Below are 57671 nucleotides of genomic sequence, written 5' to 3' on the forward strand. Positions count from 1 at the left end.
AGCCGGAGAACGGCCACCGCTTCAACCCCAACAAACTCTTGATCGACCCCTACGCCAAGCAGCTGGTCGGCAGCCTGAAATGGTCCGAGGCGTTGTTCGGCTACACCATCGGCCACCCCGACGGCGACCTCTCATTCGATGAGCGCGACAGCGCGCCGTTCGTGCCCAAGTGCAAAGTCATCGACCCCGCGTTCACCTGGGGCCGCGACCAGCGCGTGCAGATCCCCTGGGAGCGCACGATCATCTACGAAGCCCATGCCCGCGGCATCAGCATGCGCCACCCGGCGGTGCCAGAAGAATTGCGCGGCACCTTCGCCGGCCTGGCCAACGACGAGCTGCTCAAGCACATCAAGGACCTGGGCGTTTCGAGCATCGAGCTGCTGCCGATCCACGCCTTCGTCAATGACCAGCACCTGCTGGACAAGGGTCTGAACAATTACTGGGGCTACAACAGCATCGCCTTCTTCGCTCCGCACCCGCGCTACCTTGCCAGCGGCAAGATCGCCGAGTTCAAGGAGATGGTCGCGCACCTGCACGACGCAGGCCTGGAAGTGATTCTCGACGTGGTCTACAACCACACCGCCGAAGGCAACGAGCGTGGCCCGACGCTGTCCATGCGCGGCATCGACAACGCCTCGTACTACCGGCTGATGCCCGATGACAAGCGCTTCTACATCAACGATTCCGGCACCGGCAACACCCTCGACCTTAGCCACCCCTGCGTGCTGCAGCTGGTAACCGACTCGCTGCGCTATTGGGCCGGCGAGATGCACGTGGACGGCTTCCGCTTCGACCTGGCGACCATTCTCGGCCGCTACCACGACGGCTACAGCGAACGCCACGGCTTCCTTGTCGCCTGCCGTCAGGACCCGATGCTCAGCCAGGTAAAACTGATCGCCGAGCCCTGGGACTGCGGCCCCGGCGGCTATCAGGTGGGCAATTTCGCGCCGGGCTGGGCGGAGTGGAACGATCGCTTCCGCGACACGGCGCGGGCATTCTGGAAAGGCGACGAAGGCCAGCTGGCCGACTTCGCCTCGCGCATGACCGCTTCGGGCGACATGTTCAACAACCGGGGTCGACGCCCCTACTCTTCAGTCAATTTCATTACCGCGCACGACGGCTTCACCCTGCGCGATCTGGTGTCGTACAACAGCAAGCACAACGAAGACAACGACGAGAACAACCAGGACGGCACCGACAACAACCTGTCGTGGAACTGCGGCGTCGAAGGCCCCACCGACGACCCCGAAATCAACGCCCTGCGCATGCGCCAGATGCGCAATTACTTCGCCACCCTACTTTTCGCACAGGGCACACCAATGATCGTCGCCGGTGACGAGTTCAGCCGCACCCAGCATGGCAACAACAACGCCTATTGCCAGGACAGCGAGATCGGGTGGATCAATTGGGACTTGGACGAGGATGGCAAAGACCTGCTGGCCTTCGTCAAGCGCCTGACCCGCCTGCGCCTGGCCTACCCGGTGCTACGCCGCTCACGCTTCCTGGTCGGTGATTACAACGAAGCGATCGGGGTCAAGGACGTTACCTGGCTGGCGCCCGATGGCAGCGAGATGAGCGTGGAGCAGTGGGAGGATCCGCATGGACGCTGTCTGGGGATGCTGATCGATGGCCGGGCGCAGGTCAGTGGTATTGCTCGGCCCGGCTCTGAGGCGACGGTACTGCTTATCGTGAATGCACATCACGATGTGGTGCCGTTCTTGTTGCCTAGCGTACCGGAGGGCGATTACTGGAGCTGCCTGGTCGATACTGACCGACCGGAATTGCGCAAGGGGCAGCATTTACGGTTTGAGAGTACGTTCGAGGCCAAAGGGCGCTCCTTTGTGCTGATGGTTTTGCAGCGGGAAGAAGAGTGACTTGAACTGCATCGGCAGACTACCACTGGCCGGTGCAGTCTTCGGGCCTGCAGGTCACGCAGAAATCCGCTCCACCTCATATTGTGCAAGTTCTGCTGGGCTAGGCCATTCATTAGAAATGTGGATGGTCAAGCGTTTGAGAATATCCAACTGCTTTATTGCCATCTCATACTGCTCAATGGCTTTCCATTCGGGAATCCACCACACCCCACGTATGGGGTGATCGCTCACTTTCAAGGCGAGTTGCGGCTCGCTAGGTGGATCGGTAATAAGTTTTCGGAACCGATGAAGCACAGCATGCTCTTTAAATGCATTGGCAACGTCGTTATTTAGCATTTTAATCATGAGCTCGGCGTCGCGCACACCCACCTCCAGTTTCTGCCCCAGCTCAGACTTGGTCAAATGGGTTGCGTCCGAAATTGATTTTAGAGTTTTAAACCCCCACATGAACGGAATCTTCATTGGAAGCTTGTCCTCACCAGCAAGCTCCAAGCCTTTTGTAACAAACTTGTCACCAATCCAATCCCCTCCCTTATCCTCCCCTTTATCAAGCCAGTACTGTTTATGTTTATATTCTTCAAAAAAACCCTGACAATTTTTCTGGATATTCTTTGCCAGATTTGTGTCCGGTACTATGTTAACTTTCGGCAACACAGACTCTACTGCGGACTTTCCCAGCTCTCCCCCCACAAATGAGCCCACTACCGGCATGGTAGCCGAACCTGCTGCGCTCCCGGCCAGGCTGGAAGCCGTTGTTATAGATTTTCTTCCAACCGCGGCCACGACTTGACAAGTAACCGCAAGGCGCTTGCATTTCAGGAACGACACAACATCTGCTCTACAATCTTGCAATATTTCGCGAGCTTCTTTGATTGCATGGTACTTTTTGTATACACCCTTTATACCCGTATTTTTTTGGGGCATCGCTTGACTCCTCACTAAGGCTGCACCGGTGGAAACATGCTTAAGGAGGTATCATTGTCTTTTTTCTCGGCTTAGTAAGCCGCTGTTTTCTGGCACCCTTGAGTGAAAATTCGCAGTGCTTTCCACGACCTAGACACGCCCCATATCCACGCGTACAACCTCAACGCACCGGCAAATAAGCCACAAACTTTTTAGCAATTATTCGACATAGCAAGTCAGTGGCAAATCGCGATCGCCACTATGACACAGCGGTTTCATAACAATATCAATGACTTAACCCAGCGCACACACCCGCCTTTTTCATGGAACACTTTCTTGACGCAACCGCTTACCTCTCCTTAGCTAAACATTACCTAGTCGTAAAAACCTCGCGCCGGGCCTCTAGCTCGCGCCTTCGTGCATGCCTGCGAAAGCGGGTGTGCCGGGTTGGGTCGCCCTCTGTTTTTGCCGTACAGCTCGTGACGACAGGCCAGGTCCTTGGGCTGTACCTCACAAAAACAAAAGGAGATCCGCCATGAAAAACACCTCGAATCCCTTGCGCTTCGACCGTATTTTCTACGCGGTTTCCACGTCGATGCTTCTGGCAACCCCGGTGGAAACCTTCGCCTTCGAATTGCAGGATGACCCTGCATCGCCCCTGTTCCTGCAGCAACCCGCGATACCACAGCTGTCGCTTGAACCGGTCAGCGCCAGCGGTTTGAGCCTGGGTACGCTGACGGCTTTCAGCGACAAGATGGGAGAGCGCCATGGCCAGTCGGCGCCTGATCTGATGACCAGCCAATGGACGCAATTTTTCCCGGGCACGGCGCGGCCTGGGGCGCAGGCACCCGAGCAACTGGAAGCCCCCAGCCAGCAACTGATAATCGGCCCGGACTTGTTCGTGCGTGAAACCGGCGACGGCAATGTGCACCGCGCGGGGATTTTCGTCGGTCACAACAACCTGCAAAGCAGCTTGAGTGGCAGCCGCCCATTGCTCGGCGACAAGCAGCGCAATGCGGTCAACCTCAGCGGCGAGAGCCTGGGGGTGTACTGGAGCATGACCCATGAACAGGGCTGGCATGTGGATGCCGTGGCCATGGGTTCGCGCATCGACGTGCTGGGCCGTGGCGAGAGCGGTCAGCGGCTGGATGAGAGCGGCCACGCGATGACCTTTTCCGTGGAAGGTGGCTACCCGATCCAGTTGGGCGGCAGCTGGGTGATCGAACCGCAGGCGCAGTTGATCAACCAACAGTTCTTCCCCGGCAACCAGGTGCAGGAAGAGACCCTGCAGGCATTCGACAGCCAACCCACCTGGAGCGGCCGGGTCGGCGCCAAGTTGTCCGGGCGCTACGAAGTGCGGGGGATGCCGATCGAGCCCTACGTGCGGACCAACGTCTGGTATGACTTCAGCAATGCCGATGAGGTGAAGCTGGATCAGGTCGACAAGATTTCCGGTTCGCGGTACTCGACCACAGTGGAGTTGGGCTTGGGGCTGGTGGCCAGAGTCACACCTTCCGTGGCGTTGTTCGTCAGTGCCGATTACAGCAGTGATGTGGATGACAATGATCTGAATGGCCTGATTGGCAGCCTGGGTGTGCGGATGCGCTGGTAGTCAGTGCCGGCCGCGAAGAGGCCGGCACTGACATCGGATCAGGCCGGCTTCATCACCAGAACCCCAAGCGGGGGCAGGTTCAAAGCCAGCGACAACGGCTGCCCATGACTGGCAATGTCATCACTTTCCACCGCCCCCAAATTGCCCACATTCGACCCGGCATACAGCTCGGCATCGCTGTTGAGCAACTCCTGCCAGCGTTCACCGAACGGCACACCAATCCGATACCCTTCACGCGGCACCGGGGTGAAGTTGGCCACCACCAACAGTGGCTCTCCCTCGCTGCTCCAGCGCAGCCAGGCATACACGCTGTTGTGCGCATCGTCGCCGATCAGCCACTGGAAGCCCTGCGGCTGGCAGTCCTGCTCGTGCAGTGCCGGCAGGTCGCGGTACAGCCGGTTGAGGTCACTGACCAGCTTTTGCACGCCCTGGTGCTCGGGGTACTGCAACAGGTACCAGTCCAGCTGGTGGTCATGGTTCCACTCACGCCACTGGCCAAATTCGCAGCCCATGAACAGCAGCTTCTTGCCGGGGTGGGTCCACATGAAGGTCAGGTAGGCGCGCAGGTTGGCAAACTTTTGCCAGCGGTCGCCGGGCATCTTGTCGATCAGCGAGTGCTTGCCGTGCACCACTTCGTCGTGGGAGATCGGCAGGATGAAATGCTCGGAGTAGGCATAGATCAGGCCGAAGCTCATTTCGTTGTGGTGGTGGGCGCGGTGCACCGGGTCGTTCTGGATGTAGTGCAAGGTGTCGTGCATCCAGCCCATGTTCCACTTGTAGGCAAAGCCCAGTCCGCCTTGCTGGGTGGGCTGGCTGACGCCTGGCCAGGCGGTGGATTCTTCGGCGATGATCAGCGCGCCCGGGGCTTCATGGGCGGCTACGCCGTTGAGGTGGCGGATGAAGTCGATGGCTTCGAGGTTCTCACGCCCGCCGTGGCGGTTGGGCACCCATTCGCCGGCCTTGCGCGAATAGTCGCGGTACAGCATGGAAGCCACCGCATCGACGCGCAGACCATCGATATGGAAGTGCTTCAGCCAGTGCAGCGCCGAGGCCATCATGAAACCGCGCACTTCGTTACGGCCCAGGTTATAGATCAGCGTGTTCCAGTCCTGGTGGAAGCCTTCCAGCGGGTTGTCGTACTCATACAGCGCAGTGCCGTCGAAGCGTGCCAATCCATGTTCGTCCGTGGGGAAATGCGCGGGCACCCAGTCGAGGATTACCCCGATACCGCCCTGGTGGCAGGCGTCGATGAACGCGGCGAAATCTTCTGGCGTGCCATAACGCGAGGTGGGCGCGAACATCGACAATGGCTGGTAGCCCCATGAGCCGCCGAACGGGTGCTCCATGATCGGCAGCAGTTCGATGTGGGTGAAGTTGAGCTGTTGCACATAGGGCACCAGGCGCTCGGCCAGTTCCCGCCAGTTGTAGAAGCGCGACACTTCGCCAAGGTCATCCAGCTCGCACTGCCAGGAGCCTGGGTGCAGTTCGTAGATCGACAGCGGCGCGCTATAGGCGTGGCGCTGGGCGCGGTGTTCCATCCAGTCGTGGTCGTGCCACTCGTGGTTCAACGCGCTTGCCACCTTGGACGCCGTGCTTGGCGGCAGCTCGGTGGCGCGTGCCAGCGGGTCGGCCTTGAGCGGCAGGATGCCATCTTTGCCCAGCACCTCGAACTTGTAGGTTTCCCCCACGCCCAGGCGTGGCACGAACAGTTCCCACACCCCGGCGCTGTGGCGCAGGCGCATCGGGTGACGACGGCCGTCCCAGTTGTTGAAATCGCCCACTACCGAGACCCGCCGTGCATTCGGCGCCCATACCGAGAAGCACACGCCATCGACGCCGTCGACCTGGGTCGGCTGCGCACCGAAGCGCCCGGATAGGTCACGGTGGTTGCCTTCGGCAAACAGGTGCAGGTCCATGTCGCCCAGTTGCGGGCCGAAGCTGTATGGATCTTCGGTCACCTGCTCACCACCGGCCCAGCCGATCTGCAGCAGGTACGGTTGCGCCTCACTCAGGTGCGCGGTGAACAGGCCAGGCAGGCTGCCCTGCTCCATTTCGGCCAGTACCCGCCCATCATGCCGAGCCAGGATGCGCACATTCAAGGCAGACGGCAGGAAGGCGCGAACCCATTGGCCGCCCGCGCCATCGCCATGGGGGCCAAGCACTGCAAATGGATCGGCGTGCTCGGCGCGGGCAAGGGCATCGAGCTCCCGCTGCCGAAGGCCACCGGTGTCACGCGTGGTTGCATTCATTACGACTCTCCCCAGGTACTGATCAGTCCATGCAGGCCATGCAAAGGCACGGCCAGCCAACTCGGCCGGTTTTCGGCTTCATAGGTAATCTCGTAGGCGGCTTTTTCCAGGCAGAACAGTTCCAGCGCGGCGCGTTCGCCCTCGGCCTGTTGCCAGGCATGGGGCATGGCGGCGGTGGCCAGGCCGTAGGCTTCGACAAAGGCATGACGCGACTGGTGCAGGTACTGCCGGGCGACCCGCTGACGAGCCTGCCGTGCTGCCTCGGAAAGGTCTACTGCCGAGGCGCTACGCAGGATCATCGCAGCAGCATAGTCGAAGGATCGCAATACGCCGCTGACATCCTTGTAAGGGCTGTGTTTGGCCCGACGCTCGTCCAGCGGGCGCGACGGCTCGCCTTCGAAATCGATGAGGTAGGCATCGCCCTGCACCACCAACACCTGGCCCAGGTGCAGGTCGCCGTGCACGCGCATCAGCAGCCCGCCTTGGGCTTGCTGAGCGAGGTTGGCGATGTGCTGGGTGAGGCCTTCGCGTTGCTGCTGCAGATCGTCGACCAGGGCCTGGCTGTCGCTATCCAGGTTGTCGCGGTGCTGGGCCAGCAGGTCTAGGGCATGGCTGAGTTCGGCGCTGATCTGGCGGGCCCAGCGCTCGCTGTCCTCGCCTTCGCTGGCCCGTGGCTGGAACGCGGCATCCTCGGTGGGGGCCGCGAGCAGCAGGTGCATCTCACCCAGGCGCTGGCCGAGCAAGGCGGCAAAGCCGTTGAGCTCGGCCAGCGCGTCGGTGTGCGCTTCGCCGTCGGTGCTGGCCGGTTCCATCTCGTCGCGGATCGCCCGTTCCAATGTGTTCTGAGTCCAGGCCCAGGCATCGCCCTGGTTGCTCAAGTAGCCCTGGGCGATCATCAGCAGGTGCGGTGCGTCGGCCTCGTCCACCCGGCTGACCCAGGCCAGCAATGGCGAGATATTGGTGAAGCCGGCGGCGGTGAGGTAGGCGCTCATTTCCAGTTCTGGGTGGATGCCCGGATTGACCCGGCGAATCAGCTTGAGCACCACGCGGTCAGCGATCACCACTGAACTGTTGGATTGCTCGGCGCTCAGGTAACGCACTTCGCTGTCGTCGTCCAGCCCCAGCTTGGCCAACTGGTCGGTGCACTTGAACTGCAACTCGCCCTGGTCGTTACCACAGGGCAAGCGAAGGCCGTCCTGGCAGGCGCGCAGCACAGCCCGAATGAACGGTTCGAGCACAAAGGCATCGGTGATCAGGCCCACCTGGCTGCCACGGCGAACCCGAGAAAGCGCCAACTGTTGCGGCAAGGCGGTGGTGATGTGTTCCTCGGGCAGGAAGCCGAATGGCAGCTGGTATTGAGTGGCCAGGCCGTCGCCGAGCACTTCGATTTCGCTGAGCAACACCGGAGTAGTGGCCGTGGCCAAACGTACGCCATAGCGCAGGCGCACCTGGTCGATCGGCCCTTCCTTGCCGGCGAACCAGCGGCGCTTGGGCAGGTATTGCGGCAGGATCGCGTCCTGCAAGGTGTCGTTGGAAGGCGCTTCGAGCAGCTCTTCCATGCGTTTGCGCAGCACCAATGTAGTCAATTCTGGCAACCCCTCGGTAGGTTGAACGTGCCAGCTGGGCATTCGGTCGTGCGCGGCCAGCAGGAACCAGTAGAAGGCATAGGGTGGCAAGGTCAGCAGGAACGGCAGCTGGCCGATCGGCGGGAAGGCGCTGCCGCCGAGCATTTCCACCGGTACTTTATCGGCGTATTGCGACAGCTCCAGCTCCGCCGCCTGCGCGGCGCGGGAGACATTGGCAACGCAGAGGATAACTTCGCTGTTGCCCTCGGCATCGGTGTATTCGCGGATGTACGCCAGGATCCGCCGGTTGCTCGGCGTGAGCGTGCGCAAGGTGCCGCGGCCAAAAGCCTTTTGCTGGTTGCGCACCGCCAGCAGGCGGCGGTTCCAATTCAGCAGCGAATGCGGGTCGTGCGACTGCGCCTCGACGTTGACCGTCTGATAGCCGTACAGCGGGTCCATGATCGGCGGCAGTACCAGGCGCTGCGGGTCGGCCTTGGAGAAGCCGCCGTTGCGGTCGGGCGACCATTGCATGGGCGTGCGCACGCCATCGCGGTCGCCCAGGTAGATGTTGTCGCCCATGCCCAGTTCGTCGCCGTAGTACAAGGTTGGTGTGCCCGGCATCGACAGCAGCAGGCTGGTGAGCAGCTCGATGCGCCGGCGGTCGCGTTGCAGCAGCGGCGCCAGGCGGCGGCGGATGCCGAGGTTGATCCGCGCGCGGCGGTCTTCGGCGTAGTAGTTCCACAGGTAGTCGCGCTCGCGGTCGGTGACCATCTCCAGGGTCAGCTCATCGTGGTTGCGCAGGAAGATCGCCCACTGGCAGTTGGCCGGAATTTCCGGGGTCTGGCGCAGGATGTCGGTGATCGGGAAGCGGTCTTCCATGGCCAGGGCCATGTACATGCGCGGCATCAGCGGGAAGTGAAACGCCATGTGGCACTCGTCACCCTCCCCCTCGCCAAAGTACGGGCGGGTGTCTTCGGGCCATTGATTGGCCTCGGCCAGCAGCATACGGTCGGGGTAGTTGGCGTCGATTTCGGCGCGGATCGCCTTGAGTACCTGGTGGGTTTCCGGAAGGTTCTCGTTGTTGGTGCCGTCGCGTTCGATCAGGTACGGGATGGCGTCCAGGCGCAGGCCATCGACACCCAGGTCGAGCCAGAAGCGCATCACCCCGATCACCGCCTTGAGCACCTGCGGGTTGTCGAAGTTGAGGTCCGGCTGATGCGAGTAGAAGCGGTGCCAGAAGTACTGGCCGGCGACCGGGTCCCAGGTCCAGTTGGACTTCTCGGTGTCGAGGAAAATGATCCGCGTGCCGTCGTACTTCTGGTCGTCATCCGACCAAACGTAGAAGTCCCGCGCCTTGCTGCCGCGCTTGGCCAGGCGGGCACGCTGGAACCACGGGTGCTGGTCGGAGGTGTGATTGATGACCAGCTCGGTGATCACCCGCAGGCCCCGTTTGTGCGCTTCGGCGATGAAACGACGGGCGTCGGCCAAGCTGCCGTAGTCGGGGTGCACGGCTTTGTATTCGCCGATGTCGTAGCCATCGTCGCGCCGGGGCGAGGGGTAGAACGGCAGCAGCCAGAGCGTGTTGACGCCCAGTTCGGCGATGTAGTCGAGTTTGCTGATCAGGCCGGCGAAATCACCGATGCCGTCGTTGTTGGCATCGAAGAACGACTTGATGTGCAGCTGGTAGATCACCGCGTCCTTGTACCACAGCGGGTCGTCGATGAAGGCTGCCGGGCGGGAACGCTTGGCCATGTGCGACTCCTTTCAATTGCTGGTCCCCGTAGGAGCGGATTCATCCGCGATCACCGGCGAAGCCGGTGCCATGCACCGAGGTGGTTGCTTCGCGGATGAATCCGCTCCTACAGAGTTGTGTGTCGCCTAGCGGGCTTTCTCTATTCGCCAGATACCGAACGGCTGATGCCACGGCTCGATGCGCATCCACTGGGTCTTGCCGTGCCAGGTCCAGCGGTGGCCGTTCATCAGGTCTTCGCCAAGGGTATCGGCGTCGTCGTCCAGGCCCAGCTCCCACAGCGGCAGCTCGAAACTCGCCTCCTGGGCGTTGTGCGGGTCGAGGCTGATCGCCACCAGGATGTAGTTGTCGCGTTCAGGCGTACGCTTGGCGAAATACAGGATGTTGTCGTTCCAGCAATTGAAGAACGCCACGCCCAGGTGCGTCTGCAAGGCACGATTCTGCCGGCGGATGCGATTGAGCTGGGCAATCTCGGCAATGATGTTGCCGGGCTGGGTAAAGTCGCGGGGGCGGATCTCGTACTTCTCCGAGTCCAGATATTCTTCCTTGCCCGGCAACGGCGTGCCCTCGCACAGCTCGAAGCCCGAATACATGCCCCACAGCCCCGACCCCATGGTCGCCAGTGCGGCGCGGATGAGGAACCCGGCACGGCCCGAGGTGTGCAGGAAGAACGGGTTGATGTCTGGCGTGTTGACGAAGAAGTTGGGCCGGTAGCACTGGCTCCACGGTGGCTGATTGAGTTCTTCGAAGTATTCGCGCAGCTCTTTCTTGGTATTGCGCCAGGTGAAGTAGGTATAGCTCTGCGCATAACCGACCTTGCCCAGGCGCGCCATCATCGCCGGCTTGGTGAAGGCCTCGGCGAGAAAGATCACCTCCGGGTACTGGCTGCGCACGTTGGCGATCAGCCATTGCCAGAACGGCAGCGGCTTGGTGTGCGGGTTGTCGACGCGGAAGGTTTTCACGCCCTCCTCGACCCAGCCCACCACCACATCACGCAGAGCCAGCCACAACGACGGCACGGCGTCTGCGGCATAGAAGTCGACGTTGACGATGTCCTGGTATTTTTTCGGCGGGTTCTCGGCATAGCGAATCGTGCCGTCCGGGCGCCAGCTGAACCAGCCGGGGTGCTCCTTGAGCCAGGGGTGGTCCTGGGAGCACTGGATGGCGAAGTCCAGCGCGATTTCCAGACCATGCTCGGCGGCGGCGGCGACCAGGCGACGGAAGTCATCACGCGTGCCCAACTCAGGGTGAATGGCGTCATGCCCGCCTTCAGGGCTGCCGATGGCGTAGGGGCTACCGGGGTCGCCGGGCTCGGCCTGCAAGGCATTGTTACGGCCCTTGCGAAACTGCTTGCCGATCGGATGAATGGGCGGGAAATACAGCACATCGAAGCCCATGTCACGGATCATCGGCAGGCGCTCGTGGACGTCGTTGAAGGTGCCATGGCGTTCGGGGCTATCGGTAATCGAGCGTGGGAACAGCTCGTACCAGCTGGCGAATTGCGCGGCCGGGCGGTCAACGTCGAGGGGGAATTCGCTGCTGCGAGTGAGATAGCTGCGATGCTCCGCTTCGGTCATCAGCCGCGTGGCTTCGGTGCCCAACAGCAGCGCCACTTGATCATCTTGAGACAGTTCCGGCAGCTGAGCCTGCAGAGCCTCGATCTGCTCGCGCAGTGCGCCCTCGCTGCGCTCGGCCCCCTTGCCCAGCATCAGGCGACCCTCTTCAAGCTCAAGCTTAATCTCAACGCCAGCGTGGTACTTCTTCTCGAGGTCGTGGCAATAGGTAGCGAACGGGTCGATCCAGGCCTCGATGCTGAACAGGTGCAGCCCCAGTTCGGTCGGGGTGAATTCGGCAAGCCACAGGTCATTGCCCGGCGAGTGCATCGGCACGCAGTGCCAACGCCGGCTGTTGGCCTGACGCCAGTTGAGCATCACCGCCAGGCGGTCGTGGCCGTCGCTGTAGACCTTGCTGCTGACCGCCACCGGCTGGCCGCTGATGGCCTTGGCGGCGAAGGTGCCACCGTCGAGCACGGGGCTGCTGTCCTCGATGACGATACGCGGCGCCAATAGCGCCTGGGACAGGCTGATTGCCTGGTCCGGGTGGTCGTTGGCCATCGGTACGCTTTCGAAGGGCTCGTTACGCGACATCGGTCCAGGCTCCCTGTTGGCATTGGCGGTAAGGGTTCAGAGCCATCGGCCACGCAGGGGGTTCAAAAAAAATGAGCAAACGGCGCAGCCACGTATCAAAGCCTGCACCACCCTCTCATTTACCCCGCGAGGTCAGGCCATGAACATTCCCATTCCACCGGAGACACCCGACCCGAACATCGACGACCCCAGCCTGCCGCCGCCCGTGCCGGAAGAAGACCCGGACGAGCTGCCGATCAAGCCGACCATGCCGCCGACGGTGGGTGATCCGCCGAGTCAGGAGCCACCGGTGAAGGCCTAAGGATAGACGAGGCTACTGGTATTTCTGCCAGTAGCGGTCTGGTCGGTTGTGGCGATGAGGTGAGGCTCAAGTAGAAACCGGAGCCTCACCTCTTAATAATGCCATGAATGTTTTGATACTAATAAGAGAGGAGCAGCAGCACTTTAGCTATATAGCGTTCCAACCCTCCCGCGAGAATCGATATTTGCAACTGACATTTTTAACAGTTTATAAACACTCAATTTGACGGTATACATAACGCTCACCGCAAACTGAGGCACCAACATGAGCGACAACCTGAGCGACATCGAGAATAGAGCAAAAAAAATCATTATCGAAATCCTTAACATAGAAGACAAAGAAATAAATGCAACAGCATCCTTCACCAAGGACTTGGGAGCTGATGAACTTGAGGCTGCAGAGTTGATACTGGAATTTGAAAAACAATTTGAAATTACCATCCCTGAAAATGACCAAGAAAACCTTACAACCCTAGGAAATGTAATAGCCTACATAATAAAGCACGCGAAGTAATGAATTTCCCGACATCAGCCCCTACAGAACAGGCCTGGAGACAGGCCTGTTTTTCTATTATCTAGTTTTAGTAAATAGCTCGATACTCGCTTCTCTCATCCGAAACTTCTGCACCTTGCCCGTCACTGTCATCGGGAATTCTTCAACGAAATTTAGATACCTCGGCACTTTGAAGTGCGCGATGCGCGCCTTGCACCAACCTTGCAACTCTTCGGCCGTGGCTCTGTGCCCGGGATGCAATTTGATCCAGGCGACGATCTCTTCGCCATATCGGCTGCACGGAATGCCCACCACTTGAGCATCGGCCACCGCCGGGTGGGTGTGGAAGAACTCCTCCAGCTCGCGTGGATAGATGTTCTCGCCACCGCGAATGATCATGTCCTTGTTACGCCCAACGATACGCACATAGCCTTCATCATCCATTACCGCCAGGTCGCCGGTGTGCATCCATCCGGCCGGGTCGATGGCGTCATGGGTGGCCTGCAGGTTATCCCAATAACCGAGCATCACGCTGTAACCACGGGTGCACAGCTCTCCGATCTCGCCACGGGCGACGATGCAGCCATCGGCGTCCACCAGCTTGGTTTCAAGCTGGGGCTGAGTGCGGCCGACTGTGGTTACGCGCAGTTCCAATTCGTCGTCTGGGCCAGTCTGCAGCGACACCGGGCTTGTTTCGGTCATGCCGTAGGCGATCTGCACTTCGGCCATGTGCATTTGGTCGATGACCCGGCGCATCACCTCGATCGGGCAGGTGGCGCCGGCCATGATGCCGCTGCGCAGGGTCGAGAGGTCCAGCTGCTGGCGTGACGGGTGGTCGAGCATGGCGATGAACATGGTCGGCACGCCGTAGAGAATACTGGCGCGCTCTTCGGCAACGGCGCGCAGGGTGAGCTCGGCGTCAAAGGCGTCGTTGGGGTAGATCATGGTGCTGGCGTGGGTGATGCAGCCGAGGTTGGCCATGACCATGCCGAAGCAGTGGTACAGCGGTACCGGGATCACCATTCGGTCGGTGCAGCTCAGGCCCAGGCTCTCGCCGACCATGAAACCGTTGTTGAGGATGTTGTAGTGGCTGAGCGTGGCGCCTTTGGGCGCGCCGGTGGTGCCGGAGGTGTATTGGATGTTCACCGGCTGGTCGAAGTGCAGGCTGCTCTGGCGCGCTGTGTAGGCCTCGACGGGGGTCTGCGCTGCCCGCTCGGCCAAGGCGTGCCAGGGCAGGAAGCCGAGTGGCGGCTGGGTAGACAGGCTGATCACTCCGCGCAGCTCTGGCAGGCGCTCGCTAGCGAGATCGCCCAACGCTGCGGTCGCCAGCTCTGCCACCAGTTCCTGCACCATCGCGTGGTAATCGGACGTCTTGAAGGCGTCGGCGCACACCAGCCAACGGCAGCCGGACTGGCGCAGCACGTACTCCAGCTCGCTGACCCGATAGGCCGGGTTGATGTTCACCAGAATCGCGCCGACCTGCGCACTGGCCAATTGCAGAATGCACCACTGGGCGCAGTTGGGCGCCCAGATGCCGACCCGCTCGCCGGTAGTGACGCCCAGGGCCATCAAGGCGCGGGCATGGGTGTCGACCTGCTCGGCCAGCTGCTGCCAGCTATAGCGTACGCCCTGGTGGCGCACCACCAGCGCTTCGCGGTCGGGAAAACGGGCCACGGTGGCATCGAAGGCCTGGCCGATGGTCAGGGTCAGTAAAGGGTGGTCCTGACGGCCTCGGGTGTAACTGGGTTGACTCATGGGTGTCCCTTCTTGTGGTTGTTCTGGGCACGGCTGAAGCAAGCGACGAATACTCTGGCGCAGATTTACGTTTACGTAAAGGTGATGAGTAGATTGACAGTTACGAAGGCCAGGTTTACGTTAACGTAAAGGTGAAAATCACCCCGCGCCATTGAGCTAGGGTGTAACCCAATTTCAAGAACAAGAAGGTGCCTCCCCATGCATTACCCCTCCCTGAACTTCGCCCTGGGCGAAACCATCGACATGCTGCGTGACCAGGTGCGCACCTTCGTCGCCGCCGAGCTGGCGCCACGCGCCGCGCAGATCGACCACGACAACCTGTTCCCCGCCGACATGTGGCGCAAGTTTGGCGATATGGGCCTGCTTGGTATCACCGTGTCCGAGGAATACGGCGGCGCTGGCCTGGGCTACCTGGCCCATGTGGTATCGATGGAAGAGATCAGCCGCGGCTCGGCCTCGGTGGCGCTCTCCTACGGCGCCCACTCCAACCTGTGCGTCAACCAGATCAACCGCAACGGCACCCACGAGCAGAAGCTGAAATACCTGCCCAAGCTGATCAGCGGCGAGCATATCGGCGCTCTGGCCATGAGCGAACCCAACGCCGGCTCCGACGTGGTGTCAATGAAACTGCGCGCCGAAAAACGCGGTGACCGCTACGTGCTCAACGGCAGCAAGACCTGGATCACCAACGGCCCCGACGCCAACACCTACGTGATCTACGCCAAGACCGACCTGGACAAGGGCGCCCACGGCATCACTGCATTCATCGTCGAGCGCGACTGGCAAGGCTTCAGCCGCAGCAACAAGTTCGACAAGCTGGGCATGCGCGGCTCCAACACCTGCGAGCTGTTCTTCGATGACGTCGAAGTGCCGGAAGAAAACATCCTCGGCCAACTCAACGGCGGCGTGCGCGTGCTGATGAGCGGCCTCGATTACGAGCGCGTGGTCCTCTCCGGCGGCCCGACCGGCATCATGCAAAGCTGCATGGACCTGGTGGTGCCGTACATCCACGACCGCAAACAGTTCGGCCAGAGCATCGGCGAGTTCCAGCTGATCCAGGGCAAGATCGCCGACATGTACACCCAGCTCAACGCCAGCCGCGCCTACCTCTATGCCGTGGCCCAGGCCTGCGACCGTGGTGAGACCACCCGCAAGGACGCTGCCGGGGTGATCCTCTACACCGCCGAACGCGCGACGCAGATGGCCCTGGAAGCGATCCAGATTCTCGGCGGCAACGGCTACATCAACGAATTCCCGGCTGGCCGCCTGCTGCGCGACGCCAAGCTGTACGAAATCGGTGCCGGCACCAGCGAAATCCGCCGGATGCTGATCGGCCGCGAACTGTTCAACGAAACCCGCTGAGCACAAGGGACGGGCGCACATGGCTACCTTGCACACCCAGATCAACCCGCGTTCGGCGGAGTTCGCCGGCAACAGCGCGGCCATGCTCGAACAGGTCCAGGCCCTGCGCGGCCTGCTCGCCCAAGTGGCACAGGGCGGCGGGCCGAAGGCCCAGGAGCGGCACACCTCGCGTGGCAAACTGCTGCCACGCGAACGCATCAATCGCCTGCTTGATGCAGGCTCTCCCTTCCTCGAAATCGGCCAGCTGGCCGCCCATGAGGTGTACGGTGAAGACGTGCCCGCTGCGGGCGTGATCGCCGGCATCGGCCGGGTCGAAGGCGTGGAATGCATGATCGTGGCCAACGACGCCACGGTCAAAGGCGGCTCCTACTACCCGCTGACGGTGAAAAAACACCTGCGTGCGCAGACCATCGCCCTGCAGAACCGGCTGCCGTGCATCTACCTGGTGGACTCCGGCGGCGCCAACCTTCCGCGCCAGGACGAAGTGTTCCCCGACCGCGAGCACTTCGGGCGGATCTTCTTCAACCAGGCCAACATGAGCGCGCTGGGCATCCCGCAGATCGCCGTGGTCATGGGCTCGTGCACCGCGGGTGGTGCCTATGTGCCGGCGATGGCCGACGAAGCGATCATGGTCCGCCAGCAGGCGACCATCTTCCTCGCCGGCCCACCGCTGGTGAAGGCCGCCACCGGCGAGGTGGTGAGCGCCGAAGAGCTCGGCGGCGCCGATGTGCACTGCCGCACCAGCGGCGTGGCCGACCACTATGCCGACAACGACGAACACGCATTGGCCCTGGCCCGGCGCAGTGTCGCCAACCTCAACTGGCACAAGCTCGGCAAACTGCAACGCCTGGAGCCCGTCGCGCCGCTGTATGGCGCCGAAGAGCTGTATGGCGTGGTGCCGGCCGACGCCAAGCAGCCGTTCGATGTACGCGAGGTGATCGCGCGCCTGGTCGACGGCTCGGTGTTCGATGAGTTCAAGGCGCTGTTCGGCACCACCCTGGTGTGCGGCTTCGCCCATTTGCACGGCTACCCGGTGGCAATCCTGGCCAACAACGGCATCCTCTTCGCCGAAGCTGCGCAAAAAGGCGCGCATTTCATCGAGCTGGCCTGCCAGCGCGGCATTCCGCTGCTGTTCCTGCAGAACATCACTGGTTTCATGGTCGGCAAAAAGTACGAAGAAGGCGGCATCGCCAAGCACGGCGCCAAGCTGGTGACGGCGGTGGCCTGTGCCCAGGTGCCGAAGTTCACGGTGATCATCGGCGGCAGTTTCGGTGCCGGCAACTACGGCATGTGCGGCCGCGCCTACGACCCACGCTTCCTGTGGATGTGGCCCAACGCGCGGATTGGCGTGATGGGCGCCGAGCAGGCGGCCGGGGTGCTGGCGCAGGTCAAGCGCGAGCAGAGCGAACGCAGTGGCCAGGCCTTCAGCGCCGAGGATGAAGCCCGTCTCAAACAGCCGATTCTCGACCAGTACGAACACCAGGGTCACCCCTATTACTCCAGCGCCCGGCTGTGGGACGACGGTGTCATCGACCCGGCGCAAACCCGCGACGTGCTTGGCCTGGCGTTGTCCGCCGCGCTCAACGCGCCAATCGAACAGAGCCGCTTCGGCATTTTCCGGATGTGACCCATGAGCGATTTCAGCACCCTTGAAGTGACGCGCGACCCTCGCGGCTTTGCCACCCTGTGGCTGAGCCGCGAGGACAAGAACAACGCCTTCAACGCGCAGATGATCCGCGAACTGATCGTCGCCCTCGATCAACTGGCCGACGACGCCAGCCTGCGTTTTTTACTGTTGCGCGGCCGTGGCCGGCATTTCAGTGCCGGCGCCGACCTTGCCTGGATGCAGCAATCGGCGCAGCTGGACTTCAATACCAACCTGGATGATGCCCGCGAACTGGGCGAGCTGATGTATGCCCTACACCGCCTCAAAGTGCCGACCCTGGCCGTGGTGCAAGGCGCGGCCTTTGGCGGCGCGCTGGGGCTGATCAGCTGCTGCGACATGGCCATCGGCGCCGAGGATGCGCAGCTGTGCCTGTCAGAAGTGCGTATTGGCCTGGCCCCGGCGGTGATCAGCCCGTTCGTGGTCAAGGCCATCGGCGAGCGGGCCGCACGCCGCTATGCCTTGACTGCCGAGCGTTTCAGCGGCGTGCGCGCCCGTGAATTGGGCTTGCTGGCCGAGGTGTACCCTGCCGCCGAGCTGGAAACACAGGTCGAGGCGTGGGTGGATAACTTGCTGCAGAACAGCCCGCAGGCTCTGCGCGCCACCAAGGACCTGCTGCGCGAAGTCGACGACGGCGAACTCAGCCCGGCCCTGCGCCGCTACTGCGAGAACGCCATCGCCCGTATTCGCGTCAGCGCCGAAGGCCAGGAAGGCCTGCGCGCCTTCCTGGAAAAGCGCCGCCCCGCCTGGCAAACCGAACCCAAGAAGGAGCCGCGCCCATGAGCCGCCCCACACTGACCACCCTGCTGGTCGCCAACCGCGGTGAAATCGCCTGCCGGGTGATGCGCACCGCCAAGGCCATGGGCCTGACCACCGTGGCCGTGCACAGCGCCACCGACCGCGATGCCCGCCATAGCCGTGAAGCAGACATCCGCGTGGACCTGGGCGGCAGCAAGGCCGCCGACAGCTACCTGGTCGTCGACAAACTGCTCGCTGCGGCCAAGGCCAGCGGCGCCCAGGCCATTCACCCGGGTTACGGCTTTCTTTCCGAAAACGCAGGTTTCGCCCGCGCCATCGAAGACGCCGGGCTGATCTTCCTTGGCCCACCGGCCAGCGCCATCGATGCCATGGGCAGCAAATCGGCCGCCAAGGCGCTAATGGAAGCGGCCGACGTTCCTCTGGTGCCCGGTTATCACGGCGAAGCCCAGGACCTGGAAACCTTCCGCGCCGCCGCCGAACGCATCGGCTACCCGGTGCTGCTGAAAGCCAGCGCCGGCGGCGGCGGCAAGGGCATGAAAGTGGTGGAGGAAGAAAGCCAACTGGCAGACGCCCTCGCCTCGGCCCAGCGTGAGGCGCAGTCGTCGTTCGGCGATGCGCGCATGCTGGTGGAAAAGTACGTGCTCAAACCACGCCATGTGGAAATTCAGGTGTTCGCCGACCAGCACGGCAACTGCCTGTACCTCAATGAGCGTGACTGCTCGATCCAGCGCCGCCACCAGAAAGTGGTCGAGGAAGCGCCTGCACCAGGGCTCTCGGCAGAACTGCGCCGTGCCATGGGCGAAGCGGCGGTGCGCGCCGCCCAAGCGATCGGCTATGTCGGCGCTGGCACCGTGGAATTTTTGCTCGACGCCCGAGGCGAGTTCTTCTTCATGGAGATGAACACCCGCCTGCAAGTGGAGCACCCGGTCACCGAAGCTATCACTGGCCTCGACCTGGTGGCCTGGCAAATTCGCGTGGCCTGTGGCGAGCCGCTGCCGATCAGCCAGGAGCAGGTGCCGCTGATCGGCCATGCCATCGAAGTGCGCCTGTACGCCGAAGACCCGGCCAACGAGTTTCTGCCGGCCACCGGCACCCTGACGCTGTACCGCGAGTCGGCGCCTGGCGAAGGGCGCCGGGTGGACAGCGGGATCAGCGAAGGTGACGAGGTGTCGCCGTTCTACGACCCGATGCTGGGCAAGCTGATCGCCTGGGGCGAGAACCGCGAACAGGCACGTCTGCGTTTGCTGGCGATGCTAGATGAGTTCGCCATCGGCGGGTTGAAGACCAATATTGCCTTCCTGCGGCGCATCCTTGCCCATCCGGCTTTCGCAGCGGCCGAATTGGATACCGGGTTTATTCCGCGTCATCAGGACGATTTACTGCCAACTCCGCAGGCGTTGCCCGCAGGCTTCTGGCAAGCCGCAGGTGAAGCATGGTTGCAAGGCCAGCCAGCGCATCAGCGTGACGACGACAACTGCTCGCCCTGGGCTGAGCGTACCGGCCTGCGTCTGGGCCTGCCGGCGCACAGCAGCCTGCACCTGCGCAGTGGTGGGGAAAGCCAGGCGATTGCCCTTGAGCATCACGCTGCATCCGTTTGGCAACTGGACGGCGAACACCTGAGCCTGGATGCCGATGGTGTGCGTCGTCGTTATCTGGCGATACGCCGCGGAAGTACGCTGTTCCTGCGCTGGGAGGGCGATATGCATGCGGTCGAGGCCTTCGACCCGATCGCCGAAGCCGAAGCCAGTCACAGCCACCAGGGCGGGCTCGGTGCGCCGATGAACGGCAGCATCGTGCGTGTGTTGGTCGAGCCGGGCCAGGTGGTGGAAGCCGGAACGGCGCTGGTGGTTCTGGAGGCCATGAAGATGGAGCACAGCATTCGCGCACCGCATGGCGGCACAGTGAAGGCGTTGTTCTGCCAGGAAGGGGATATGGTCATCGAGGGGACGGTGCTGGTCGAGTTAACCGAATGATGTGATCAGGGGCCGCTTTGCGGCCCCAGCAGCCTTAGAATATGCCGTGCACTCGCACGACCACGCCTATGAATTCACAGCCTTCTTCGCACACCAAGGCCGGATAGCTGCTGTTCAGCGCCTTCAGATACCGCTGCCCACCCTCTTCGGCCAACTCGCGCAGGATCGCCGACTTTCCGGGCTGGCGCGCGATCACCAGTCGCCCCGGCTCGGCCTCCAGCCCCGGATCCACCAGAATACGCATCCCTTGCGGCACGCTCCGGCCGCTGGCGGTGCTCATCGCATCGTTTTCCACGGTCAGCCAGAACGCCTTGCCCTGAGCCAGGTACTCGGTCTGTTCGTAAACAGCAGGCTCTTCGGCTTCGCAGGTACCCAGGCGGTCCCAGGCCAGCAACGGGTAGCGAAAACACACGATGTATTGCATCAGGTCGATGGCGTCATCCGCATCGTCCATTTCGTAGCGGGCGCTCTCCTCACCGACTTGGCCCAGCACGCGCAACTGCAGGCTGACGTGGTAATGCGGCATGCCCAGCTCGACGAACACCCGGTTCATCGAATCGACCTTGGGCTGGCGCCGCTTGTTCACCCAGTGCCCCACGCTGCCTTGGGAAACCCCAACGCGTTCGGCGAGCTGCTCCTGGGAGATATCGAGTTCCTCCATCCGGTCACGGACGAGGGCAATCCATTTATCCATATTCATCGCTGGCACGATACGGACTGCCCTCCGGCGCTCAATAAACATTCAGTATTATTTATCTGAAAGCAACAAAATACTTTAGGTATTAAAATCAACGCGGACCTTTTTCCTATTGGCATGCGCAGGTATCAGGATGAAACCACCGAAAAACGACGAAACAGAACTCGACAGCGAAGCAGCCCGCCGCGCCCTCGACTATTACCTCAATCCCAACCCCACCCGCCCCGGCGAACACAACCGCATCTGGACCCTGCACGACGGCGTCAGCAGCGAGCAAGCACAGGAGCACGCCATCGCCCTGCTGCGCTGCGCCGCCGCCACGGCCCATGAAACAGCCAGCCACCAGGAAGGCACCCAGCGCGAACTGACCTTCGCACTGATGCACATGATGGACATGGCCAGGGCCCTGCTGGAGCACAAACGCGCCACGCAAACCGGAGTGTAGAAGGCAGAGAAAAAACGTGATGGCCGGGTAACGGCAGGGGCCCCGATTGCCGGGACAAGGAAGCGCTCCGGTAAAAGTTTTTTACCGGATAAGAGAAAAATCATTTGACTGGCAAATGATAACGATTATTATTGCACTCAGCTGGTCGCGAGATCAGCTGGATAACCTGGAAGCTTAGGTCGCTCTCAGATTATCTCCTCATCAGGCTAATCACGGTTTTTGACCCGGCTTTTTGCCGGGTCTTTTTTTTGGCTCTTCAGGCTAATGAAGATCGTTGATGGCGGCGATGATAGCAAAAGTGTGTCAGAGCGTGAATGCTCATTACAAAACTTTGCGGAATCAGCACTTGAGAATCAATCTCGTTTCGCCTACTCTGGTTCCGCATCAAGGAAGATGCCCCCATCCCTCCCCCCTTGAGCAAGGAGCTGTCCATGAGCCGCCTGTTGCTGCCCCTTGAGCACCCCACGCCCGCTGCCGGCCATGCTGCCGAGGATGCCCTGCTGCATGGACTCAAGCGCTTGCCGCGCAGGGTCCAGCAAGTGTTCCTGCTCAACCGCCTCGACCAGCTGGATTTCAACAGCATCGCCAGCCGCCTTGATTTGCCATTATTGAGTATCGAACGGCACATGAACCAAGTGCTGCAAGCGGCACGCCCACAGGGAGATGCATTGGCCAGTGTTGCCGGGCAATGGTATGTGCGGCTGCAGAGCCCAGATGCGACGTCTTGCGAACGTATCGACTTCCGCCGATGGCTGGATGCTGACCCGGCACACCTGCAGGCCTTCCATGACACCGAACTGCGCTGGCGCAGTTTGCTGGCGCCAGCGCGCGAGTTAGGGCAGGACGGGTGGTATCGGCAAGGGCGTGCGGCGCTTTCGTTGGGCGGGTGTTCGATTGCTGTGGGGTTGGGGGTTGCGGCACTGTTGCTCTTTGGCTTTTGGGCGTAAGCCAGACTGCTGGTTGCAGCCGCCTGACGGGCTTATAGCCGAGCCTGTAGCCCATTCGAATTGGAATGCTCAATCAAGCTGAACGGCAGCTCAAAGCCCTTGAAGGGTTGCTGGGTAATTGGGTTGTAGGCCTTTTCCGCGCTCACCTTGTAGCGCACCGCTCCATCCCCGACTGTGAAACTGAGGTCCACACTGGTGGGGGTACGGCCATTGAGCCCGCCACGGCTGAGCAACCGGAACACTGACCAAGGACCACGGGATTCCAGGCTGCTCATTTGGCCGTTGCTCCGAAGCAGCGTCAATGTGCTGCGTTCACCCTGCGCGTTTGGCCAGGTAATGCTTACCCTCTGCCGTGACCCGCTGGTGTAGGCAATTTGCTGTCCACTCAGCTCCAGCAGGCTGGTGCGCTGGTTGCGGCTCAGGCCCAAGGGTTCGATGCTGAACTGCACGTTGAGGTTACCGCGGTTGTCGAAGAAGGTTTCGCGGATATCTGCAGCCGCCTGTAATTGCTCTCTTACCTCACGCCCTATCAGCGAGCCACCTGCGTAGTTGATAGCCCGTGCAGGGGCATTATCCCGCAGAAACGCATCCAGGTAGTCGGTGTGAAAATGCTGCAATTTCCCTTCCGGGCCGAAGAACGCTTCAAAATCCTCCAGCGAGGCGTCGAACGGCTGTGCCGTGAACGGGTAACGCCCTGCCAGGCGCTGCTCGAAGAAGCTGTAAACATCGGCTTGCCAGCGAAGGTCCAGCTCTTGTAAAGCTTCGTTCATCATTACAGAGGCCATCTGCTCGGCAACTGACGAAATGTGTTGGCGAAGGGGATCAGGCAGACCTGATGCGACCCGCTGCAGCGCGGTGATCGGGTCGGCCCCTTTGCTGGAAAAACGCTGGAGTACCGCTTCGAGCGCTGCGCTGCCCCGTTGAGGATCCTCCTGAACTGCCCTTGCATGATCGAGCACCGCCTTGATGGCCGTGAGAGTCTCATCGTAGTGACTGAGGCGCTCTCCGTGCTTTTCGAGCATCTCGTTCAAGCCGGCAAAGGCCCGACGTATATCTGCCGCCTGAGTCGCCAGCTGTTGGTCACCTTCAATCGAAGCAGGCTGTGATGGGATGACAGTATTCTCGCGCACCGTCTCCAAAAGCCGACGCAAAGGTGCTGCAGGGCCCGCAAGGTGCGCCAGCACTTCAACACCACCGTCCAAACTATCGAAATTGGTAACCGAAAGCTGCTGCAGCGCCTGACGCCAACTGGCGATGTAGTCAGCGCTGTAGAGGTTGTTCAATTGCTCAGCCACTGCTGCGCGGTCGGCTTCGGCGTTGTCCAGTTGCTGGCGATCACCCAATGCCCACTGATCGACCATGGCCATGTCGCTCAGCTGCTGGCTACGCGGACCAAAGAATGCGTTGAACCCCTTTGCCGTCAGCAGAGGCGGCAGACGAGTGTCATCACTGTTTGAGTAGATGACGTCAAACGCCGGACCCACGTGCTGGCGCAGATCCAGATCGGCTTGCAGCACTGACCCCGATTCATGCTTGAGGCTGGCATACAACCGTTGCGGGTAAGGAACCGTGCGCAGGTTTTGCTGGACCTCAGCCACCCGCGGATGAAACGCCTGCAGATCGGTATCAGCATACTTGAGGGCATATTGAAGATGGCGCATCAGGTCACGCTGAACTTGCCCCTCACCCGGAAACGCGCTTTGCCACTCACGCGCCATCCAGGCCTCCACCCAAGGCGCCCGCCGGTGTTGCCGGTCCTCGATCATGCGAAAGATCCTCAGTGGCGCCATCTGCTGTTCACTGCCCGGAGGCGCTGCCTCCATGGCGTCTACCAGACCACTGGCCAAAGCCGGTAGAAAACGCCGGGACAAAAGACTCAGGTAAGCCTCATCGACCCTCGGACCAATGGCTCGGCCTTGGTAGAGCCCCGCGTCGGTCACACCTGGCCATGCCAGTCGGTAGTCGCCAAACACCGATACCGCATCACGAACCTGTTGCAACGGCATCAGCAGGTTTCGCCCGGTCGGGTCGAGTTGTTCGTCTAATTCACCCACGCTGAAAGCTTGGCTCTTGACCAAAACACTCTGAGTGTTGGCTTGGTTGGTGTTGAAAAAGCGGTGCAGATTCGCGCCCGCGACTGCAACCACCAACATGCTGACCCCGCTGCCAATCCACAGCCGCCGATGTCTGTAGTGAGTAACTTTCTGATTCTCGTCAGCTAATCCTGCCTCTGGATATACGACGCGTTGAAAAAGCTGCTGGGCGAAGTACACATCCTTCCCTTGCCGCCTGCTGGCTGCAGGCGGCGCTGGCGTGCCATAGGGTTGAGCAGCCTGTCGGACGAATGCATTTTCGGTACCCCCTTGCTGCAAGACCGAAGTCAAGTACATACCACGCATCAGAGTTGGGGTTGGCGGTCGATCACTTGCCAACGTTTCTTGCAGAAAACTCAACAGGGCCGGGCGCAACCCTGCCAATTGCGCTGGTAATGACAATAGAAGGTCTTGCTGCCCCTGGTCGGGTGCATCACCCAGCCCATCACAGGCATGCTGTTGCAGACGCTTGATCATCAGGTCGTATTGATTGGCGGCTTGGTCGTACCACGTTTCGGTTGAAGCGTTAGTTTGCACTGACAAGGCGAAACCAAAAACGCGCTCGCGCTCTTCGTCACTCAGTTTTCCGAACAACTGATCGAAGCCCGTGAGCAAGTCGAGCTTGCTCAACACGACATAAAGCGGCAGGCGCATGCCCAGCTCACTGTTCAACTCTTGCAGGCGTGACCGCAGCAGGTTTGCGAGTGCCAAGCGGTCTTCCGGCGAGGCATGCAGGATTGCTGCGAGGTCGACGACCAATACCAGACCATTGAGCGGCCTCTGCTTGCGGTTGAGCGCGAGCCAATGCAGCAGGTGCATCCATAGCTTGGCTTGAGTACCTGTAGGTGGCTTTGCCGGATCGTCTGCATTGGTCCGTGCGAAAGGGTCTCCCCCTTGGGTAATGAAGTCCCCTGGAGGGTCAATGATGACTGCATTGTCACTTACCCACCAATCCACCGCATAAGCGGATTCACCTTCCTGCCGACCAGGGGCCTGGGCTTTGTCGATATGGGTCAGGGAGAAGCATTGGCCGGAACGCTCGACGAGGCTGCTCTTGCCAGCGCCCCTTGAGCCAAGCACCAGATAAAACGGCAGCTGATACAACGCCCGACGTCCGCCTGCGTGGTCGAGGTAGCGTGCAAGCTGTCGATCGAGGGCCCACTGCTGATCCTGGATGTATTTGAGACTCGGGTCTGCTTCAGCGGCGGCAGCCTGATCGCGCTCGAACTGTAGCCGTCGAAAGCGCGCGCGCAGTACGAGCGAAGCGCAAAGCATCGGCACGATGACAAGCACCAAGCTGGCGACCGCTCGCAACTCCACACGGGCCAGCGGCCGGTATTCACCCCAGATCCAATGGGGACCGAGCCACCAGATGCCGATCAGCATGAGGGTCAGTACGGTTCCCATCATGAGCGGCACGAAGGTGCTGGCCAGGAGAGAACCCCGGGCATTAAAGAGTTTCCAGAGTTTGTTCATTCAGGTCCTGCTTAATTGCTTTACACGCTGCTACGCTCGGCGCAATTCAATTGACGCCAGCCCAGAGTGCCCCACACAAACATCAAGCGCAGGGAGAGATTAGTGCAGCTCACCGCCTCATACAAATAAATATAAACTTACACTTTTACTCTCGACCAAAGTCACTTGTAGCGAGCATCGTTTTTAGCAAGAAAGCTACGACACCAAAGGAAAAGCAGAATCACTCAAAATGCTGTAGGAATTTTCTCAACCGAAGAAATATATCTGTAGGAAATGGCCTACAAATATTAAAACAAACACTGTATTCGGAGAATTTTCCTACAAGTTTAACCAATGTGAAGGTGAAGTCGCGTACTGCAGCTCGGTGCCAACAGGAGTAAAAAATGACAACTCGCGAAATGGAGTCCAGCGGATCACGCCCGGTGCTGACAAAACGAATCGAATTTCCAGGCGGTGCCTTAGATGAACCCGTTGTGCTCACCGGTTCCTCCCATTTCTCAGTGGCCTATCCTGCCGACCCCGACTTCACGTTGCGCACCGGCTTCACGAATCCAATGTGCGATGCCGCCATGCCTCTGCTGGGGCTGGCCATGCGCCTGAAAACGCTGGACCATCACGACGATGTGACAGAGCTTTATCGGCGGGTCCACATGACAGTGACCCATATTCTCGAAGAGCTGCGCCAGCTTCGTTATGAGTCTGTGCTGATCTCCGCCTACTCCTATGCTCTCTGCCTTCACCTCGACGAAACTGTAATGCTCACAACGTGGGGCAGGCAGTCCGAATGGAGCCAGCAATCACTTCTCAGTGTCTTTCATGATGATGCGCATGGCGGCGAGAAACTCTACGACCTTATAGCCCGACTTCATAAAGAGCCTAAGCGTTTCCTGCACGTATTGGAGTTCATCTATGTGGTGCTTTGCATGGGCCTGAGGGGGAAGTACGCCATGGACGCCAACGATGGAAAAGAACGTGAAAAACATATCACTGGTCTACGCAGGTCCATCCGTAAACTGCGCGAACCGCTTCCAGAATTGCTTCCCGACACGATTAGCAATGTTGCTTCCTGCAATGCTCGCACACCCAAGCACTGGCCATGGTGGAGTCCTTTAATAGCCGGCGCCGGCACTATTGCAGTGATGTACAGCTATTACAGCTATCAACTTCATTTGACGACCGAGAAAGTACTGGAATCCCTTAATTCCATCTTGCAGCCTTGACAGAGCCCAGGAGCCAACATGACTTGCCATTCTGACCTGCGTTACACCTTTCAGCCCTTGGTCGGAGGGGCTGAGTTCGAGGTGGTGTCGTTCACGCTCACGGAAGAGCTGTGTAAACCTTTCGCTCTGAATCTGGAATTGGTCAGCTACGCAGACGATATCGACTTCGGCAGGCTCCTCGACAAACCAGTGCTGTTCACCATCTGGAAAGGTGAACGACCGCTGCGCTACGTACACGGCTTGGTCAGCAGCTTCAGCCAGGGTGAAAGCGGCTTCTATCGCACCTATTACCATGCCCTGATCGAACCTCAATTGGCACGCGCAAACCTGCGCTCCAACTGGCGCATCTTTCAACACAAGAGCGTGCCGCAAATTCTGGAAATGATGCTTCAGCGCCAAGGTATCCAGCAGTTCGAACTGCGCGCGATGTCCGATCATCAGACCCGCGAATTTTGTGTGCAGGCCGGCGAGACCGACCTTGAGTTCATCGCCCGACTGGCTGCAGAAGAAGGGTTTGTCTATCGCTTCGAGCACAGCCCTAAACAGCACAAGCTGCTGATCACAGACCGGCTGCGGTCAATGGGCATGATCGGCCACGGTGTCATCAAAAACGAGGATGACGACGAGGGTTTCCCTGGGGATGACCAGCCGAGCGGCCCCGATACTGTGCTGTACCACGCCACCCGAGGCGGTGATCAATCAGCGCCATGCCTGCGCCGTTTACGCTACAGCGAGCAGGTGCGCAGCTCACGCCAGGTGCAACGCGATTACACCTTCACCAACCCAGCCTACCGCCAGCAGCACAGCGCCCATGCGACCAGCGCTGAACTGAAGCATCAATCCTCCAGCTACGAGCGTTTCGACTACCCCGGCCGCTACAAGCGCGATGCGGTGGGCATACCGTTTACCGAGAACCGCATCACTGCACTGCGCCACGATGCTCGCCTCGCCGAGGTCACGGGTGACGACGTTCGCCTGCAGCCGGGCCTGAGTTTCACCCTCACCGATCACCCGCGTGACGACCTCAACGTGCATTGGCGGGTGACCCGCGTGAAACATGAAGGCAAGCAGTTCACCAGCCTGCAGGAAGAGGCCGTAGGGGTCGACCAGAGTACACATTACGAGCAATCCGCCGTGCTGGTGCCTGGCCTGACCGAGTGGCGCCCTGCCCCGCTGCCCAAACCCCGCATCGATGGTCCGCAGATGGCCACCGTGGTCGGGCCGCCGGGTGAAGAGATCTACTGCGACGAGTGGGGCCGGGTCAAAGTCAGCTTCCCGTGGGACCGCGAGAGCCAGGACAACGAATTCAGCTCCTGCTGGGTCCGCGTCTCGCAAGGATGGGCCGGTGGCAGTTGGGGGTCGATGGCCATCCCACGTATCGGCCAGGACGTGATCATCCAGTACGTCAATGCCGACCCCGACCAACCGATGATCACCGGGCGCACCTACTGCGGCAACCAGCTGCCGCCCTACGACCTGCCCGAACACAAGACACGCATGACGATCAAGAGCCAGACCCACAAGGGTAAGGGTTTCAATGAGCTTCGTTTTGAGGACGAACTTGGGAAGCAAGAGGTGTTCATTCACGCCGAGCGCGACCAGAACAACGTGGTCAAGCACGATGAAACTACCCAGGTTGGCAATGACCGCACGGAGCAGGTCGAACGTAACGAATCAATCACCATCGGTTGTGACCGCTGCAAAACAGTCGGCAACAACGAAGACGTCATCATCGGCCAGAACGCTTCAGTAAGCGTTGGCAGAAATCAGCACGTCGCGATTGCTTTAGACCGCATCGAAGCAGTGGGCAACAACCGCCAGGACAGCATCAAGGCCAACCACACGGTTGAGGTGGGTGGCCAATTTGTGCAACGGGTGCAGGAAGTCATCGATATCACCGCTGGCCAGGCGATACGGCACCACACCCAAACCCTCGAACTCAACGCCTCAGAGAGCATCACGCTCAATGCGCCAGGCGGGACTCTTCGCATCGACGCCACGGGCATCACGCTGGATGGCACGCACGTCTTCATTAAAAGCCCGATCAAAACCGAGGCGACAGGTTCAGACAATGCACTGTCGGTGACTGGCCAAGTGATGCGGGAGGCTGATAAATGCGCCGAGGAGTGAGCGGGAACCTGGCACACCTGAATGAATGCCTCAGCCAGCATCGCAAGACCAAGGAATTCAGTTACTTGTTGGTCGACCCAACTGCCGAGTGCGATCCTGACCACCCACTGAGCCTTGCAAGCCTCACCTCTACGCTGGGACCTGAGGCGGTCACAAGCGTTGTACGTGGTGACTTGAACCATGCGCCGCATCATTGGCCAGCACTGATCACATTGCATGGCAGCAATGGAAAACCGTGCGAGTACATCGCTGCCAGTGCGGCCTATGCGACGCACGAAGGACACGCGCATAAGCGCTATATCTGCGCGTGGTTACTCAGCGAACACTCCGCCGAGCGGGTGGCCGAACAGATCGCACAGCAGTGCCATGCCCTATCGCCTCGCGGTTCAACGAGGGCCGCCCCGTGGTTCGAACCTACCCGCTTTGAGTTGCTGCATGCCGCGATGAACAACGCGGGAGCTCTACTCGGGCCAATTCGCTGCTGGCTCTATCCCGACAGCAATGGTGGTTTCAGGTCCCTTGAAAGCCGGCCGGACAGTGGTCAGTTGGAGATACCGGAGATCGCCCAAGACGTCCAGCACATCGCACCGCAAGTGGCCCAGTTGCTCACAGCCTGGCGTCGGTTGAACGACGTGCAACGAAACAATCCGCCAAGTCGCTTCGCGGTTTCTCGCACCCTCCCAACCCCCGCTCACGCTTACAACCTGATCTTCGAGGCTCACCAGCGAGGCTTGTACGACCCAGGTGACGCCCGTTGCCTGTGCCTGCACCTGCTGATGGTTCACCCAAAACTGCTGCTACATCCCGCCATCCAGCGCGACGTGGCAGATGCGGCCGCAGGCAAACAGCGCCTGGCCGCCACATTCGCCACATACGACGACTCCGCATGGCAGCAGATCGTCGCCGCACTGCCACCCGCAAGGAGCTACTGATGAGCATCAGCCAAACCATCAGCATCGTCACCCAGGAAGAGGTCCCCAACCCCTACGGCACCTGCAATGCCTGCGAGCGCTCCGGCCTGCCCATTCTGCTGTTGCGCGAGGCTTACGGGCCGCACCCGCAGGAAACCCAGTCCTACCGTGTTTCGCACGACAGCGAGATCACCTACGTACAGATGCGCACCAACCAGTTGCGAACACTGCGACAGGGCTATGTCTATGTGCTGCTAGACAAGGCGATCTGGCACGCCTATCAAGTGACCCCGGAAGGCGCGCTGCGCCGGATCCCGGCTTCGCAGATGCCATTGGCCGCGGGCAGGCCGTTGGCGGAAGCCTGCCGAACACAGCATCACGATGTCGTCGCGTCCTTCATCAACATCGACACCCAACTGTTCAGCAAAGCCTGGCTCGCCTTCGCCAACGACCCCTGGCCACGCGATGTGCTTGACCGCTACCAGCAGGGCATCGCCAACAACGAGGCCAACAGCACCGAGCGCTTCATCGAGCTCGACCTTGGCACAGCACGCAACGACCCCGGCAGCATTGGCATTGCCATGACGGAGACCGAACTGGGGCTGAGCGAGGTGCTGGAATATGCAACGGCCCACACCGGCAAATTCATCAGCGCCCACGGGTTCTACCCGCGCATAAGCCGCTCACTGGCTACCCGCAACCACGTGCGCACCATCATTCAGCAGGAGGCCTTGAATAACGGGGTATTGGCGCTGCCCCTGCCCGACCCCGTCGGCATGGTCATGGAAGCCAACGCACAGCGCACGGGCTTGGTCCGGGCCATGCAGGAATGGCGCGCCGAACCGCAGCGACACTTCGAGTACTTCACTTCCCAGGCGTTGCTGGGCATTCGCGAACTGAATCAGGCCAGGGCCGCTGCCCAGGCCCTGGAAGATACCGACCAGTATGCCGAGGACGTCGAGCGCTGGAACGCTAGCCCTCTCAAAGCCAAGGCCCCTCTGCCGCAGGTAGATGTGCAAGCGCACGGCCAACGCGCCATCGAGCGCAAGCGCATCGAAGCACGAGAACGCCTGGAGGAACGGTACGACGAAACTGCGCGCGCGACCTTCCAGCGTGCCTACGACAGCGAGCTTGAACATTGGCAATCGATGATTGATCAGGCTGGCGCCCAATACACCCATTTCTACGCGCAGCGCGCCTTTCAACGGATCGGCTATTTCGACTACAGCGCCACCCATCGGCTGTCGGCTGAATACTTCATCCGCATGATGTCGGCCTGCCTCGCTGGCGGCCCTACCGAAGCGCCTCCTACAGAAGATTCGCCACTCGGCGCCACGCAAGAGTTGTGGCAGCAACTGCTTGAAGACCCTAAAAGTCTCTTGTACCAAGCCTTGGTCGCCAAGCATCAGGATTTACTACCACAACTTGGAAAGGCCCTCATCGGCGACGACGCCTCCAAACTGCATGACACGATCAAAGGGATCCTGACCAGCCAGGACGGTGAAAGGCTGATGATCAAGCCGACGCAGGATGCGATCGGCCAGCTCCTTGCCGCCACCGCCAGCGCGGGTAACGCCTTGGGACAGCATATCTCCGGTGAAACCAAGAAGCTGATTGGCCACGTCCACAGTTCTGCGTTTCTGTTGTTCGCCGGCCAACCTGTCACCCAGATCAAGGTCACGTTGACCCTTGGCGAATACCTGAGCGTGCTCAACGAGGCACTGCAGGAACGTACCGACGCGTACCTGAGCCAGCTGGATGAACAGTTCCGCAAGCCCGCAGGGCGGAAGGTGCGAGCGATGGTACTCAGTGGCGCCATTCATATCGCCTCCGCTGGCAACCGGAAGCAGCTGGTCGATGTGATGGTGTGGACGCTGGAGAGTGCAGAAAGCCTGCAGGCGCGTTTGAAGAATTTGCGCGAAAGTGCTGCAGGTGGTGTGGGCGAGTTGCTGCGTGAGGTTTCAATCGGCGAAGGCTCGTTTCGAAACAGCGCAGTGCGCGCGATGGAGAGCGTCAAGCTGACCGCCGATGCGGCTCAGCAGTTGGCGAGTGACGCGTTTCGTGGGTTGCGCGGTGCCGCTTCCAATACAAGTGGGCCCGGTTTGTTACTGGCCCTGGGGAGTATCTGGTTTCACCAGGACAGCTTGCGAACAAATTATGACAAGCTAGCGGACAACCCGCATATCCATTCGGAACTTCTCGCAGCCATTGGCTCATCATCATTGGGCGCGCTGGGGGCGAGCATTGAATCGGTGAGTTTTGCAGCTGCGATTCTAGCCCCCGAGAAAGTTGCTTCTGGAGTGGGCACTACCGCCACACTAGCAAAAAACCTCACCAAGCTTGGTGGCGTAGTTGCGTCACTAGCGTACATCACAGACGCCAAACAATTCATTCACGCAGCAATCAGAACTATGAAACAAGGCGATCAACTCTCAGCCATCTTATATACGACCGCGGGTGCAGCGGCCCTTATCACAACATTTATCGGCGCATTCGCAGCCATTGCTGGAAGCTCACTTCTTGGCCTTTTAGGAATTGCAGTAATAGCTGGGTTGGTTGCATACGGCATTGCTATACTTGCAAAAAATGAAGAATCGAACCTCTTGGAACTATGGGCAAGAGATAGTCGATGGGGAATGCCCACTGAGCAGCGCCGCTGGGTCGAAGCGAAACAACTTGACGACGCTATCGGCGCGGCAAACGCAGCGACTATCGGCATCAACGCCAAAGTATCAATACAGGTTGAATTTCGTCCATTACACACTCAAGAAGACACAGAGCCACGGGCTCTCGCACTTCGCGACGACGCTTCGCTTGCAGCAGCGACCAAGTTAGTATATTCATTCCATCTACCTCAATTCAACACCACACAATCACATTATGAATGGAAAATTACAATTTATCGAGCAAGCAAAGAAGCCGAGCCAATAACCTTATCCTCTAACAGCAATAATCCAGTTATTGAAATATCTTGCGAGACCACCAACTTACTTGCACAGCCAGAACCAAACGCGCCGACGACCACACACAATAAGCAGAACGGAACCTTGAATATTCATGGGGAAATTAAGCTACGTGAGAACCATGACATACAAGCCACCAGTCTAACCTTAATTTTCTGGCCCGACAAAAGCGATGATTTCGGCTACGCAAAACTCGTGAGTAGAGACGAAAGGCATTAACAACAGGATAGCATCATGACTCGACCTTTATTACATCCACCTTGCGCAGGGTGGGCAGAAGATCTGACACTGCCAACTGAACCACCCAAAACCGCACTGTCGCTTGGAGGAATAACGCCAAATCACGTCGACCAGATATATCTAGAAATACCTAGAAAGACCACATCACTAAGGAATTTTTTATTCTTAATGACATTATGCATGATGCTAGTAGGACTAGCCCTTCCGATAATTTTAGCAATAAGCATTTCAAGCGGTTACCTCGGGGCCTCAGCATTGCTAGGTGTGGTTTCAACTTGTTACATATGGTGCGTAATTTACGGCCTCAAATTAAGCATATTACCACCACGCGACGAACCCATCAGGTTCAACAGAGCAAGAAAAAAGATCTACGCCTATAACTATATATATAGCCGGTGGAATCCGCTTGAGAAATCCCGAATAACACCGATCACTTACGATTGGTCTCAAGTAAGAGCTGAGCGTTGGTCCCAGAGGGGGGCGCTACCTAATGGCGGACTGATTTTCAAATGCGGGGTGGTACTTTCAATTATTCGACCTGGCACAAATCAAGTGATTGATCGCTTTCAACTTACAACGATGGGCGCAGACGAGTATGCCTGGGCATACATCTGTGCCTATATGCAGGAAGGCCCGTCCGCGTTACCTGCTCCGGGAGAGCCCAAGGATCACAACGATCTACTTTGGTGTGAGTTCGCTTCACGCTTGGCCCCTAAAGTCGGTTGGCCTTCTGAAATGGACCTAGAATCAAGGACTGCTCCTGAATCTGAATAAGTGTTTTTATCTTCCGACTGAAGACAAACAGTGTTCGACTGCCGCATTCGTCACGTACCGATGCGCAAGTGATCCAGCTGGACGGACCGTTTCAAACGCTCACACCTTGCAAAATAACAAACTTACCTTATTGGACAGCACCATGCCACGCCCCTTACTAGATCCACCGTGCCACAGCTGGGCAGAAGATTTAACACTACCAGATGAACAGCCAATAAAAATTAAATCACTTGGAGCTAGCACCCCAAACCACATCGATCAAACATACTTAGAAATACCAAGAAAAACAATAGAACTAAGGAACATTTTTTTCCTGATGATGATCCCCGTAATCATAGCTAGCATTACAGCCCTACCAATACTCGCATACAATATCGTCATAGATGAACCCGACCTGCTCCCCCTTATCGCCTTTACTCTTGTAAACCATACAATATGCATCAGCTACAGCCTAAAAACATGCCTACTACCTCCACGCGACGAGCCCATTAGATTCAATAGAGCAAGAAAAAAAATCTATGCCTACAACTACACATATTGCTGGTGGAATCCATTTGAGAAATCCCGTACAACAACCGTCGCTTATGAGTGGTCCCAGGTAAGGGCTGAGCGTTGGTTATGGCGCGGGGCACACTTCAAGTGTGGCGTAGTGCTTTCAATTATTCGATCTGGAACGAATGAAGTGATAGATCGATTTCAGCTTACTACAATGGGTGCAGATGTGCATGCCTGGGCCTACATCTGTGCGTACATGCAAGAAGGCCCTTCTGCACTACCTCCTCCCGGTGAGCCGAAGGACCACAACGATGTACTTTGGTGTGAGCTCGCCTCACGCCTGGCTCCGAAAGTAGTTTGGCCACCTGAAATGGACCTTGAATCAAGGACTGCTGCGAGTCAAGACTTGAGCAGGGTTTAATCCATAGATCACTAAGCCATTAGCTTACAAAAACACCCTGAGACTCTGGCTTCGAACTTTTCGTAAATATTGACTCGATAACAGCAAAGATCTCAACGCGCGCAAAAACGCAATCAAAAACAACGATATTTACCTGTAGGAGCACCGACATGGCTCGACCTCTACTAAATCCCCCCTGTGAGGGCTGGCGAGAAGACTTAGCATTACCCACTGAACCACCCAAAACCATCAGATCACTTGGAACACTCAAACCAAACCATGCGGATCAAATATATCTTGAAGCACCAAGAACCAGGGCCATTCCACGAGAGAGTTACATTTTGATGGCCCTGTGCCCAATTTTGACCGCCCCCGTATTACCACTCCTATTATCAGTAGCGCTTACAAAGGGAAACGCCGACGCCTCAGCATTCATTTACCTCATTTCGATATTTTACATCTGGTGCATTGCCCTGTGCCTGAAACTAAGCTTCCTACCTCCACGCGACGAACCCATTCGATTCAACAGGGCAAGGCAAAAGATTTATGCCTACAAATTCACCTACGAGCCGTGGAACCCTTTTGTAAGATGGCGGGCAGTCCCCGTTGCCTACGACTGGTCTCAGGCAAGAGCCGAGCGTTGGTCGCAGCATTCCAACGGCAGGATGACGTTTACAGTCGGCGTCATGCTTTCAATCGTTAGGCCAGGTACAACTAAGGTAATAGACCGCTTTCATCTCACGACCAACCCCGCGGATGAATACGTCTGGGCATTTATTTGCGCTTACATGCAAGGGGAACCCTGCGCATCAGTCCCTGCGAAAGAGCCCGAAGCCCACAACGACCTGCGCTGGTATCAATTCCCCTATCGCTTGGCCCCCAAAGTAGTCTGGCCCCCTGAAATGGACCTGGAATCAAGGACTGCCCCAGATCCAGAAGCTGATGTAGCGCTCGATAAACAGAGCATTCAACACTGACCCGCCTGCGGCAACTTCGGCAACCACAATACTCAAGGAGCACCCATGCCCCCCATCGTCCTGGTCGGCCACCTCCACGACTGCCCCCTCCACGGCAAGACCACCGTCGTCACCGGCGCCCCCTCCACCTGCGTCAACGGAAACCAAATCGCCCGCATCGGCGACAAGATTTCCTGCGGCGCCATCATCGAAACCGGTGCCAGCCACCTGCTCATCGAAGGCAGCCCCGCTGCCCGTGTCGGTGACACCACCAGCCATGGCGGTACGCTGATCGAAGGCGACGCCAGTTGGCTGGTCGAGTGATCTGCCCCATTCACTAGCAGCCCAAGCGGTGTACAGTACCCCCACAACAATGCCTAAGGAGCCCGCCAATGACCGTGACGCTGTCCCCCCTGCAGATCACCTGCGATTTCGATTCCGGCAACATCCAGGTGCTGGATGCCAGCAACCCGGCCCAGGTTCACCTGGCCATCCGCCCGGATACCCACAGCGGCCACTTCCAGTGGTTCCACTTCAAGGTCAGCGGACTCACCCCAGGCCAGGTCCACCGCTTCAGCCTGGACAACGCCAGCGAGTCTTCCTACAAGAACGCCTGGACCGGCTACAACGCCGTGGCGTCTTACGACCAGAAGGCCTGGTTCCGCGTGCCCAGCCAGTTCGATGGCAAGGCGCTGGCCTTTGAAGTGAAGGCCGAGCAGGAGCAGATCTGGTTCGCCTACTTCGAGCCCTACCCGCGTGCTCGCCATAACCAACTGATCGAGCGTGCCCAACAGATCGAAAGCGTCGAGTTGCTGGCCCATGGCCGCAGCGTGGAGGGCCGTGACATTCCGCTGCTGCGCGCGGGCGATGGCGCAGCGGGCAAGCGCAAGCTATGGCTGATCGCTCAGCAGCACCCGGGCGAGCACATGGCCGAGTGGTTCATGGAGGGAGTGATCGACCGGCTGCAGGCCAATGACGACACGGTCAGAGCACTGCTGCAAAAAGCCGACCTGTACCTGATCCCCAACATGAACCCCGATGGCGCCTTTCACGGCCACCTGCGCACCAACTTCAAGGGCAAGGACCTCAACCGGGCCTGGCAGGATGCGAGTGTCGAGCTGAGCCCCGAGGTGTTCTTTGCCCAGGCACAGATGAAGCAGTACGGGGTGGATGCCTTTATCGATGTGCATGGAGATGAGGAAATTCCGCATGTGTTCACGGCGGCGTGCGAGGGGAATCCGGGGTACACGCCGCGGTTGGCCAAATTGGAGGAGCAGTTCCGCACCACACTGTGTACGTTGACCAAAGATTTTCAGACCGAGCATGGCTACACCCGCGATGAGCCAGGGCAAGCCAACACGACGCTGGCGTGCAATGCGGTGGGTATGGCGTATGACTGTTTGTCGCTGACCTTGGAGATGCCGTTCAAGGATCATGATGATGCGCCTGACCCAGTTACTGGCTGGTCGGGGGAGCGGTCGAAGGCACTGGCCGGGGCGGTGTTGGAGACGTTGCTGAAGATGGTTGGAGATTTGCGCTGATCAGGGTCGGCCTCTTCGCGGCTGAAGCCGTTCCCACTGGGGGCCCCGCTGAGCCCGCTAAAGAGGCCGGCACAGACAGACCAACGTCAAAACTGCACGTCAAGAATCACATTGTCGGTATAGGTCGAGGCCGGTGGTGTCGCCTGGTCGGTATAGACCTTGGCGTTGTAGTTGAACACCTGGCTGCCGGTCCCGGTGCCCGCCCCTGGGTTCACATCGGCATCGCTGCTCGACCGCCGTGCGCTGCTCACCGAGCCCCAGCGCACGGCTCCGGCGCTCTTGAAGATGTCGTAGGCCAGGTAATTGTTGGCCGCCGATTTCATCCGCCGCCGCCCGCCCGACACGTTCTGGCCGTCATCCAGCCCCACCGTGTAGTTGCTGCCCTTGGTGCACGACAGGCTCACGCTCTGGCTCACCGTGCCGAACCCGGCCACCACCGGTGCACTGCCGAAACTGATATTGGGCGTGGTGATCTGGCAGTCATTGCTCACCGTCAGCGTCACGGTCAGCGATTGGCTGCCTGAGCCGATGTCGCGCCCCAGGCAAATAGCGCCGATGCCGATCCCCGAGCAGTAGTTCCAGCTCCAGGCCACTGTCAGCGTCTCCTGGTACACCCCCGCCGCCACGTTGCTGCCGATCTGGGTGCGCAGATACAGCGGCACGGCCTTGGGCGTGGTGCCGTTGAGCAGGCCCAGCAGGTCGAGGATGCCATTGCGGGCGAAGTCGAAGGCCACGCCACGGGTGATCGGGTAGCTGGTGCTGTTGTCCGCATAAAGCGTGTAACCGATCACATCGCCCGTCGGGCCCACCAGCCCCGCAGTGCTGGAAGTGATGGTGGCATAAAAGTGATCACCGGAACTGAGCAGGCTGAGCAACGATCCCGTGCACTGAAGCCCCGAGTTGGTAGTCGAGGCGGTCTGCACGGTGGTCCGCACCACCGTCGAGTTGAGGGTGCCGAACCCTGCAGGCAACGTCGGCACAGACGCGCACAACGCCCACACCGAACTTGCCGGCAGCCAAAGCAAGGTGCCCCATAGGCCGCAGCGTAAAGCTCTCATCGGCACACCAGCGGGCCGATCAATGGGATCGAGCCCTCCGCCTCTGGCATCTCGAACTCGACCTGGCACTGCCCTCCACCCTCCAGCTCGACCTGCAAGCGGTTATGCGGCGCAAGGTTTTCCAGGTACACCAAACCATCCCAGCCGACCACCGCCTGGCTGCCGTTCTCCTGGTGAGTGACCTTGCTGCCCAATTTGAGCGGCTGCTGATTGCCATCGACCAGTTCAAGGCTCGCCGCCAGCACGCGCTTGAGCGGGAATTCCAGCAGGTAGCCACTGCCACGGCGCACCGCAACGCGTTGTTCGACATTCGGCGCCAGCACGTCGGGCGGCAGGTCCATGGGGTCGATCTCGTACTTCCCTCGGTAGTAACCGCTGCTGTACGGCACCAGCAAATGGCCGCCCTTGTCGGTGCGCCCGATCTCCTGGTTTTCATAGCGCACCGGCACATCGGCGTAGCCATTGGTGCTGACCACCACAAAGGCATCATCGATGCGGTTGGCGGCGAACACGCCAGCATCCATCCACACCAGTGAGCCGCTGGCGTCGGCCCAGCGGGTCATCTCACCGCTGGTGCCGTAAACGCCGGCCTGCAGCTGCACCGACTGCAGGCGCCAGGTAGCGTCGGCCTGGCGGTAGGCATCGCGGTCACCACCGGTGGCATAACCCAGGTTGTAGCCCACACCGCCCGCCACCGGCACCGCGCGGCTGTAGTTGATCCGCCGCAGGTCTTCGCCGTCCTTGCTGCGTTCCATGCTCACGGCCAGGGTGCCGCTGAAGTCGATCGGGATCACCAGCTGCGCCTGCACCGCCCACTGGCTGTCACCGACTTCGCGGTTGGCCGACAGGTAAAGGCTGCTGTTGCCCCATAGCGGCTTGCTCCAGCTCAGGTTGATCAGCCGGGTGCGGGTGCCGTCGCCGGCGCGTACATCGAAATAGCCGGCGCCGAGGCTGCCGAAGCGGTCGAGGTTGAGGCTCAGGGTGACCTGCTCGCTGCGCTGGCTCAGTTGGATTTCGGGGCTGTCGACGCGGCTCAGGTCGGCATAGTCGCCGTGGCGCTGCAGGCGCTGGTAGCTGAAGCCGATGCGCTGGCTGTTGTATTGATAGCCAAGGGCGACCTGATGGCCCTTCTCGCCGTCGAACTGGCTCTGCGCCAGCGCTGCGTTGAGCACCCCGAAGTTGCCCAGGCGCACGTTGCCGCCCAGCCCGCCGAGCAGCAGCGATTCGGCCGTCTCGACGTGGCTTTCCAGGGTAAAGAACTCGCTGACGCCATGCCGTAAGCTGGCCGACCCCACGCCAGGTCCATAGCTGAAATCGCGTACGGCATAATCGCGGCGCAGGCTGCCCGCAGCCACGGTGAAGTCCGACAGTCCTTTTTGCAGCAAGCTGCTGGTGACGTAGAACGGCAAGGTGGTCGACACCTGACGACCCAAAGCATCGGTGGTCACCACCACAGCCTCGCCAGCACCATTGATGAAGGGCACATTGGTCAGGGTGTAAGGGCCAGGTTGCAGCTCGGTGCTGCTGGATTTGTAGCCGTTGATGAACAGATCCAGCGACGTCGGCACCGCTGCCTCTCCGGCGAAGGCCGGCAACGGATAGGTGACCAGGTCCGGGCGGGCGGCGAAGTCGCGTGACAGCTGGAGGCCGCCCACGCGCACCGAGCTTGTCCAGGGCAAGGCACCGGTGACGAAGTCGCCCGCCTCGTAGGTCAGCAGGCGCTGCTCGTCGGTGAAGCGCCAAGTAGTGTCGTAGCGCAGGAAACCCTGGCGGCTGTCATCGGCCTGCGCGCCGTTGAACGACTGGCGCCACTGGCCTGTGGTGGCGAAGGTGCCCCAGCTGTCGAACAGGCGCAGCTCGTTCCAGGCGGCCAGGTAAGTGCCGCCATCGTCGGTGTCGTTGAGGTACAGGTCATAGTTGAACAGCGCGCCGAAACTGCTGCGTGCATCGCTGGCCGGGTACAGGTTGCGATCGCCGACCTGTTGGTCCGGCAGCCAAGCCGGCGGCACTTGCAGCAGCAGGCGCTGGTTCTGACTGTCGTAGTCGGTGTGCAGGCCGGCCACGCCATCCAGCGCCACCTCGCCCTGGGGGGCGCCTGGCACGGCAATGCCGGCGGCGCGCAGCACTTCGCTGTCGAGGTACAGCCGGCCAGCCCGTTGCTGCACGGGCACCAACTCAGCCCTGGGCACTTGGTTCACCAGCAGGTCGAGGTACAGCGTGGCGTCGGCGATGGCGGCGGCTTCGGTGGGAGGCGGTGGCAGGTCGTCGGCCACAGCCAGGCCGGGACCGATCACGGCCAGCCCCAGGCACCAGCGACGCGTCGCCTGCGACAGCCATTTCACACACGGATTCCGACCATTGCCGGGTCCTCCCTGGCCCATCATTCAAGAAAGGGCTCATTGCCCTTGCCGGATCGCTTCGGCCGTCTCCTGGCCGTTCACCCTCCCTTTCAAAACGCCGCTGCTGCTGGGGGCGACGGGGGCCGGCCAGCGCATGCTGGCGCCTGGCAGCACATAGCCGAGCAAGCCTTCGGCCAGTGGCTTGGCCTGGCTGCCCTGTTGCACCACCACGTCGGTCAGCCTCGCGTGCACCGGGCCGCTGTTGCGCAATTCCACGTACGGCTTGCCCTGCACCATCACCGGGCGCCAGCTCAGCTGCGGTTTGCCGACGCCGCTGGCGTTACGTTTGCCTTCCGGGTCCGGCTTGCCCCACAAGCCTTCGCCATAGACGAACAGTGGGACCGAATAGCGCATCTGCAGGCGGATGGCTGCCGTGGTGCCCTGGCTGGCGTTGTCGGTGGGCAGTGGCGAAGGAATTTCATCGATGATGATGCGGTAGGCCTGCTCCTGGCCGGCCGGTGAGCTGCCGGTGCGGGTCAGGCGGATCAATTGCTTCTGCCCGGGAGCGATGGTGGCGACCGGCGGGCTGCCGATGATCTCGCGCTGGGCCTGAAATTGTTCCTGGTAATCGCCCTGGCGCCAGGCGAACACCCGCACCTGCAGGCTGGCCGGGGCCGTGCCGCGGTTCTCCAGCCACAACGCGCCGGCCTTCTGATCAGCCTCCAGTACCGGGTCGATCGGCCAGATCAACACCGAAGTCGCCGCCCCCACCGGCAGGCTCGCCAACAGCAACAATCCGATCAAACCCTGCGCCCACTTCGCGCCTGCCCGCATACCGCTCTCCTTGCTCGATTGTCTGAGTGCCCGGTTGTTTCACCAGGTCACCGCCACTTGCACCACATCGGTATAGGTTCCCGCCGGCAGCAGGCCAGTCAGCTGCGTGCGGCCATACACCGACAGCTTGATCGCCGCCGGGTTACTGGTGTTCAGGGCTACGCTCTGGCCGACTGCGATGTTCTGGCTGTACGCCGCGTCTTGGTAAAGCTGATACGCCAAGACCTGGGTGCCGCCGCCGCGCTTCAAGTAGCGCGTGCCGCTCACGCCGTTCTGGCCAGCGTCCAGGCTCATGCTCAGGCTTACGCCAGGGGTGCATTGGAAGGTCACCGTGGTGCCGCCCAATGCGGTACTGAGAATGCCGGTCGACAACGCCGACTGCGTGCCGTAGTTGAGCACGCCATAGCTGGTGACCCCGCCGACCACCAGGCAGCCCGCGGCGATCGTCGCCGAGACCTGGAACGTGCTGGTGGTCGCGGCATCCAGCGACGGTGCCAGCAGCACCCCGACCCCGGTCAAGCAGCCATACACCCAGCTGCGCATGACGGCGGCTCAGAATGACAGCTCGACGGCCACCGTGTCGGTGTACACCCCTGCCGGCAGGCCGGCCTTGCCGCGTGCCTGGCCATAGAGGTTGACGGTCTGCGCCACGCCGGTGCTGGTCGGCAGGGTGATGGTGCCGTCGATCGCCAGCAACTGGGTGCGCCCGGTGTCGGTATAGAAGTCGTACGGCACGAAGTTGCCGGCGCCGTCGGCCAGTGCCCGCGTGCCGCCGCTCGAGGCGCCATCATGGGCCCCTGCGCGCACGCGGATTGCCGGCACCGTGCCTGCCGAGCAGAGAATGCTCATGGCACCGCCGCCTCCACCCAGCACTTGGCCGTTGGCCGTGGTGAACAACGCCTCCTGGGTACCGAAGCTGAGGGTACCGAAGTTCAACCCCGAGGAGCCCGTGCTGCCATTGACCTGGCAGGCCGAAATCAAGGTCAGGGTCGAGCTGATGGTCCCGGTCACGGTGGCGGCCTGGGCGTGGGATGCCAATGCCAGGCCGAGGCCAGCGAGGATGCAATGGGTGAGGTTCGTTCGCATCGGAGTCTCCTTGCGTTGATTACCAGTCCAGGGTCACTCTCAGGGTGTCGCGGTACAGCCCGGCCGGCAGCGAGCGCGGTTGCGCCACTACCACGCCATAGATGGGAATGGGGATCTGATCGGTGCTGTTGATGGTGAAGGCACGCGCCTGGCCAATGCCGTAGCGGCTGTTGCCACCGGGGTCGACGGCCAACTGATAGGGGATCATTTCGCGGCCATTGCTCAGCCGACGTACGCCATCATCGCCGTTCATGCCGGCGTTGATGCGCACGTTGAAGGCCCTGACCTGGGGTGTGCAGCTGATCTGCAGGCTGCCCTCGCCGCCCGCCTCGTCAACCCGCGTGCGCAGCGGCTGGTCCCAGTTCGGGCCGCGCTGGCCGAAGTCCATCAGTCCAGGGTTGCCGAGGGTCGCGGGCGGCTGGTCACCGCTGCTGATCTGGCAGGCCGCGGAGATCACCAGGCGTGCCTGGATGAAGCCGGTGGTGGTGCCGTGCGCCGTACCGGCGGGCAACAGCAGCGGGCCAAGGCTGAGCAGCAGGAGCGAAGTGCGGTTCATGGCATGACGTCCTTGTGCATGGCGGCCTCGTTACCAGGTAACCGTGATTTTGAGCAGGTCGGCGTACTGCCCGGCGCGGGGTACCCAGGCCATCTTGTCGATACGGGCGTACAGCGGCAGCTCGACCGTGCCGCTGTCCGGTACCCGGGCGGCATGCGCTTCACCCACCGCCACCGGCTCGCGCCAGCCCGCATCGCGATACAGTCGATAAGGAATTGGCCGGGCCTTGGCATCGCTGCTGGCGAGGAAACGCAGTTCACCCACACCGCCGTGCTGGCCACCATCGACGCGCACTTGGTAAGGCGTATCGGGGTTGCACTCCAAGCGCGGGGGGCGATGATTGATCAGCACGCCGCTCAAGGGCGCACCGGGGCCGTCCAGACGAGCGGCCTCACCCAGGTCGATTTGCCCCAGGGCCTGTGCGCCCGCATCGCGTTGCTGGTTGACCAGCATGCAGCCCCGCTGCACCAGGACCCGCACCTCGACGAGGAAGTCCGCCGCCACGGCACTGCCGCTCAACAACAGGCCCAACAGCGCGGCCAGAAAGCGTTCCGTCACTTCACATTCCTTGTTTCTCTATTATGAATTTCAGCGTAGCAGCCGTAGGCCAAGCCGTGATGGCTGGGTGCCATTCTTTTGTGATAACGACAAAGATTTAGCGGCCAGTAAAAAATCCCCAACAAATTTTCCACTGACAGCGAACCCATGAACATTCAACGCCTCCAATGGCCATAGGCCGGCAAAGCGGTGCACATTCTGTTACGGTGCATAGCGACAACGAGTCGGTAGCAGACGCATGCGCGCCATGCATGGACGAACATGACAGGAGCGTATTCATTGACGACCGCAGACATCGCCCTCGCCGAAGCCGTGGAACGCTGCGCCCAAGAGCCGATCCAGGTGCCGGGCAGCATCCAGCCCCACGGCTTTCTGCTGGTGCTTGACGAACAGAGCCTGCATATCCTCCAGGCCAGCGCCAACGCCGAACACTGGCTGGGCGTGCCCGCCCGTGAGCTGGTGGGTTGCACCTTCGCCGACGTGGTCAGCGACAGCTTCGACCTGCGTGCCCAGCTCGAACGCTTGCCCAGCGACGACGTCTTCCCTTTCCACATAGGCGATGTGCAATTGCGCCCGGGCGCCCTCAGCAGCGACAAACTGCGGCTGCTCACCCACCGCCACGACCAGGTGCTGATCGCCGAGTTCGAACCCTTTCGCCAGGCCACAGGCATCGCCAACCAAGGCGACTACTACCCGCTGGTGCGCGGCTTCGTCAGCAGCCTGAACAATGCCGCAAGCCTGGAAGAGCTGTTGCAACAGACCGTGCTGCAAATCAAGCGCATCACCGGTTTTGGCCGAGTCAAGGCCTACCGCTTCGATGCCGAGGGCAATGGTGAGGTGCTCGCTGAGGTGGCCGAAGCCGGTTACCCGCAATACCTCGGCTTGTGCTTCCCGGCGGCCGACATCCCGCGCCAGGCCCGCGAGCTGTATCGGGTCAACCGCATTCGGGTGATCGAAGATGCCAATTACCAGGCCTCGCCGCTGGTACCTGCCACCAACCCACGCACCGGCAAGCCGCTGGACATGACGTTCGCCGCCTTGCGCAGTGTCTCGCCGGTGCACCTGCAGTACATGCGCAACATGAGCACCCTGGCCTCGATGTCCTTGTCGATCGTGGTCGACGGGCAGCTCTGGGGGTTGGTCTCGTGCCACGACCAACACCCGCGGCCGGTCGATTTGCGCACGCGCACCGCCTGCGAGCTGCTGGCCAGCGTGTTGTCGCTACAGATCGAGTCGCGCGAGTCCCATGCCAATACCCAGAAGCTGCTCGACCTGCGCCAGCACATCGTGCGGATGATCTCGTCCATGGCCGACCATGACAGCGTCAGCGATGGCCTGCGCGCCTTGCCCGAGGTGCTGCTGGCATTTGCCGGCGCCAGCGGCGCGGCAGTCATCTCTGCCGAGCGCTGCGACCTGATCGGCCAGACACCACCTGCGGCGCAGGTCAATGCACTGGTGCACTGGCTGGGCCAGCGGGGTGACGAAACGGTATTCCACAGCGACAACCTGCGCCGCGACCTCGACGAATTGCCCGAGCTGGCTGAGCATGCGGGTGGCGTGCTGGCCGTGGCCATTTCGCAAATCCACTCGCACTACTTGCTGTGGTTCCGCCCCGAACAGGTGCGCACGGTCAACTGGGCTGGCAAGCCGGACAAACAGATCGGCCCCCAGGGCGCGCTCAACCCACGGCATAGTTTCGAGCACTGGCAGGAACAGCTCAGCGGTTACTGCGAGCCCTGGGACCCGCTGATGGTCGAAGGCGTGATCGAATTGCGTACCGCCGTGCTGGGGATCGTGCTGCGCAAGGCCGAGGAACTGGCGCAACTGGCCAACGAGCTGCAACGCTCGAATAAGGAGCTTGAAGCATTCTCCTACAGCGTGTCCCACGACTTGCGCGCGCCGCTGCGGCATATCGCCGGTTACACCGAACTACTGGGCGAAATTGAGGGTCAGGGTCTGAGCGAACGTGGTCGGCGCTTCCTCAAGCATATCGAGGAAGCGGCGCAGTTCGCCGGCAGCCTGGTGGACAACCTGCTCAACTTTTCGCAGATGGGCCGCTCGGCGCTGCGCCTGTCGGATGTCGACCTCAATGCCCTGGTCGAAGCCATCCGCCAGGAGCTGGCGCCCGACTATGAAGGACGCGAGATCGTCTGGGATGTCGCACCACTGCCAAAGGTGTTCGCCGACCCGGCATTCATCAACCTGGCGCTGCACAACCTGATCGCCAATGCCATCAAGTACACCCGTGGCCGCGAACCTGCACGCATCGAAATCGGCGCGCACCAGCACGCCGGGGAAACCGAGGTCTATATTCGCGATAACGGTGTCGGTTTCGACATGGCCTACGCCAACAAGCTGTTCGGCGTGTTCCAGCGTCTGCACCGCATGGAAGATTTCGAAGGCACTGGTATCGGCCTGGCCAGCGTGCGTCGAATCATCGAGCGCCACGATGGCCGGGTGTGGGCCGAGGGCCAGGTCGACCAGGGCGCCAGTTTCCATTTCACCCTTCCCCGTCACACAGAGACCCCTTGAGGCACCCGAACCATCATGCTCAAACCTATCCTGCTGGTCGAAGACAACCCCCGGGACCTGGAGCTCACGCTCGTGGCCCTGGAACGCAGCCAGTTGGCCAACGAAGTCATCGTCCTGCGCGACGGTGCCGACGCCCTCGACTACCTGCTGCGCCGCAACGCGTATGCCGAACGCGACGACGGTAACCCAGCGGTGTTGCTGCTGGACCTGAAACTGCCCAAGGTCGATGGCCTGGAGGTACTCAAGGTCGTGCGCGCAACCCCCGAATTGCGCAGCATTCCGACAGTGATGCTGACCTCCTCGCGCGAGGAACCTGACCTGCTACGCGCCTATGAACTCGGCGTTAACGCCTACGTGGTCAAGCCCGTGGAGTTCAAGGAGTTCGTCGCGGCGATATCCGACCTTGGGATATTCTGGGCGGTGCTCAACGAACCCCCACCCGGCTCGCTGCGCCTGAACCGGCGTGGCAGCAACTGAGGCCCGCCGCGAAGATGCAGCAAACGCCGCTCAAATTACTGATGGTCGAAGACAGCTCGCTGGACGCCGAGCTGACCCTGCTGAGCCTGGAGCGCAGCGGGTTGCACGTGCAATCGCGCCTGGTATTCGACCATATCGCCGCCGAGCACGCCCTGCGTGAGGCCAGGTATGACCTGATCCTCTGTGACTGCGTGCTGCCAGGCTCGTCTGGCACCGAGGTACTGGCCATCGCCCAGCGCCTGGCGCCGGACACGCCGTTCATCTACCTCTCGGGCATCTACGGCGAAGAGCACGCGGTGGAAATGATCCGCCTGGGTGCCACTGACTATGTATTGAAGAAGAACCTGCCGCTGCTGCCCAAGGCCGTGCGCCGGGCGTTGACCGAAGTGCAGGAGCGCCAGCGTCGGCGCCGCGCCGAGGAGGCCCTGGCGGATGTCGAGGCACGTGCGCGCATTGCCATCGATGCGGCCGGCATGGGCACCTGGGACTTTCGCCCGCATGAAGGGCGGCTGGTCTGGGACGACCGCTGCAAGACCTTGTTCGGACTGCCCATTGACACCGAGATGACCCTCGACGTGTTCTATGCCGGCATCTACCCTGACGACCTGCCACGGGTGCGTGATGCCGTGGAGTTCGCCATGCGCCCTGACAGCGATGGCCTGTACCGGGTCGAATTCCGCATTGCCCAGCCCAATGGCCGTGAGCCACATTGGTTGCTCAGCAGCGGCCAGTGCCAGTTCGTCGATGGCCAGTGCACACGATTTTCCGGTGTATTGCAGGACATTCACACGCAGCGTCTGGCCACCCAGGCGCTCAAGCAGCTCAACGAAATGCTGGGTGAACGGGTCGAGCGCCGCACCCGCGAGCGCGACCGTGCCTGGGAGCTGTCCCAGGATTTGCTCGCCGTGCTCAACAAGGACCTCACCCCGGTTGCCTTGAACCCAGCCTGGGAGGCCAGCCTGGGCTTCTCCCGCGAACGCCTTAGCCAGACCTCGCTGCTGCACTTGCTGCCCGAACCCGATCAGGAGTCGCTGCTGACCGAGCTGGCTGCCCTGGCCCATGGCCGCACCAGTGCCCGCTTCGTCGGCCGCATTCAGCATGCCAGCGGCCAGTTGCGCTGGCTGTCCTGGGTGGTGGTACCGGAAGACACGCTGCTTTACGTGGTGGCACGCGACATCACCAGCGAACGCGAAGCCTCCCAGGGCCTGGCCGAAGCCAACGACCGCCTGCGCGAGCAGATCACCGAGCGCGAGCGCATCGAGGCGGCGCTTCAACAAATGCAGCGGCTTGAGGCGGTCGGCCAGCTGACGGCCGGTGTCGCCCACGACTTCAACAACCTGCTCACGGTCATTCTCACCGGGGCAAGTTTCCTGGAGCGTGACCTGGGCAAGGGTGACCTGGACAAGGCCCGCACGCGCTTGAAGCATATTCGCGAAGCGGGCGAGCGCGGCGCCAAGCTGACCTCGCAATTGCTGGCGTTCTCCCGGCGCCAGCGTTTGGAGCCGGTGCCGCTGAACATGAATCGCACCCTCACCGGCCTGGAGGAACTGCTGCGTCGAACCTTGGGCGGTAGCATTTCCGTGCGCCTGGATCTGGACCAGAGCTTGTGGCAGGCGCTGACCGACCCGACCCAGACCGAAATGATCATCCTCAACCTGGCGATCAACGCCCGCGACGCCATGCCCGAAGGCGGCCAGCTGACGCTCACGACCCGCAACACGCGGATCAAGGCCCGCCCCCAACGCCCGGAAGACCCCGAGCCCGGCGAGTACGTGATGCTAAGCATCCGCGACACCGGGTGCGGCATGAGCGAAGAGGTGGTGGCCAAGGTCTTCGAGCCGTTCTTCACCACCAAAGACATCGGCAAAGGCTCTGGCCTGGGCCTGGCCCAGGTGTTCGGTTTCGCCAAGCAATCTGGCGGCGGGGTGCGCATCGATACACAGCCGGGGCATGGCACTCAGGTGGCGGTGTACCTGCCAGCGGTGAAGCATCAGCTGGCGGCCGAGCCGATTGCCCCGGTGGCCTCCCAGGCGATCAGCGACAGTGGCCGTGACCGCACTGTGCTGCTGGTCGATGATGACCACCTTGTACGTGACATGCTCGGCGATGTGCTGCGACTGTATGGCTATCAGGTACGCCAAGCGCACAACGGCGAACAGGCGTTGGCGCTGCTGGACGATGGTATCGACTTGTTGCTCACCGACTTCGCCATGCCTGAATTCAATGGCGCACAGTTGGCGCTGGCGGCACGCGAACGGCATCCGCGGTTGCCGGTGGTGTTTCTCACCGGGTATGCGGAGTTGCAGGGGCTGGAGTTGCCAGACAGTTTGGTGATGCAGAAGCCGGTGCAGGCTGAAGAGCTGGCGCGGGTGCTGGATGAGCTGCTGCGGGTGGCCAGATAGATTTCCAGTGAATGCGCTGACCTTTTCGCAGGCAAGACCGCGAAAGGGCCGGCGCAAACGACAGAAACGACAAAACCCAGCGCCGATTGAATCTGCACTGAATTCAAAAAATGGTGTTTGAAAAATGGCAGGGGCGGCTGGATTCGAACCAACGCATGGCAGGATCAAAACCTGCTGCCTTACCGCTTGGCGACGCCCCTGTATCGGATGCAGCGTGAGCTGCTCTGACCATTCCAACTGAGTGACAACTGGGTTGTTGTCTTGGAATGCGCGGCACTTTAACAACATTCTTTCGGCCTGGGAACCCCCCAAGTCAAAAAAAATGCTTTAAAACAGCAAGTTAGTGTTTTGCAGGGCCTCGCGAGGCAAACCCAGGCAACCACCCGTCGTTTTTCCGCCGCTTCGCTTTAACACAATCGCTTTCCTCCCTTCCAATCAGATAAGCGATCTGCATTGACCAAGGAGGATGCCATGCCCGTTTCCCACGACCTGTACCAGGACCTGCACTACCCCCGCGAAATCGTCCAGCAGCGCCGCCAGCAGGACAAGACCCTGGACCGTCTGCTCGACGAATACATTGACATCGACAACCAGGTTCTCGCTGCCGAATCGATCTCGGCGGGTAACTTCCAGGATGACGACCTGCGCCAGCTCAAGGAGCGGCGGCTGACCGTCAAGTACATGATCGAGCGCCAACTGGAGCGCAAAGGCTGAATCATCTGCCCAGGCGATCAATGCGCAGCAGTTTTTGCGTTGGTCAAATTGGCCGAGCTGGGGCAAGCTGCACCCTGCCCTTCTTTCGCCCAAGGAGCTTCGCGTTTGTCAGCCTGGATTCCTACCCCACTGCGCCAGCTCGGCCTGCGCCGGCGTGCTGCATCTTCCAACAACAGCGAACTGCTCACCTGGTTCGAAGACAAGGCGCGCAGCCGTGGTTATCAGCTCAGCGATGGCCAGCGACGTGTCATCCACAACATGGCCGAACAACTGGCGCGGCTGCCGGATGGCGAGCCACGCAGCCTGTACCTTCATGGCTCGGTAGGCCGAGGCAAAAGCTGGCTGCTCGACGGTTTCTTCCAAGCGATAGCGGTCGAGGCCAAGCAGCGCCTGCACTTCCATGACTTTTTCGCCCGCCTGCATCAGGGAATGCACCGCCATCGGTTGTTGGACGATGCGCTGGGCGCGACCTTGGACGAATTGTTGGGCGACTGCCAGGTGCTGTGCTTCGACGAATTCCATGTGCATGACATTGGCGATGCCATGCTCCTCACCCGCCTGTTCACGGCGTTGTTCGCACGCGGCATCTTCGTCCTGGTGACCTCCAATTACGCGCCCGAAGGGCTGCTGCCCAACCCGCTGTACCATGAGCGATTCTTGCCGGTGATCCGCCTGATCAACGGCCGGATGGAAGTACTTGAGGTAGGCGGCGACACCGACTTTCGCAGCTTGCCGGCCAACCGCGAGCATCAGCGCTTTACCCAGGGGCACTATGTGTGGCCGGGCGATGCGGCGCAGCGCCTGGCCTTGAATGTACCCGCCGCGCAACCGGTTACCCTTGAAGTGAACAAACGCATGCTGCGCACGCTGGGCATCAGCGACAGACAGGTAATGTTCGCCTTCGATGACCTGTGCGAGCAGCCCACGGCGGTGATCGATTACCTGCAGCTTGCCCAGCAGTACGACACCTGGGTAATCGATGGGCTGGATGACCTTTCGGAATGCTCTTTGGCCGCACAGCAGCGCTTCGTCAATCTGGTGGATGTGCTGTATGACCAGGACCGGCAGGTGACGGTGATCGGGCGCAAGCCGCTGGAAGAAAGCCTGGGCGGGGCGATTGCCGACTTGATGCGTACTCGCAGCCGGTTGGGGCAGTTGCATCAGGTAGGGCCTGACTTGCCCCGCGAATAGGCCAGTTCAGCCAGCCCTGGGCAAATCCGCCAGCACCGCCTCGATCTCCCCCAACACCGCCGGATCATCCAGGGTCGACGGCGGCACATACGCCTGCCCATCGGCAATCTTGCGCAGCACCGCCCGCAAGATCTTCCCCGAGCGGGTCTTGGGCAACCGCTTCACCAACCGCACCCGGTTGAAACACGCCAGCGCACCGATTTCCTCGCGCACGCTGCCCACCAGTTCGACCAGCAACTGCGACTCGCCGATGCCCTCGCCATCCTTGAGCACCACCAGCGCCAGCGGCACCTGCCCTTTGATCTCGTCATGCACGCCGATCACCGCGCACTCGGCAACCGCCGGATGGCGCGCCACCAGGTCCTCCATCTCGCCGGTGGACAAGCGATGGCCGGAGACGTTTATCACATCATCGGTGCGCCCCATGATGTAGACGAAACCCTCGTCGTCCAGATAGCCACCGTCGCCCGTGTGGTAATAGCCCGGATAGGTCCGCAGGTAGGCCTGCAGGTAGCGCTCGTGGTCACCCCATAAGGTCTGACTGCAACCGGGCGGCAACGGCAGGGCAATGACGATTGCACCCTGATGGTTGGGACCGAGCAGATGCCCGTCGTCATCCAGCACGCGCACGTGATAGCCCGGCACCGCGCGGTTGCTCGACCCCGGTCGCGCCGCGCTTCCGGGTAGGCCGACGCATGGCGCGGTCACCGGCCAGCCGGTCTCGGTCTGCCACCAGTGGTCGTGGACCGGCTTGCCGCTGACCCGCTCCAGCCATTCATGGGTGCTGGAGTCGAGCTTCTCCCCGGCCAGGAACAGCTGGCGCAGCGAGCTCAGGTCATGCCTGGCTATCAGCTCGCCATCCGGGTCTTCCTTGCGAATCGCCCGCATGGCGGTTGGTGCGCAAAAAAGCGCATTGACCTTGTACTGCTCGACCACGCGCCAATAGGCCGAGGCATCCGGCGTACGGATCGGCTTGCCTTCGTAGAACACCGTGGTGCAGCCGCTCATCAGCGGCCCGTAGACGATCAGCGAATGGCCGACCACCCAGCCGACATCGGAAATCCCCCACCACACATCCCCGGCCTGCATGCCATAAATGTGGCGCATCGCATAACAGAGCGCGACCGCGTTGCCGCCGTTTTCACGGACGATACCTTTGGGTTTGCCGGTGGTACCGGAGGTGTACATGATGTACAGCGGATCGGCGGCATCTAGCTCCACCGGCGGCACCGGCTCGGCATGCGTCAGCGCATCCTGCCAGTCGAGATCACGACCGGCCTGCAACTGGGCGCGGACCTGAGGCCGCTGCAGTACCAGCACATGACGCGGCTGATGGCGCGCCAACTGCAGGGCGCGGTCGACCAAGGGCTTGTACTCGATCACCCGCTCGAATTCCAGGCCGCAGGAGGCCGTCAGCAGCAGCGTCGGCCGTGCATCGTCGATCCGCAATGCCAGCTCGTTGGCGGCAAAACCGCCGAACACCACCGAATGCACCGCGCCGATCCGCGCGCAGGCGAGCATGGCCATGGCCGCCTGGGGCACCATCGGCATGTAGATGATCACCCCATCGCCTTTGCCCACACCCAACTGGCGCAGCAGGCCCGCCAGGCGCGCCACTTCGTCACGCAGTTGGTTGTAGGTGAACGCCTGCTGCACACCCGTCACGGGCGAGTCGTAAAGCAATGCCGTCTGCTCGCCGCGGCCCATTTCGATCTGCCGGTCCAAGGCCAGGTAGCAGCTGTTCAAGCGCCCGTCGGCGAACCATTGATGAGTGCCGTCGGGGTTTTCCTGCAAGGTCAGGGTCGGTTTGCGGTACCAGGCCAGGTGATCGGCCTGTTCGGCCCAGAAGGCGGCGGGGTCGGCAATGGAATGGGCGTAGCTGTGCTGGTAAGTCATGTCGAGGGCAACCCGGTACTTGTTGTTATTGAAGGGCGAATCTTGAGTATGGACCGCCACGCCGGGCCCGCCATGGGACTAAAGTCACAACCCATATGCACATTTGCAGAGAACGCCAATTGCGCCCCATAACGGTGCAAAGGCTCTAGAATAGGCGCCCTTTTCCACCACCGAGCAGCCCATGGATATCGATCAGGCCCGAACTTTCTTGGAAATCGTGCGTAGCGGCAGCCTGGTCGCCGCCGCCGAGCGCCTGTTCGTCTCGCAAACGGCGATCACCGCCCGCGTGCAGCGCCTTGAGCAGCAGTTGGGCTGCCAGCTGTTCGTACGCAGCCGCAACGGCGCCAGCCTGACCAGCGACGGCGAGGCCTTCGTCAGTTACGCCAACCAGCTGGTACAGACCTGGGAAGCGGCGCGCCGCGACCTGCCGTTGCCCGAGGGCTGCCAGCAGGTGCTGCATGTGGGCGCCGAGGTCAGCCTGGGCAACCCGATACTGCTCGACTGGGTCAGCGCCCTGCACCGTGAACTGCCCACCCACGCCATCCGCAGCGAAGTCAGTGACGGTGAGTCGTTGCTGCGCAAGGTGGAAATGGGCCTGCTCGACGCCGCGCTGGTGTATCAGCCGACCTACGGCCCGGGCCTGCAGGTGGAGCAGTTGATGGAAGAGAAGTTGATCCGCATTCGCCGGGTCGATCGGCCCGAACCGTACATCTACATCGACTGGGGCGAGGCCTTCCGCCGCCAGCACGACGCCGCCTTGCCCGATTGCGCGCGTCCGGCACTCAGTTTCAACCTCGGGCCGCTGGCCTTGCAGTTCATTCTCGACCAGGGCGGCAGCGGCTATTTCCGTACCCGTGTGGTGCAGGCGTACCTGGACAACGGCGTGTTCGAGCGGGTGGATCAGGCGCCGGAATTCACCTACCCGACCTTCCTGGTGTACCCGCGCAAGCGCGACAGCGAGGCCCTGCAACAGGCCTTCGCGGTGCTGCGCCGGCTGGTGGCCGCCGGCGCCAGCGACTGGTCACAACGCTGGGACCCGCTGATCTGAAGCGCTGCCGACGACGCTGAGCAACTGGCGCTTGAGGCCGGCGATGAGGTCGGTCTGGGTGATCACCCCAACCAGCTGATCGCCGTCGAGTACCGGCAAGCAATGCAGGCCCTGCTCGCACAACAGCGGCAGCAGCCGCTCAAGCGGGTGCTGGCTACCGACACTGATCACCCTCCGGCTCATCACCTGCTCCATGCGCACCGCCTTGCGACCGAACAGCCCACGCCAGCTGAACTGGCCACGCTGCATGGCCGGGCCAACCAGGTCGCTGAGGCTGACAATGCCCACCAGCTTGCCCTGCTGCAGTACTGGCAAGGTTTTCAGGTGATGGCTGTCGAGCATTTTCCAGGCTTGCTCCAGGGTGGTATCTGGCGAGGCGAACTGCACATCGCGGGACATCACCGAGGCGGCGGTGATGCCTCCGAGGCTGCGTTTCAGGGCGTGCTGCTCGGTGGCCTGGATGATGCGCTCCAGCTCGTCGCGAGTGACGTCGACGTACTCACCCAGCTCTTTCAGAGCCTGGTCAAGGTCCTCGCCGCTGACCCCGACGCGCTCACTGGGCAACGGGTCGTGAGTGTGGTGCAGGTCTTTGCGCGGTGCCACGCCCTTGGGGTAGCGCACGCCGGTCAGGCGGTTGTACACCACCGCCACCGCTACCAGGATCAACGCGTTGAGCAGCACGGGTTCAAGCAAGTGGTCGCCCAGCGCCGTCAGCCCCGAGTCGGCCAGCACCGCAGTCACCGCCACGCCGCCACCCGGCGGATGCAGGCAGCGCAACAGGCACATCACCAGGATCGAAATGCCCAACGCCGCCGCCGCGACCCACAGCTCAGGGCCGAAACCTTCGCGCATGGCCAGGCCCACCGCACCGGCCAGGGCATAGCTGCCCAGCACCGGCCACGGCTGCGCCAGCGGCCCGGAGTGCACGGCGAATACCAGCACTGCCGACGCCGCGAGCGGACCCAGCAGGTGCAAGGCGATGCCGGGGCCGTAGACCAGGCTGGTCAGCCAGCCCGCGAGAAACAGGGCGAGCAGCGCGCCGGTACCGGCACGCAGCCATTGTTTGGGGGGAATATTCAGCGGCGCCGGCAACAGCCGCTGCAGACGACTTTCGGAACGCAAGGCAGGCATTTAAGTAATCGTGGTTATGTTTTTTTAGTTAAAAAGAAAGCCCAGCCGGATTGGCCTGGGCCCTTAGGGGCTCCGTCCATGGAGAGATGGAAACCGCAGGGTTTCGTGAGGGGGATTGTGCCGGTAGGCGGCGGGCTTGGGCCAATTCAAAAAAATGCGGCTGTACTGCAATTTTTTTGAATTGGGAGCGGCTTTAGCCGCGAAGCAGGCGACGCGGTGGGTGCACCGGCTGCGCCGGTGTTCGCGGATGAATCCGCTCCTACGGGGATCGCGTCAGCGGCCCTTGCGCGGTAATTCGATGCTCACTCGCAAGCCGCCCAGTGGGCTTTCCTGCAGAGCCAATGTCCCGCCCCAGGCATCGACGATATCCCGCACGATCCCCAGCCCCAGGCCATGCCCATCGACCTGCTCATCGAGCCGCGAACCCCGCTCCAGTACCTGAAGACGCTGGCCTTCAGGGATGCCGGGGCCGTCGTCATCGACCATCAGTCGGTAGCCCTCGGCAGACGGCGTGATCCCCAGCCGCACCTCGCTGTCCGCCCACTTGCAGGCGTTGTCCAGCAGGTTACCGAGCAGCTCCAGAACGTCTTCACGGTCCCAGGGCAGCAACAGACCTGGCGGCACGTCGCGCTCTAGCAGCAAGCCTTCGCCATGAATCATGCCCAAGGTGGACAGCAACCCCGGCAACTCGGCGTCACAGTCGAATTGCGCGCCAGGCAGCGCATCACCCGCCAAGCGTGCGCGGTTCAGCTCGCGGGCCAGGCGTTGCTGGATCTGCTCCAACTGTTCACGCAATTGCGCCTGGACCTCGGGCAGGTCTTTCAGGCGCTCGCTGGAGGCCAGGCTGAGCAGCACCGCCAGCGGCGTCTTCAGCGCGTGGCCGAGGTTGCCCAGGGCATTGCGGGAGCGGCGCAGGCTGTCTTCGGTGTGGCTGAGCAAATGGTTGATCTGGCCTACCAGCGGCAACAGTTCGCTGGGCACTTCGGCATCCAGCTGCGAGCGCTGGCCCTGCTGCAGCTGGGCGATCTGCCGGCGTGCGCGTTCGAGCGGGCGCAGCGAGCGGGTGACGGTGATGCGCTGCAGCACCAGCACCAGGATCAAGGCCACCAGCCCCATGCCCAGGCCAATTTGCTGCAGGCGCCGGAAGCTCTCGCGCACAGGCGAGTAATCCTGGGCCACGCTGATCGAGATGTCCTGCCCCAAACGCCGATAGTCGGCCCGCAGCGCTAGCAACTGCTGACCTTCCGGGCCCAGCTCGTGGCTGTCGGAAAGGCCTGGCGCTGCCGGTTTCGGCATGTCCAGGTCCCACAACGAGCGAGAGCGCCAGGTGCCTTGGTCGAAGTCGATGCGGAAGTAGTAACCAGAGAACGGCCGCTGATAGGCTGCAGAAATGCGCCGCTCATCCAGCTGCAAGCCGGACGGTCCACGCACCAGTGCTACCAGCAGGTTCTCGCTTTCCTTGCGCAGGCCGTTTTCCAGGTAGCGCTGCAGGCCGGCCTCGAACAGCCACAGGGTGAGCTGTGCGAGCAGCACGCCGACCACGACCAACACAGCAACCAGGCCCAGGCTCAGGCGTGCCTGGATCGATTTCACTCCGAGCTCCCGGCGTAGATATAACCTTGCCCACGGCGGGTTTCAATAACACTGCGGCCCAGCTTGCGGCGCAAATGGTTGACGTGCACTTCCAGCACGTTGGAATCGCGCTCGGTTTCACCGTCATACAAGTGCTCGGCCAGGTGGCTTTTGGACAGGATCTGCTGCGGGTGCAGCATGAAATAGCGCAACAGGCGGAACTCGGCGGCGGTCAGTTGAATGTCTACGCCCTCGCGGCTTACGCACTGACGGCTTTCATCCAGGTGCAGGCCGGCGGCCTCCAGCTTGGGCTGGTTGGCCAGACCCCGCGCCCGCCGCAGCAGCGCCTGGATGCGCAGTTGCAGCTCTTCCGGGTGAAAGGGCTTACTGAGGTAATCATCGGCACCGGCCTTGAGCCCCTCGATGCGCTCGGCCCACGAGCCGCGCGCGGTGAGGATCAATACCGGCGTGGCCAGGCCACCGGCACGCCACTGCGCCAGCACTTCCAGGCCCGGCAACCCCGGCAAGCCGAGGTCGAGAATGATCAGGTCATAGGGCTCGCTCTGGCCCTGGTACACCGCATC

The 57671-nt window shown here is 61.2% G+C and carries 43 protein-coding genes and 1 tRNA gene (2 of these 44 cut by a window edge); 25 read left to right on the forward strand and 19 right to left on the reverse strand.

What is annotated here, in order from left to right; translation table 11 throughout:
* Nucleotides 1-1874, forward strand: the 3' portion of a protein-coding gene (glgX, locus tag ACIQUF_RS07570; protein ID WP_403130058.1) for a glycogen debranching protein GlgX. It extends 280 nt beyond the left edge of the window; 1874 of the gene's 2154 nt are visible here — the last part of the coding sequence; its start codon lies off the left edge, out of view; it ends in the stop codon at nt 1872-1874.
* A gap of 54 nt (nt 1875-1928) precedes the next feature.
* On the opposite strand, the gene ACIQUF_RS07575 is transcribed toward glgX, so the two are convergent.
* The gene (locus tag ACIQUF_RS07575) at nt 1929-2798 is read right to left on the reverse strand and encodes a hypothetical protein (RefSeq protein WP_403130061.1); all 870 of its coding nucleotides are present in this window, start codon (nt 2796-2798) and stop codon (nt 1929-1931) included.
* A 514-nt stretch (nt 2799-3312) separates the two neighbouring features.
* Between ACIQUF_RS07575 and ACIQUF_RS07580 the strand changes: the two genes are divergently transcribed.
* On the forward strand, nt 3313-4389 hold the full coding sequence (locus ACIQUF_RS07580; RefSeq protein WP_403130064.1) for an autotransporter domain-containing protein: 1077 nt from the start codon (nt 3313-3315) through the stop codon (nt 4387-4389).
* A 38-nt stretch (nt 4390-4427) separates the two neighbouring features.
* Here ACIQUF_RS07580 and glgB read toward each other — a convergent pair whose 3' ends face one another.
* From glgB to ACIQUF_RS07595, 3 genes are all read right to left on the reverse strand, one after another.
* Nucleotides 4428-6638, reverse strand: a complete 2211-nt coding sequence (gene glgB, locus ACIQUF_RS07585) for a 1,4-alpha-glucan branching protein GlgB (protein WP_403130067.1) — start codon at nt 6636-6638, stop codon at nt 4428-4430.
* Entirely contained in the window at nt 6638-9955 is a 3318-nt protein-coding gene (gene treS / locus ACIQUF_RS07590) for a maltose alpha-D-glucosyltransferase (RefSeq protein WP_403130070.1), read from the reverse strand. Before treS ends, glgB begins: the two co-directional genes overlap by 1 nt.
* 126 nt (nt 9956-10081) lie before the next feature.
* A complete protein-coding gene (locus tag ACIQUF_RS07595) occupies nt 10082-12100 on the reverse strand; it encodes an alpha-1,4-glucan--maltose-1-phosphate maltosyltransferase (protein WP_403130073.1) in 2019 nt (672 codons plus the stop codon).
* 139 nt (nt 12101-12239) lie between these two features.
* On the opposite strand from ACIQUF_RS07595, the gene ACIQUF_RS07600 reads away from it, so the two are divergent.
* Nucleotides 12240-12401: a hypothetical protein gene (locus ACIQUF_RS07600; protein WP_162838450.1), complete on the forward strand. Its 162-nt coding sequence runs from the start codon at nt 12240-12242 to the stop codon at nt 12399-12401.
* Nucleotides 12402-12665: 264 nt separating this feature from the next.
* Nucleotides 12666-12914, forward strand: a complete 249-nt coding sequence (locus tag ACIQUF_RS07605; RefSeq protein WP_403130077.1) for an acyl carrier protein — start codon at nt 12666-12668, stop codon at nt 12912-12914.
* A 57-nt stretch (nt 12915-12971) separates the two neighbouring features.
* Here the strand turns inward: ACIQUF_RS07605 and ACIQUF_RS07610 are convergent, their stop codons facing one another.
* Nucleotides 12972-14648 (reverse strand): AMP-binding protein, encoded by a 1677-nt coding sequence (locus tag ACIQUF_RS07610; RefSeq protein WP_403130080.1) that lies wholly within the window; start codon nt 14646-14648, stop codon nt 12972-12974.
* Between the two features lie 198 nt (nt 14649-14846).
* Between ACIQUF_RS07610 and ACIQUF_RS07615 the strand changes: the two genes are divergently transcribed.
* From ACIQUF_RS07615 to ACIQUF_RS07630, 4 genes are read left to right on the forward strand one after another with little or no spacing between them, the layout of a single operon-like run.
* The gene (locus tag ACIQUF_RS07615) at nt 14847-16010 is read left to right on the forward strand and encodes an isovaleryl-CoA dehydrogenase (RefSeq protein WP_400794189.1); all 1164 of its coding nucleotides are present in this window, start codon (nt 14847-14849) and stop codon (nt 16008-16010) included.
* A 19-nt stretch (nt 16011-16029) separates the two neighbouring features.
* A complete protein-coding gene (locus ACIQUF_RS07620; RefSeq protein WP_403130083.1) occupies nt 16030-17637 on the forward strand; it encodes a carboxyl transferase domain-containing protein in 1608 nt (535 codons plus the stop codon).
* A 3-nt stretch (nt 17638-17640) separates the two neighbouring features.
* Nucleotides 17641-18456: a gamma-carboxygeranoyl-CoA hydratase gene (locus ACIQUF_RS07625; protein ID WP_403130086.1), complete on the forward strand. Its 816-nt coding sequence runs from the start codon at nt 17641-17643 to the stop codon at nt 18454-18456.
* A complete protein-coding gene (locus ACIQUF_RS07630; RefSeq protein WP_403130089.1) occupies nt 18453-20405 on the forward strand; it encodes an acetyl/propionyl/methylcrotonyl-CoA carboxylase subunit alpha in 1953 nt (650 codons plus the stop codon). The genes ACIQUF_RS07625 and ACIQUF_RS07630 overlap by 4 nt, the downstream gene beginning before the upstream one ends.
* Nucleotides 20406-20439: 34 nt before the next feature.
* On the opposite strand, the gene ACIQUF_RS07635 is transcribed toward ACIQUF_RS07630, so the two are convergent.
* A complete protein-coding gene (locus ACIQUF_RS07635) occupies nt 20440-21147 on the reverse strand; it encodes a S24 family peptidase (RefSeq protein WP_403130091.1) in 708 nt (235 codons plus the stop codon).
* Nucleotides 21148-21235: 88 nt separating this feature from the next.
* On the opposite strand from ACIQUF_RS07635, the gene ACIQUF_RS07640 reads away from it, so the two are divergent.
* Entirely contained in the window at nt 21236-21547 is a 312-nt protein-coding gene (locus tag ACIQUF_RS07640) for a DUF6124 family protein (RefSeq protein ID WP_403130094.1), read from the forward strand.
* Between the two features lie 431 nt (nt 21548-21978).
* Nucleotides 21979-22494 (forward strand): DUF4880 domain-containing protein, encoded by a 516-nt coding sequence (locus ACIQUF_RS07645; RefSeq protein WP_403130097.1) that lies wholly within the window; start codon nt 21979-21981, stop codon nt 22492-22494.
* Between the two features lie 32 nt (nt 22495-22526).
* Here the strand turns inward: ACIQUF_RS07645 and tssM are convergent, their stop codons facing one another.
* Entirely contained in the window at nt 22527-26063 is a 3537-nt protein-coding gene (tssM, locus tag ACIQUF_RS07650) for a type VI secretion system membrane subunit TssM (protein WP_403130100.1), read from the reverse strand.
* A 383-nt stretch (nt 26064-26446) separates the two neighbouring features.
* Between tssM and icmH the strand changes: the two genes are divergently transcribed.
* From icmH to ACIQUF_RS07695, 9 genes are all read left to right on the forward strand, one after another.
* Nucleotides 26447-27283, forward strand: coding sequence for a type IVB secretion system protein IcmH/DotU (gene icmH / locus ACIQUF_RS07655; protein WP_403130103.1), 837 nt, complete (start codon nt 26447-26449; stop codon nt 27281-27283).
* Between the two features lie 18 nt (nt 27284-27301).
* Nucleotides 27302-29413: a type VI secretion system Vgr family protein gene (locus tag ACIQUF_RS07660; RefSeq protein ID WP_403130105.1), complete on the forward strand. Its 2112-nt coding sequence runs from the start codon at nt 27302-27304 to the stop codon at nt 29411-29413.
* On the forward strand, nt 29398-30345 hold the full coding sequence (locus tag ACIQUF_RS07665; protein ID WP_403130108.1) for a hypothetical protein: 948 nt from the start codon (nt 29398-29400) through the stop codon (nt 30343-30345). The genes ACIQUF_RS07660 and ACIQUF_RS07665 overlap by 16 nt, the downstream gene beginning before the upstream one ends.
* Nucleotides 30345-33506, forward strand: coding sequence for a T6SS effector BTH_I2691 family protein (locus tag ACIQUF_RS07670; protein ID WP_403130111.1), 3162 nt, complete (start codon nt 30345-30347; stop codon nt 33504-33506). The genes ACIQUF_RS07665 and ACIQUF_RS07670 overlap by 1 nt, the downstream gene beginning before the upstream one ends.
* Nucleotides 33507-33710: 204 nt before the next feature.
* Nucleotides 33711-34301, forward strand: coding sequence for a DUF6708 domain-containing protein (locus ACIQUF_RS07675; protein WP_403130319.1), 591 nt, complete (start codon nt 33711-33713; stop codon nt 34299-34301).
* 142 nt (nt 34302-34443) lie between these two features.
* Nucleotides 34444-35217 carry a DUF6708 domain-containing protein gene (locus ACIQUF_RS07680; protein ID WP_403130113.1) on the forward strand — a complete coding sequence of 258 codons (774 nt, stop codon included), beginning with the start codon at nt 34444-34446 and terminating at the stop codon, nt 35215-35217.
* 323 nt (nt 35218-35540) lie between these two features.
* Nucleotides 35541-36173, forward strand: a complete 633-nt coding sequence (locus ACIQUF_RS07685) for a DUF6708 domain-containing protein (RefSeq protein ID WP_403130322.1) — start codon at nt 35541-35543, stop codon at nt 36171-36173.
* Nucleotides 36174-36218: 45 nt separating this feature from the next.
* Nucleotides 36219-36476 carry a PAAR domain-containing protein gene (locus ACIQUF_RS07690; RefSeq protein WP_403130116.1) on the forward strand — a complete coding sequence of 86 codons (258 nt, stop codon included), beginning with the start codon at nt 36219-36221 and terminating at the stop codon, nt 36474-36476.
* Between the two features lie 68 nt (nt 36477-36544).
* On the forward strand, nt 36545-37693 hold the full coding sequence (locus tag ACIQUF_RS07695; RefSeq protein WP_403130119.1) for a M14-type cytosolic carboxypeptidase: 1149 nt from the start codon (nt 36545-36547) through the stop codon (nt 37691-37693).
* Between the two features lie 86 nt (nt 37694-37779).
* Here ACIQUF_RS07695 and ACIQUF_RS07700 read toward each other — a convergent pair whose 3' ends face one another.
* From ACIQUF_RS07700 to ACIQUF_RS07730, 7 genes are read right to left on the reverse strand one after another with little or no spacing between them, the layout of a single operon-like run.
* The gene (locus ACIQUF_RS07700; RefSeq protein ID WP_403130122.1) at nt 37780-38751 is read right to left on the reverse strand and encodes a spore coat protein U domain-containing protein; all 972 of its coding nucleotides are present in this window, start codon (nt 38749-38751) and stop codon (nt 37780-37782) included.
* A complete protein-coding gene (locus tag ACIQUF_RS07705) occupies nt 38748-41132 on the reverse strand; it encodes a fimbria/pilus outer membrane usher protein (protein ID WP_403130324.1) in 2385 nt (794 codons plus the stop codon). The genes ACIQUF_RS07700 and ACIQUF_RS07705 overlap by 4 nt, the downstream gene beginning before the upstream one ends.
* Before the next feature lie 15 nt (nt 41133-41147).
* Nucleotides 41148-41924 (reverse strand): molecular chaperone, encoded by a 777-nt coding sequence (locus ACIQUF_RS07710; RefSeq protein ID WP_403130125.1) that lies wholly within the window; start codon nt 41922-41924, stop codon nt 41148-41150.
* 39 nt (nt 41925-41963) lie between these two features.
* Nucleotides 41964-42467: a spore coat U domain-containing protein gene (locus tag ACIQUF_RS07715; RefSeq protein ID WP_403130128.1), complete on the reverse strand. Its 504-nt coding sequence runs from the start codon at nt 42465-42467 to the stop codon at nt 41964-41966.
* A 9-nt stretch (nt 42468-42476) separates the two neighbouring features.
* On the reverse strand, nt 42477-43010 hold the full coding sequence (locus ACIQUF_RS07720) for a spore coat U domain-containing protein (protein WP_403130130.1): 534 nt from the start codon (nt 43008-43010) through the stop codon (nt 42477-42479).
* 19 nt (nt 43011-43029) lie between these two features.
* Entirely contained in the window at nt 43030-43566 is a 537-nt protein-coding gene (locus ACIQUF_RS07725) for a spore coat U domain-containing protein (RefSeq protein ID WP_403130133.1), read from the reverse strand.
* A gap of 30 nt (nt 43567-43596) precedes the next feature.
* Nucleotides 43597-44124 (reverse strand): spore coat U domain-containing protein, encoded by a 528-nt coding sequence (locus ACIQUF_RS07730; protein WP_403130136.1) that lies wholly within the window; start codon nt 44122-44124, stop codon nt 43597-43599.
* Between the two features lie 261 nt (nt 44125-44385).
* Between ACIQUF_RS07730 and ACIQUF_RS07735 the strand changes: the two genes are divergently transcribed.
* The 3 genes from ACIQUF_RS07735 to ACIQUF_RS07745 are packed head-to-tail and all read left to right on the forward strand — an operon-like array spanning nt 44386 to nt 49535.
* Nucleotides 44386-46656 carry an ATP-binding protein gene (locus tag ACIQUF_RS07735; protein ID WP_403130138.1) on the forward strand — a complete coding sequence of 757 codons (2271 nt, stop codon included), beginning with the start codon at nt 44386-44388 and terminating at the stop codon, nt 46654-46656.
* A 15-nt stretch (nt 46657-46671) separates the two neighbouring features.
* Nucleotides 46672-47133: a response regulator gene (locus tag ACIQUF_RS07740; protein ID WP_403130141.1), complete on the forward strand. Its 462-nt coding sequence runs from the start codon at nt 46672-46674 to the stop codon at nt 47131-47133.
* 14 nt (nt 47134-47147) lie between these two features.
* On the forward strand, nt 47148-49535 hold the full coding sequence (locus ACIQUF_RS07745) for a response regulator (RefSeq protein WP_403130144.1): 2388 nt from the start codon (nt 47148-47150) through the stop codon (nt 49533-49535).
* Between the two features lie 125 nt (nt 49536-49660).
* On the opposite strand, the gene ACIQUF_RS07750 is transcribed toward ACIQUF_RS07745, so the two are convergent.
* Nucleotides 49661-49735 (reverse strand) — tRNA-Gln (locus ACIQUF_RS07750).
* A gap of 271 nt (nt 49736-50006) precedes the next feature.
* Here ACIQUF_RS07750 and ACIQUF_RS07755 point away from each other — a divergent pair.
* The gene (locus ACIQUF_RS07755; RefSeq protein ID WP_401074131.1) at nt 50007-50249 is read left to right on the forward strand and encodes a hypothetical protein; all 243 of its coding nucleotides are present in this window, start codon (nt 50007-50009) and stop codon (nt 50247-50249) included.
* A 105-nt stretch (nt 50250-50354) separates the two neighbouring features.
* The gene (gene zapE, locus ACIQUF_RS07760; protein ID WP_403130148.1) at nt 50355-51440 is read left to right on the forward strand and encodes a cell division protein ZapE; all 1086 of its coding nucleotides are present in this window, start codon (nt 50355-50357) and stop codon (nt 51438-51440) included.
* 6 nt (nt 51441-51446) lie between these two features.
* Here the strand turns inward: zapE and ACIQUF_RS07765 are convergent, their stop codons facing one another.
* The gene (locus ACIQUF_RS07765) at nt 51447-53336 is read right to left on the reverse strand and encodes a propionyl-CoA synthetase (RefSeq protein WP_403130151.1); all 1890 of its coding nucleotides are present in this window, start codon (nt 53334-53336) and stop codon (nt 51447-51449) included.
* A gap of 181 nt (nt 53337-53517) precedes the next feature.
* Here ACIQUF_RS07765 and ACIQUF_RS07770 point away from each other — a divergent pair, with 181 nt between their 5' ends.
* The gene (locus tag ACIQUF_RS07770; protein WP_403130154.1) at nt 53518-54384 is read left to right on the forward strand and encodes a LysR family transcriptional regulator; all 867 of its coding nucleotides are present in this window, start codon (nt 53518-53520) and stop codon (nt 54382-54384) included.
* Here the strand turns inward: ACIQUF_RS07770 and ACIQUF_RS07775 are convergent.
* The 3 genes from ACIQUF_RS07775 to ACIQUF_RS07785 form a co-directional block, all read right to left on the reverse strand.
* Nucleotides 54358-55515 (reverse strand): HPP family protein, encoded by a 1158-nt coding sequence (locus ACIQUF_RS07775; protein ID WP_403130157.1) that lies wholly within the window; start codon nt 55513-55515, stop codon nt 54358-54360. The genes ACIQUF_RS07770 and ACIQUF_RS07775 overlap by 27 nt on opposite strands.
* Before the next feature lie 273 nt (nt 55516-55788).
* Entirely contained in the window at nt 55789-57108 is a 1320-nt protein-coding gene (locus tag ACIQUF_RS07780) for a sensor histidine kinase (RefSeq protein WP_403130160.1), read from the reverse strand.
* Nucleotides 57105-57671, reverse strand: the 3' portion of a protein-coding gene (locus ACIQUF_RS07785) for a response regulator transcription factor (RefSeq protein WP_403130163.1). The gene runs 102 nt beyond the window's last position; the window shows 567 of its 669 coding nt (coding positions 103-669); the start codon falls outside the window, past its right edge; it ends in the stop codon at nt 57105-57107. The genes ACIQUF_RS07780 and ACIQUF_RS07785 overlap by 4 nt, the downstream gene beginning before the upstream one ends.

This window comes from Pseudomonas sp. NPDC090233, from assembly GCF_044772285.1.
GTDB lineage: Bacteria > Pseudomonadota > Gammaproteobacteria > Pseudomonadales > Pseudomonadaceae > Aquipseudomonas.

What these genes read in the sequence shown, in the direction of transcription:
- ACIQUF_RS07765 (WP_403130151.1), bottom strand. Translation starts at nt 53,336, where the DNA reads ATGACTTACCAGCACAGCTACGCCCATTCCATTGCCGACCCCGCCGCC.
- ACIQUF_RS07710 (WP_403130125.1), bottom strand. Translation starts at nt 41,924, where the DNA reads ATGCGGGCAGGCGCGAAGTGGGCGCAGGGTTTGATCGGATTGTTGCTG.
- ACIQUF_RS07745 (WP_403130144.1), top strand. Translation starts at nt 47,148, where the DNA reads ATGCAGCAAACGCCGCTCAAATTACTGATGGTCGAAGACAGCTCGCTG.
- ACIQUF_RS07770 (WP_403130154.1), top strand. Translation starts at nt 53,518, where the DNA reads ATGGATATCGATCAGGCCCGAACTTTCTTGGAAATCGTGCGTAGCGGC.
- ACIQUF_RS07735 (WP_403130138.1), top strand. Translation starts at nt 44,386, where the DNA reads ATGACAGGAGCGTATTCATTGACGACCGCAGACATCGCCCTCGCCGAA.
- ACIQUF_RS07670 (WP_403130111.1), top strand. Translation starts at nt 30,345, where the DNA reads ATGAGCATCAGCCAAACCATCAGCATCGTCACCCAGGAAGAGGTCCCC.
- ACIQUF_RS07775 (WP_403130157.1), bottom strand. Translation starts at nt 55,515, where the DNA reads ATGCCTGCCTTGCGTTCCGAAAGTCGTCTGCAGCGGCTGTTGCCGGCG.
- ACIQUF_RS07605 (WP_403130077.1), top strand. Translation starts at nt 12,666, where the DNA reads ATGAGCGACAACCTGAGCGACATCGAGAATAGAGCAAAAAAAATCATT.
- ACIQUF_RS07610 (WP_403130080.1), bottom strand. Translation starts at nt 14,648, where the DNA reads ATGAGTCAACCCAGTTACACCCGAGGCCGTCAGGACCACCCTTTACTG.
- ACIQUF_RS07615 (WP_400794189.1), top strand. Translation starts at nt 14,847, where the DNA reads ATGCATTACCCCTCCCTGAACTTCGCCCTGGGCGAAACCATCGACATG.
- ACIQUF_RS07740 (WP_403130141.1), top strand. Translation starts at nt 46,672, where the DNA reads ATGCTCAAACCTATCCTGCTGGTCGAAGACAACCCCCGGGACCTGGAG.
- ACIQUF_RS07725 (WP_403130133.1), bottom strand. Translation starts at nt 43,566, where the DNA reads ATGAACCGCACTTCGCTCCTGCTGCTCAGCCTTGGCCCGCTGCTGTTG.
- ACIQUF_RS07595 (WP_403130073.1), bottom strand. Translation starts at nt 12,100, where the DNA reads ATGTCGCGTAACGAGCCCTTCGAAAGCGTACCGATGGCCAACGACCAC.
- ACIQUF_RS07690 (WP_403130116.1), top strand. Translation starts at nt 36,219, where the DNA reads ATGCCCCCCATCGTCCTGGTCGGCCACCTCCACGACTGCCCCCTCCAC.
- ACIQUF_RS07600 (WP_162838450.1), top strand. Translation starts at nt 12,240, where the DNA reads ATGAACATTCCCATTCCACCGGAGACACCCGACCCGAACATCGACGAC.
- ACIQUF_RS07660 (WP_403130105.1), top strand. Translation starts at nt 27,302, where the DNA reads ATGACTTGCCATTCTGACCTGCGTTACACCTTTCAGCCCTTGGTCGGA.
- ACIQUF_RS07665 (WP_403130108.1), top strand. Translation starts at nt 29,398, where the DNA reads ATGCGCCGAGGAGTGAGCGGGAACCTGGCACACCTGAATGAATGCCTC.
- ACIQUF_RS07620 (WP_403130083.1), top strand. Translation starts at nt 16,030, where the DNA reads ATGGCTACCTTGCACACCCAGATCAACCCGCGTTCGGCGGAGTTCGCC.
- ACIQUF_RS07755 (WP_401074131.1), top strand. Translation starts at nt 50,007, where the DNA reads ATGCCCGTTTCCCACGACCTGTACCAGGACCTGCACTACCCCCGCGAA.
- ACIQUF_RS07680 (WP_403130113.1), top strand. Translation starts at nt 34,444, where the DNA reads ATGCCACGCCCCTTACTAGATCCACCGTGCCACAGCTGGGCAGAAGAT.
- ACIQUF_RS07705 (WP_403130324.1), bottom strand. Translation starts at nt 41,132, where the DNA reads ATGGGCCAGGGAGGACCCGGCAATGGTCGGAATCCGTGTGTGAAATGG.
- ACIQUF_RS07640 (WP_403130094.1), top strand. Translation starts at nt 21,236, where the DNA reads ATGAAACCACCGAAAAACGACGAAACAGAACTCGACAGCGAAGCAGCC.
- ACIQUF_RS07675 (WP_403130319.1), top strand. Translation starts at nt 33,711, where the DNA reads ATGCTAGTAGGACTAGCCCTTCCGATAATTTTAGCAATAAGCATTTCA.
- icmH (WP_403130103.1), top strand. Translation starts at nt 26,447, where the DNA reads ATGACAACTCGCGAAATGGAGTCCAGCGGATCACGCCCGGTGCTGACA.
- ACIQUF_RS07695 (WP_403130119.1), top strand. Translation starts at nt 36,545, where the DNA reads ATGACCGTGACGCTGTCCCCCCTGCAGATCACCTGCGATTTCGATTCC.
- tssM (WP_403130100.1), bottom strand. Translation starts at nt 26,063, where the DNA reads ATGAACAAACTCTGGAAACTCTTTAATGCCCGGGGTTCTCTCCTGGCC.
- ACIQUF_RS07635 (WP_403130091.1), bottom strand. Translation starts at nt 21,147, where the DNA reads ATGTTTATTGAGCGCCGGAGGGCAGTCCGTATCGTGCCAGCGATGAAT.
- ACIQUF_RS07630 (WP_403130089.1), top strand. Translation starts at nt 18,453, where the DNA reads ATGAGCCGCCCCACACTGACCACCCTGCTGGTCGCCAACCGCGGTGAA.
- ACIQUF_RS07715 (WP_403130128.1), bottom strand. Translation starts at nt 42,467, where the DNA reads ATGCGCAGCTGGGTGTATGGCTGCTTGACCGGGGTCGGGGTGCTGCTG.
- ACIQUF_RS07625 (WP_403130086.1), top strand. Translation starts at nt 17,641, where the DNA reads ATGAGCGATTTCAGCACCCTTGAAGTGACGCGCGACCCTCGCGGCTTT.
- treS (WP_403130070.1), bottom strand. Translation starts at nt 9,955, where the DNA reads ATGGCCAAGCGTTCCCGCCCGGCAGCCTTCATCGACGACCCGCTGTGG.
- ACIQUF_RS07720 (WP_403130130.1), bottom strand. Translation starts at nt 43,010, where the DNA reads ATGCGAACGAACCTCACCCATTGCATCCTCGCTGGCCTCGGCCTGGCA.
- ACIQUF_RS07645 (WP_403130097.1), top strand. Translation starts at nt 21,979, where the DNA reads ATGAGCCGCCTGTTGCTGCCCCTTGAGCACCCCACGCCCGCTGCCGGC.
- ACIQUF_RS07575 (WP_403130061.1), bottom strand. Translation starts at nt 2,798, where the DNA reads ATGCCCCAAAAAAATACGGGTATAAAGGGTGTATACAAAAAGTACCAT.
- ACIQUF_RS07700 (WP_403130122.1), bottom strand. Translation starts at nt 38,751, where the DNA reads ATGAGAGCTTTACGCTGCGGCCTATGGGGCACCTTGCTTTGGCTGCCG.
- ACIQUF_RS07580 (WP_403130064.1), top strand. Translation starts at nt 3,313, where the DNA reads ATGAAAAACACCTCGAATCCCTTGCGCTTCGACCGTATTTTCTACGCG.
- ACIQUF_RS07685 (WP_403130322.1), top strand. Translation starts at nt 35,541, where the DNA reads ATGGCCCTGTGCCCAATTTTGACCGCCCCCGTATTACCACTCCTATTA.
- glgB (WP_403130067.1), bottom strand. Translation starts at nt 6,638, where the DNA reads ATGAATGCAACCACGCGTGACACCGGTGGCCTTCGGCAGCGGGAGCTC.